Raw genomic sequence first — 57671 nt, forward strand, 5'->3', positions numbered from 1 at the left:
CGGAGGGCATACCTCTTTTGATATAGACATCACGGATGCCTTAGTATCTGGACAAGAGCAAATACTAAGTGTGCGAGCATTTGATCCACATTTTGATGAAAGCATTCCACGGGGGAAACAATTTTGGGAAGAAGAATCAGCAGGAATCTGGTACACAAACTCAACAGGGATCTGGCAGCCAGTCTGGCTTGAAGTAGTTGCCGAAACCCATCTGCAACAGGTGAAATTTACGAGTGATTTTGATGCTGGCGCCGTTAAGATCGATGTAGAACTGAATCAGTTACAGCCACAAGTAGTCTTAGAATATCAAATCTATTTTAAAGGTGCTTTAGTTACTAGCGGAAAGGCAGACTTTATCACTTCTAAGTTGAGTTTTGCGGTTGATATTTTCCAGCAAGAAATTTTTCGGACGAATTTTCACCACGAAGGCTGGTCTTGGACACCTGAAAAACCGCAATTATTTGATGTTGAATTGACTCTTAGGGAAGCGGGGAAGGCCATCGATCAGCTAAAAAGTTATTTTGGTATGCGTAAAATACATACAGAAAACGGTATGATCTACTTAAATAACAAGCCTTACTATCAGAAGCTGGTGCTCGATCAAGGCTATTGGCCGAACGGCTTGTTAACTGCACCAACAGATGAGGACTTTAAACAAGACATCTTATTGGCCAAAGAAATGGGATTTAATGGTTGCCGAAAACACCAAAAAACAGAAGACCCACGCTTTTTATACTGGGCAGATAAATTAGGATTTCTGGTTTGGGGAGAGTGTGCGGCGCCGGCAATCTATACCGATCGTTCTGTGATGCGTTTGATGCAAGAGTGGACAGAAATCATTACTCGGGATTATAGTCATCCTTCGATCGTTACTTGGGTCCCAATCAACGAGAGCTGGGGTGTGCCAAAAATCTCATTTGATCGTCAGCAACAGCATTTTTCTCAAGCGATGTATCACTTTATCCATTCGTTAGACCAGCAACGGTTGGTTATTTCAAATGATGGTTGGGCGATGACGGAGACCGATATTTGTGCGATTCATAATTATGCGCATGGGCAAGAATCTGAGCGGCAAAAATATCTATACTTTAAAGACAGTCTCAGCACGAGAGAAAAATTGGTGAGTCGAGTATCGACCCCCTGGCCGATTTTCGCTGGAGGATTTTCTTATCAGGATCAGCCTATTTTATTGACCGAGTTTGGTGGTATTGGCTTCGATGTTTCGGGGCAACCCGGTTGGGGCTATACCTCAGTGGAAAATCAACAAGATTTCTTGAAGGATTATCAGCGAATCATGGTGGCTGTTTATGACTCTGTCGGACTCTGGGGCTATTGCTACACTCAGTTGACAGATGTCGAACAAGAAATCAATGGGTTACTGACCTATGATCGCCAACCAAAAGTTGATTTGGCAGCAATTAAAGAGATCAATGAGCAGTTTCATCCACCGCAGGTAGAATAAAATGATTGGTAAGGAAAGGGGCGATGTCCGATGGGGAAATCAGCAGCTTGGCTCAGTGGAGTAAGTATCTTGATTGCTGCGCTTATGATAACCGGTTGTAGCGCTGGAACTGATCCAGGGGAAGAAGTGTCCGATTTTACTTCAATTATCGATAATGATGGGGCAGATCCTTGGATCTTGCAAACGGAAGCGTTCTTTTATTATACCAAAACGACTGGGAATAATTTAACGCTTTGGCGTGCTGAAAACCTCTCTCACGTTGCTGCTGGTGAAAAAAAGATCATCTGGGAAATGCCAGCAGAATTTGAAAGTATCTGGGCACCTGAGCTTCATTACTTAGATGATCGCTGGGTGATGTATTTCGCGGCTAATCGTCCTTCAGAAACGCATCGTATGTACGCATTAGTCAATCATCAAAAAGATCCTTACATGGGTGAGTGGCAATTGGAAGAGATCAAAGGGATGGATGATAAATTTGCGATTGATGGAACAGTCTTAGAGATCAATGACAAACGCTATTTCCTTTGGTCGGGCTGGGAAGGGTATGAAAATGTTGCGCAAAATCTTTATTTAGCGGAAATGGCCTCCCCTACGGAAGTGATCGGGGAGAAACGACTTATCTCAGAACCAGAATATGAATGGGAAATGCGGCAAACACCATTGATCAATGAAGCCCCTCAAGTGATGATCAAAGACGAAACAGTCAATTTGGTATACTCTGCCAGTGGAAGCTGGGACAATGATTACGCTCTTGGTCTTATGACCCTAGATGTGGCTGATGATCCGCTAGAAAGAGCGAACTGGCAAAAGGAACCAGCGCCGATTTTCCAACAGACAAACACTGTCTATGGACCTGGTCATAATGGATTTGCCAAATCAAAAGATGGTTCTGAAGACTGGCTGATTTATCATGCTGCTCGGTGGGATCATTCGGGCTGGAACCGTTCGATCCGCTTACAAAAGTTTGGTTGGGATCAAGAGGATAAAATTCTACTGGAAGCTCCTTTTGATGAGTGGCATGTTCAAGCGTTGCCAAAAGCTGAGCCCAATCGACTGCGATTAACTGCTAGCCGTGCTTTGCTGGAGGGCGATTTAGTGCTTGTCGAAGATGAGGCAGCACTCTCTAAGAAAGTCGTCCAAGGCTTTGAATCAACGACTGACAAAATTATCTTTGCTCCGCAGATTGAAGAAGCAGACGAATTTCTGGTGATTGCCTATGTCAAAACCACTGATTATCTCTCCTTGAATGACCCAATTCAGGTCAGGATTGAAACGAAACAAGCAAACCACATGGTGGATGTCTATCCTTCCGAATATTATCAACCGCTACAAGTCCGCATGAAGTTACCGAAAGGGGCGCAGGAAATCACCCTTTCGTCTGAGATTGGGGTGGATACGCTAAGTATTGATCGTTTAGAAATCGTCAAATTCAAATAAAAAATAGTGAGGAAGTTTTCCAATCCAAGCGATGGGTAATGATCGTTTGACTCCTGCTACTTTGTCTCTAGACAATGTGGCAGGAGTTTTTTTATCCTCGCAAATTCCCAACTCCTACCGCCATAGCCTAAAATTCCATGTATAATAAAGAAAACGACCGTTTTATTTGGCGGAGGGAAAAGAAAAAGCAAAAGAGGTGCAAACTATGAGGATGAATCAAGAAAAGCTGACTTCATCAAATGGGAAGGATCAGCTTTTTGTCAAAACGTGGCTGCCAGAAGAACAGCCAAAAGCAGTCGTGCAAATCGTCCACGGAATGATTGAGCACATTGAACGTTACCATGAGTTTGCGGAATGTTTAACTGCACAAGGCTATGCGGTGGTCGGTCATGATCACTTAGGGCATGGGCAATCCGTGAAGGACACACAGGCTTATGGGCATTTTGGTGAAAAAGAGGGCGCCAACTATTTAGTGGCAGATGCGGGAGTGGTCCATAAGTACGCAGCTGCTTGCTACCCAGACCGACCATATTTTATCTTAGGGCACAGTATGGGGTCGCTGGTTTTGCGGAATTATTTGTTTAGTCAGCCACATCCATTGACAGGAGCGATCATCATGGGCACCACGATGGAAAAAGCCGTGCTGATGCAAGGAGGCAAACTCGTTACGAACTTGTTGCGGCCGTTTGCCGCTCAGCAATGGCCTTATCACGTAATGGAACAGCTAGTTTTTGGCCAGCACAACCGGCGTTTTCGTCCCAATCGGACCGCCAAAGATTGGTTGACCAGTGATCCGCAGCAAGTGGATCGCTATTTGAAGGATCCTTACACCCAATTTCATTTTTCTTTAGCAGCTTACAAGGATCTCTTTACATTGACACAAGCTGCCAGTGATCCGGATCAACTGCGCAAGATTGATTCAGAATTGCCGCTGCTGCTGATTTCAGGTGGAGACGATCCTGTTGGGCACTATGGCAAAAGCGTCCGCCAATTGGCTCAGCAACTGAAGCAAAATGCTGACGTGACGATGTATTTGCTCGAACATGGCCGTCATGAGATTTTGAATGAGCGCAACCGCGAGATCGTTTACAATGAAATTTCTCGCTGGCTATTTGAAAAAATGCCGAAATGACGAACGTTAAGAAATTGGTAGTCTTTTCTGAAAATTCAAAATTATTTTCTCTTTTAAGGCTTTTTTCATTTTCGGCTATCTGTTATAATGATTTTCACATCTAACATAAAGGAGAGATTTTTTGTATGACAGTTTATAACTTTTCAGCTGGTCCTGCCGTATTGCCCCGTCCCGTATTGGAGAAAGCACAATCCGAACTTTTGAATTACCGCGGAAGTGGGATGTCCGTTATGGAGCTGAGTCATCGGTCCTCCTTGTTTGAAGCAATCATTAAAGATGCAGAAGCACTTTTACGAAAATTAATGGGAATTCCTGAAAACTATCAGGTACTGTTTTTACAAGGCGGCGCGAGTCTCCAATTCAGTATGATCCCTTTGAATCTTGCACAAAACAAAAAAGCCTTATACGTAAATACCGGTTCTTGGTCGAAGAAAGCTATTGAAGCAGCAAAAGCGCTTGGAAACGTGACGGTGGAAGTCATTGCCTCTAGTGAGGATCAAAACTTTACTTATATTCCAGAAATTTCAGAAGATGCGATCGATCAAGAAGCGGCTTATTTGCATATCACCACGAACAATACCATTGAAGGGACGGCCTTTCAAACGATTCCGCAGGCTGGCAATGTGCCGATCGTAGCAGACATGTCCTCAAATATTTTAGCCAATGACTATCGCGTAGAAGACTTCGGTGTGATTTATGCTGGGGCCCAAAAGAATATTGGTCCTGCAGGGTTGACGGTAGTGATCATCCGAGAAGATTTACTCAATGATGATGCTGTTTTCGCTCCAATGCTGGATTATCGTCTACAGGCTAAAAATGACTCATTGTACAATACACCACCAACGTATGCTATCTATATTGCTAAATTGGTGTTTGAATGGTTGGAAGAATTAGGCGGCATTCCTGCAATTTTAGAACAAGACCGCCAAAAAGCGGCGCTTTTATACGAAACGATCGAAGCCTCTGCTCTTTACAGTAGTCCTGTGGCTGTTGATAGCCGTTCACTAACGAATATTCCTTTTGTAACAGGGGATAAAGCATTAGATCAGCGCTTCAATGAAGAAGCTGTCAAAGCTGGTTTTGAGAACTTGAAAGGGCATCGTTCCGTTGGAGGAATGCGAGCAAGCTTGTACAATGCCTTTCCATTAGCTGGCGTTCAAGCGTTAGTCGACTTTATGAAATCATTTGAAGCGGAGGTCAAATAAATGTTCCAAATCAAAACATTCAATGCGATCGCACCAGAAGGATTACAGCGTTTAGAAAAAGAAAAGTATGCCATCAACGAGAGCGACCAACCGCAAGGGATTTTGCTGCGCAGCCAGAAATTGCACGATTACGCTTTTCCTGAAAGTGTCTTAGGTATTGCTCGTGCAGGGGCTGGGACCAACAACATTCCCGTCAAAGCATGTACTGAAAAAGGGATCGTCGTCTTTAATACACCCGGTGCCAATGCCAATGCGGTCAAAGAATTAGTGATTGCTAGTCTGCTCTTAAGTGTCCGCCCGATTTTACGAGGTGCCCAATGGGTCCAAACCTTGAACGGTGATAATGTGGAAGAACAAGCAGAAGCACAAAAAAGTCAATTTGCTGGAACAGAGTTAGAAGGTAAAAAGTTAGGAATCATCGGTCTTGGTTCTATTGGAGCGATGGTTGCCAACGATGCTTATCGTCTAGGGATGGAAGTAGTCGGTTATGATCCTTACGTGTCAGTGGATACTGCTTGGACGATCTCTCGTCGGGTCAAGCGTGCCAATGATATTGCGGAAGTCTTTTCAACCTGTGATTTTATTACGGTTCATGTGCCGCTAATGGAAAACACGCATCATCTCGTCGGGGAAGCCGAACTTGCGAAAATGAAACCAACAACGAAGCTATTCAACTTTTCCCGTAAAGAAATCGTCGATACAGATGCCGTTTTACGTGCATTAAAAGCCGACCGTTTAGCGGGCTATACGACTGATTTTGCAGATGAACAATTGCTGCACAATGAAAAAGTACTCGTCTTGCCGCATTTAGGTGCATCAACAGAAGAAGCTGAAGTCAACTGTGCCAAGATGGCAGCCCGAACATTGAAAAAATTCTTGGAATTCGGGACCATCAAGCGCTCGGTGAATTTTCCAACCGTTGAGATGGCTTTTCATTCGCCTTATCGTCTGACGATCATCAATCGCAATGTACCGAATATGTTAGGTCAGATTTCGTCGATCATTGCGGAATCTGGGATCAATATCGACAATATGCTGAATCGTGGACGGGAAGACTTTGCTTACACCCTAGCCGATGTCGCTTCTGAAGATGAAGCCTTATTGAATCAATTAGCCGATAAACTGCGGGAGAACGAAAATATCGTTCGTGTACGGGTCATCAAGAATCAGGAGGTTGGGTATTAATGGTTCAAGTATTTCCGTTTAAAGCCATTCGTCCAGAAGCCTCATTGGCAGAACAAGTGGCCGAGCTGCCTTATGACGTGGTCAATTCACAAGAAGCCGCAGCGTTTGCGCAAGGCAATCCTTACAGCTATTTCCACATCGACCGTTCGGAGATCGACTTGCCAGGAATCGATCCTTATGATCCACAGGTGTATCAAAAAGCGGCAGAAAATCTTGCATCTTTTCAAGAAGCAGACTGGTTGATCCAAGAAACGGCGCCCGCATATTATTTGTATGAATTGACGATGGCTGGCAGAAGTCAAACTGGGCTTGTCGCCTGTACCTCGATCGATGATTATGTCGCTGGGAAAATCAAGAAACACGAGTTTACCCGACCAGAAAAAGAAATCGATCGGATCAATCACATTCTGGCATGTGATGCCAATACAAGTCCGATTTTCTTGAGCTATCGCCAACCAGCAGCAGTCAAAGAAGCAATCGATGCGTGGCAAGCAGAGCATGCGCCGATCTATGATTTTGTCAGCTATCATGAGGTGCAGCATCGTGTTTGGCTGATCGATGATCCAGCGCTAGTCGCCTCTTTTGCCCAGCAGTTTCAGGCTGTAGATGCCCTCTATATTGCGGATGGACATCACCGTACAGAGTCAGCAGTTAAAGTTGGCTTGCAAAAGCGAGCCGATGGCCAAAGCAGCCAAGAAAGCGACCGCTTTTTAGCAATCTTATTCCCAGAAAATGAATTAGCGATTTGGGAATACAATCGGGTTTTGCGGGTACCAGTGCCAGAAACCTTTTTTGAGCAGGCAGCCCAGCATTTTACGATTCAAGAAACTACAACGAAGAAACCAGCGCAACGTGGTTCGATTCATCTGTACCTAAACCATGCGTGGTGGGAGTTGACCATCAAACCGGAAGCTGTGCCGCAAGATGCGGTAGGACAGCTGGATGTGTCGCTTTTACAACAATACGTGCTGGCTGATATTTTCGCGATCCAAGATGTGCGGACAGACAAACGCATTGATTTTGTCGGCGGGATTCGTGGTCCAGAAGAATTGGAGCGTTTGGTGGATAGCGGAGAATGGACATTGGCTTTTTCCATGTATCCAACGCAAATGGCCGATCTTTTGGCAGTCGCCGATGCGGGAGAAATCATGCCGCCAAAATCAACTTGGTTTGAACCAAAACTGTTGAGCGGTCTGTTTTTACATGATTTAGAAACGAATTAACCAAAAAAGCTTACGAGGCTACCTCGTAAGCTTTTTTCGATATTAGAAGTTGCCGAGTGTTTCGATGATCAAGCGGACATTCAAGACCGTCAGTGCAATGGCACAAATCCAGCCTAAGGTAGAGACCCATAGCGGATTCTTGAAGCGTTCCCCCATAATTTTTTTTGAGCTGGTAAAAAGAACCAGCGGAATCATCGAAACGGGTAAGGCGATGCTTAAAAAGACTTGCGAATAGATCAGCAGATCGTCCAGAGCTTGTTCGTTGCCGCCAAAGTAAATTGTACAAAGCAAGACGGGGATCACCGATAAGCCACGGGTGATCAGACGTCGCGCCCAAGTAGGGATCTTCATATGGATAAATCCTTCCATCACGACTTGGCCTGTCAGTGTCCCAGTGATCGTTGAATTTTGACCGGATGCCAAGAGCGCTACGGCAAACAGAACGCTCAAGACTGGACTGGCGACAGCGCCAGCAATGGAGGAATCTTGCAATGCATTGAACAGCGCGGAGAAGGTGCCGACTTCTTCGCTATGACCAAAGAACAAGGCGCTTCCTAAGATCAAAAGCAGGCAATTGACCAAAAACGCAGCGGATAATTGGATATTGGAATCCCAAGTAGCGAACCGCACGGCCGTTGCCACTTCTTGGGTATCGCTGCGATCGATTTTTCGTGACTGGGAGATCGAAGAATGCAGATAGAGATTATGGGGCATCACAGTCGCACCAACGATCCCCAATGCCATTGTCAGCTGCCCATGGTTCAAGACTTGTTTTTGCGGAATAAAACCTTGCAAGACAGCCGGTAGATCCGGTTGAGCAATAATGACTTCGTAACAAAAGACCAGCATAATGACCAAAATCAGTGTCATGACGATCGCTTCGATTTTACGGAAACCTAGTTTCATTAAAAAGAGCAGAAGCAATACATCGAAAATCGTTAAGATGACCCCAACTAATAACGGTAAGCCGAATAGTAGATTGAGAGCGATCGCTCCTCCGATCACTTCCGCGATATCCGTTGCCATGATAGCCAATTCGGTGACGATCCACAAGACAAAGCCTAAACCTTTGCTGGTGTGTTTACGAGTTGCTTGCGCAAGGTCCATCTGGGTCACGATCCCTAGCTTGGCTGCCATGTATTGCAGTAGCATAGCGATCAAACTGGAAATCAAGATCACAGAAAGTAAGAGATAGCCATATTCAGCACCGCCTCCGATCGAGGTGATCCAGTTTCCTGGGTCCATATAGCCCACGGCTACCAATGCCCCAGGACCAGAGAACGCTAAGAGATTGCGCCAAAAGCTGCCGTTTTTTGGGATGGCAACTGTATTATTTATTTCTTCCAAGCTAGGACCGTTGGCCGCTTGGATCAATTTTTTTTCTTCATTCATCGTTTCACACCCTATCTTTTTAGGTATACCTAAAAACAAATCTATTGTATTCCTCATTTATGGATTTTTCAAGAGAAACCTTTTGGAAGTCAGAAGGAAGGACAAAAAAACAGCAGCCAAGGGGATGGCTGCTGCCTGTTAGGTTTTCTTATAAAATTAGTCGGCGCGTAAAGCGATCGCTGCATCTTTTTTCGCTGCCATTCGAGCTGGAATGTGGCCGCCAATCATGGTTAGAACGGTGCTGACGGCAATCAAGATCAGGCCGTGGACCGGATTTAATTGAGCAACATTTTCGAGATCAGTCATACTATATAAGATCGCGTTGATCGGGAATGTAGCTAACCAAGCAATTAGGACACCTAAAGCCCCTGAAGCGATCCCTAAAATACAGGTTTCGGCATCGAAGACGCGGGTGATGTCTTTTTTACGAGCACCTAATGCTTTTAAGACCCCAATTTCTTTCGTGCGTTCTAGTACAGAGGTATAAGTGATGATACCGATCATGATCATGCTGGTTACCAAAGAGATTCCTGCAAAAGCGATCAAGACATAGGTGATCGCATCCATCAAGCCACCAGTCAATTGAGTCATCGTACCGGCTAAATCGGAATAAACGATTTGGTCTTCTTTGTCTTTGCCTTTGTTGAAGTCATCCAAGTAATCAAGGATTTTTTCTTTGGCACTGAAATCATTTGGATAGATCATAATGCTGTTTGGTAAATCACTGCCGCCGAGATAAGCGATCAATGAATCTTTGGCACTTTCGTCAACGGGTTCATTCGTCATCACGTTGGTGTCGCTATCTTTTTGTGCTTGGACGATCGCTGAGTCTTGGTTTTCTTTGATCACTTCTTGCGCGAGGGCATCACTGTAGGCAATGCCGGTTGACAGCAAGTTCATCGTAGAGTTTTGCTTGATACGTAAGATTCCGCTGATCGTTAATTCTTTGTTGTTGCTGTTATCGAAAACTTCATTTAAATCTTGGTTTGGAATGAAGTTTCCAGTCGGCAATTCGGTGTAAAAGGCATCATTAGACGCCAATGTGATTTTTGTTCCCACGATATCGTCGAAGGAAACCGTGTCACCATCTTCAATATCAAAACCGAGATTGATCAATGCATTGACATTCGTTACGTTATTTTCATCGACGATCAAAACGACATCTGTGCTGGCACTTGGGTAGCTGCCTTCTAAAAGGTCATAGTTGTCTTTTAAGAAATTGCCGTTATCTTCTGATAACTGCTCAGGGAAAGTCGAAACCCCAATACCGGTTGAGGCACTCATGGCAGACATCATGGCATTGGTCTGTTCATTGTCAGGCGACGCGTTGGAGAAGCTGACTTGTTCCACATTGTCATCGATCTTGCGGAAAAGATTCAATGAAGTTGAACGAGTGTAGCCGATATTGTTACTTAACTCAGGATCAATGTCGTTGATGTAATCGAGAAACTCTTGATCGATTTTGTTAATATGAGTTGCACGATCCGTATCACTTAATTTGGCAGTGACCTCTTTATCTGAAGGGAAATCTTCAGATTTATCCCGCGTACCCATCGCTGATGGATCTTGTTCAGTGGCCACTTGTGAGATCGTAATCGGAAAACGAGCTAATGTTTCTGACTGGGTATTGTCGATTTGTTTTTGGAATCCCGTTGATAGTGACAAAACAATGGCGATTCCGATGATTCCGATACTAGAAGCAAAGGCTGTCAAGAAGGTGCGCCCTTTTTTGGTTCGGATATTGTTAAACGACAAACGTAAGGCCGTCATAAAACTCATTTTTGTGTGCTTTAATTCGAATTGGTCTTTCTTTTGTCCTTCAACATGGGGGTTCGAATCTTTAATAATTCGTCCGTCTTTGAATTCAATGATCCGTCCAGCGTATTTGTGGGCCAATTCAGGATTATGAGTAACCATGATGACCAATTTTTCTTTTGATAGTTCTTGGATCAGTTCCATGATTTGGACACTTGTCTCTGAATCTAAGGCACCTGTAGGTTCATCACAAAGGAGGATATCAGGATCATTTGCTAAGGCACGGGCGATCGCTACCCGCTGCATTTGACCACCAGAAAGCTGATTTGGTTTTTTGTGCATATGTTCAGCCAAGCCCACACGCGTCAAAGCATCGGTTGCTTTGGCTCGTTTTTCTTCTTTTGACACACCGCTCAAGGTCATCCCAAGCTCGACGTTGTCGATGATGCCTAAATGACTGATCAAATTGTAGCTTTGGAAGACAAAGCCAATCGAATTGTTCCGATAGGCATCCCAGTCGCGGTCTTTAAAGGATTTGGTTGATTTTCCATTGATGATCATATCACCAGAGTCGTAATTATCTAAGCCGCCGATCACGTTCAACATGGTTGTTTTCCCAGAGCCGCTTGGCCCTAAAATGGCAACAAACTCTTGTTTACGAAAGGCGACGGTGACGCCGTCGAGGGCTTTCGTAGTACTGGAGCCAACTGTATAATACTTCTTGATATCTTTTAATTCTAACATGGGGTCACTCTTTTCTTGCCGTTTTCACGATTATTTTCATTATGTAACCACGCTATCATAATGGTTAACAAAAATCAACGATTATCATTGTTTAAACAAATAATTTATACTAAACTAAAGACAGAAAAGAGGGAGAGTATGGAAAAAGCGTTAGGAACATTCAATATGGCAGTGTTTGCGGAGATATTTTCGCTGATGGGAAACATATTGTTTGAAGAAATCGGTCTGGAAGATTTAAAATTGACCAAAATGGAAATCTTGGAACTCGTGGTGATCTCTAGTAATGAAGGAATTACGATGTCCGAGTTGGCCCAGCAAATCGGTACATCAAAAGTCCAAATCAGTCGTTCGATCTCGGGGTTGGAAAAGGCTGGCTTTGTGGTACGCAAAACCAACGGCGTCAATCGTCGCAACGTCAATGTTTATTTGGAAGAAGCTGGGAAGCAGTTGTTTGTCCAAAAGAAAAAACAAGTGGAAGACCGCTTGAATGCCAAAACCGCTCAAATGGCTGTGGAAGATATCCAGCAGTTGAGTCAGTCGTTGACGGAGGCAGTGGGGATCTTGCGGAAATATGACATTTTACGGACTGGCAATCAATGTGAGAAGAAGACACCGTTTGATTAAAAAAGGGTGAAGCAATCGTTTGCTTTTTAATTGCTGAATTAATTTCATATTGACCTGTATTATCGATTTATCAGATAAAGCAACCGATTGCGTTTTTCTCTTGTTTTGACTTCTGATTTGTGCGACAATGGGTATATCAAACAAGTCAAAGGAGTCTGCTATGAATACTACTGCCATCTATCATCGTCCCGAAAGTGAATTTGCGTATTTGTACGAGAAGGATAAAATGCATATCCGTTTGCGTACCGCCCGTCAAGACGTCCGCCATGTCCAGCTGCTTTGCGGTGATCCTTACACACTGTATAAAGAAGCGTGGTACCAACAAAGAATTGAAATGCAAAAAATTCTTTCCACGGACTTGCATGATTATTGGCAAGTATCGGTCGGAGCAGAATTCCGCCGTTTGTCTTACGGCTTTTCCATCGAAAGTTACGATGGGTTGCATGTCTTCTATGGGGATCACGGGGTCTACCCCTTTGAACAGCAATATTTAGAAATGAACAACAATTATTTTCGGATGCCTTACTTCCAAGAAGCCGATCGTTTCAAAATTCCCGAGTGGGCGAAAGAAACGGTTTGGTATCAAATTTTCCCTGAGCGCTTTGCAAATGGGGACCCATCAAATGATCCTGAAGGTGTGTTGCCATGGGGCTCAAAAAATCCCGATCGCCAAGACTTTTTCGGTGGGGATCTACAAGGAGTCATCGATCATTTGGATTACCTTGTCGATCTAGGAATCAATGGGATCTATTTCTGTCCGATTTTTGAGGCATATTCGAATCACAAGTATGATACCATCGATTATTTGGCCATCGATCCTGCTTTTGGTGATAACGATACCTTTAAACGATTAGTGGAGGAATGCCACAAACGCGGCATCAAAGTCATGCTAGATGCTGTTTTCAACCATATGGGGGATACTTCGCATCAATGGCTAGATGTCATCAAAAACGGCAAAGATTCGCCGTTTGCTGATTGGTTCCATATCAATGAGTTTCCTGTCAACTACAAAGAAGGGGAAAACTTTGAAGATGCTTATGACATTACCTATGATGTTTTTGCCTTTACGCCGCATATGCCGAAACTCAATACGGAAAATCCCGATGTGCAAGATTATTTGTTGAAGATCGCTCGTTATTGGATCGAAGAATTTGATATCGATGCTTGGCGCTTGGACGTGGCTAATGAAGTTAGTCACTTCTTCTGGAAAAAATTCCGCCAAGTGTGTGATGAGGCCAAAGATGATTTTTATATCCTTGGGGAAATTTGGCATTCTTCTCAACGCTGGTTACAAGGCGACGAGTTTCATGCAGTGATGAACTACGCCTTTACAGATGCAATTATTGAATATTTTGTCAAAGACGAGATCTCCATGACGAAAATGGTCTCGGAATTAAATAACCAGCTGATGTTGTATCGGGAGCAAACCAACCAAGTGCAGTTCAATATTTTGGATTCTCATGATACCCCGCGTTTGTTAACTTTGGCTCGGGGAGACAAAGACTTGATGCGCCAAGTGATGGCCTTTACGTATCTGCAACAAGGCGTTCCTTGCCTGTATTACGGCGATGAGATTGGTTTGACCGGTGATATGGATCCGGATTGTCGTAAATGTATGATTTGGGATGAGGAAAAGCAAGATCGTGATTTGCTGCATTTCACCCAGTCATTGATCAAACTACGCAAAGACAACCAAAAAGTCTTATCTGAAGGTTCCTTGAGTTGGAACTGGGTTTCGGAAGAAGATGGCCTGATCATTTTCGAACGAGAGTTGGGGGCACAGCGGATCATCGGTATTTTCAACACTGGCGAGGACCAACTTACACTCTCTCGTCCTGATTCAATTTTGATGGAACAGTTTGTCCAACTGGAAGATGAGACGATGATCATCGATAACAAAGGCTTTGCTATCGTGAAAGTAAATAACGAAGAATCGAATGAAGCATAAAAATGAGGCAAGAATTGCATATGCAATTCTTGCCTCATTCAATGTTTTGGGTATTTTTAATTTCCCCATGCACGTTGGAAAGAATCTTCCCCAAAATTCCTTCTGTCGGTATTATATCCTATAACACCTAAATGTGACAAATGATAACCCTTAAATATAGGTAGTTTTTTCCTGAAACGGGGAAAACGATTGAAAATTTAGATAGTTCTGCCTTCTTTTTGCGCTTCTTTCCACGAAAGGCCTTTTCTTTTTTACAAGATATGATAAACTAGTAAAAATGTATTTTTATTCGAGGAGTGATTTGATGAGTACAGGGTATCACATAGCAGTTGTCGGAGCTACCGGCGCAGTAGGAACAAAAATGATTGAGATGTTGGAGAAGACCACGTTGCCGATCAAAAAAATAACGTTGTTGGCATCCAAACGTTCTGCTGGGAAGACCCTTGTGTTCAAAAATGAGCCGCTCGTTATTCAAGAGCTGACCGCAGATTCCTTTGCGGGAGTCGATATTGCATTGTTCAGTGCCGGTGGTGGCATTTCAAAACAATTTGCTCCAGAAGCAGTCAAACACGGTGCAGTCGTAATCGACAATACCAGTCATTTTCGGATGGATCCGAATGTTCCTCTAGTCGTTCCTGAGGTGAATCCTCATGCATTAGCGCAACATAAAGGAATCATTGCCAATCCGAATTGTTCAACGATTCAAATGATGGTGGCATTAGAACCGATTCGTCAAAAAGTCGGTTTATCGAGGGTCTTGGTTTCAACGTATCAAGCAGTTTCAGGTGCTGGCGCACAAGCCTTGGCTGAATTGACTCGTGAATCTCAAGAACTATTAGCCGGAAAAGCCGCTGATGAACTAAACCCTGAGATTTTACCAGCAGGCAGCGATAAAAAGCACTACCCAATCGCGTTTAACGCCTTGCCACAAATCGATGTCTTTGCTGAAGACGATTATACTTACGAAGAGTGGAAAATGATCAATGAAACGAAGAAGATCATGGAAGATGCGCAGATCAAAGTAGCAGCTACGTGTGTGCGAATCCCTGTGTTTAGCGGTCATTCGGAGTCGATTTATATCGAGACCAAAGACCATGCCAGTGTTGAGGAAGTTAGGCAGTGGATCAGCGAAGCCCCAGGAGCTGTCTTGCAAGATGATCCGAGTCAACAAGTGTACCCGCAAGCTTTGACCAGTGTGGACAAAACGGAAACCTTTGTTGGTCGGATTCGCAAAGATTTGGATGTCGAAAACGGCTTGCATTTATGGGTCGTTTCTGATAATTTGCTGAAAGGTGCGGCATGGAACTCTGTTCAAATCGCCGAAAGCCTGCATCAGCAAGGATTAGTTCATGTGTAAACCATAAGTTTTTCAGAAAAGTGTGGTGAATGCCACGCTTTTCTTTTTTTTGTTGTATAATAATAGGGACGGCTTATGCTTGGGAAATAATACAGTAGAAAAAAATTAAGAGGTGAATAAAAGTGGAAACGATAAAAATCATTCCTCTTGGCGGTGTACGCGAAAACGGAAAGAACATGTACATTGCTGAAGTTGGCGAGGATATATTTGTGCTGGATTGCGGTGTCCGTTATCCAGAAAATGAATTATTAGGGATCGATACAGTGATTCCAGACTTCACATATTTAGAAGAAAATGCCGACCGTGTGGCGGGTGTCTTCTTGACCCACGGGCATGCAGATGCGATTGGTGCATTGCCTTATTTCTTGGAGAATATCCAAGTACCGGTCTTTGGGACCGAGTTAACGATCGAACTAGCAAAATTGACCGTGAATAAAAATGAAGCTACCAAGCGCTTCAAAGATTTTCATGTGATCGATGAACATTCGGAGATCGACTTTGGCCATGCGACCATCAGCTTTTTCCGTACGACCCACTCTATCCCTGATTCTGTTGGAATCAGCGTAAAAACAGAAGCTGGCAATATCGTTTATACAGGAGATTTCAAGTTTGACCAAACAGCGATCCCTATGTATCAAACCGATTTTGGCCGCTTAGCGGAAATTGGAAAAGAAGGAGTCTTAGCATTGCTAAGTACGTCCTCAAATGCCGAAAATCCAACGCCGATTGCTTCTGAATTGACGATCCAAGATGAAGTTTATGACAATATCCGTTACTGGGAAGGTCGGATCATCGTCGCTAGCGTTGCTAGCAATTTGCAACGGGTGCAACAAGTATTAGATGCGGCGTTTCGTTCTGACCGCAAAGTCGTTTTGACTGGTCAAGATTTTGGTCGGATCATCAAAACGGCCATGAAGTTAGGGAAATTAAAATTACCTGCCGAAGACTTGCTGATCACCCAAAAAGAAATGAAAAAATACTCAGACGAACAGTTGTTGATTTTAGAAACAGGTCGTATGGGGGAACCAATCAAAGCGTTGCAAAAAATGGCCAACGGCTCTCACCGGACGCTGCGCATCAAAGAAGGAGATCTTGTTTACATCACAACGACGCCGACAACGGCAATGGAAACGGTGGTTGCGAAAACGGAAGATATCATCTATCGCGCTGGCGGTACCGTGAAACAGATCTCGGATAATTTCCGTGTTTCTGGTCATGCCAACCCGAATGATCTGCAGCTGATGTTGAATATGATGAAACCGAAGTACTTTATCCCTATTCAAGGCGAGTACCGCCAATTAGCCGCCCATGTGGACTTGGCGCAAGAAGTCGGGATTCCGATGAAAAATATCTTCATTACTGCGCGTGGGGATGTTTTAGAATACAAAAAAGGCGAAATGATCGCCGCAGGTGCGGTCCCAGCTGAAAACGTCATGATCGACGGGATCGGTGTCGGAGATATTGGGAATATCGTCCTGCGAGACCGCAAAGTCTTATCTGAAGATGGAATTTTCGTTGCAGTAGTGACGATCAATCGTCGCGAAAAGAAAATTATTTCTGCCCCTCAAATCACTTCTCGCGGGTTTGTCTACGTGAAAGCCAGCCGTGACCTGATACGTGAAAGTGGCGAGATCGTAGAAGAAATCGTAGAAAAACACCTTCATGATGAAGAGTTTGAATGGAGCAAATTGAAACAAGATATCCGTGATCGTTTGAGTCGTTTCTTGTTTGAACAAACCAAACGCCGTCCAGTCATCTTGCCGGTCATCATGGAATCAAGCCAAAGAAATCGCAACCGTAAATAATTCGTTTTGACCTACTGACAAAAGCTGGTGAAAGAATAGCCGTTTGACGGCCGATTTCTTTTCGCCGAAGCTTTTGTTTTTTTTTGTGCAAGAAACAGGCGGCGTTTTTTCAATAAATGCCCCTTATTTTGATCGTGAATGGGCAGATAAGGATTGACGGCGAATGGATTTCGATCAATAATACAAAGTTGTCCCCCTAAGACTAGAGGAACAAAATAAGCAAAGAGAGGATGGTCGATTTGTGAATAGTTATCAAGAAAACCCAGTAGTACAACAGAGAAAGTGGTGGATTCTCATTGCTGTTTCGATGTTTACCTTTATGTCAACACTGGATGGGAGTATCGTAAATATCGCATTGCCGACGATCTCGGCAGATATGGGTGTACCTATGAATCAAGCGGAATGGGTCGTGTCCGTTTACTTGATGATCGTTTGTGCCTGCCTTTTATTATTCGGTAAGGTAGGGGACAGTTGGGGCAAAATCAAAGTTTTCCGCTTGGGAATGCTAATTTTTATTATCGGTTCGCTGTTATGCGGGTTTAATCACTCCTTAGCATTTCTTTTATTTGCCCGAGTGGTGCAAGCGATCGGTGCTAGCATGACGATGGCGACGAATACCGGAATCATTACTGAAGTTTTTCCTATGAGTGAACGAGGACGCGCCTTAGGGATGATTGGTGCCTTTGTTTCGTTAGGCTCCATCGCCGGTCCTGGATTAGGCGGAGTGATTTTGGCGCATTTTTCTTGGCCGTTTATTTTTTGGATCAATGTTCCTGTCGGTATTCTGACGATGATTGCTGGAGAAAAGGTGTTACCAAAAGATATTACCATGAGTCATGATTCCATCGATAAAACCGGATTTGTGCTGTTTTCAATTGCAATTATCAGCTTCTTCGGCGGCATTTTTCTTGGACAAGAGCGTGGCTTTCTAACGTGGCTGCCGCTGCTGTTGGGTGGGATCGCTTTAGTGGCATTCATCGTCTTTTTGCGAGTAGAAGCGCGTGTGAGCAAACCGCTGATTACCTTTGGGATCTTTCGTAATAAAATTTTCACCATGAGCCTGATCACGGCGTTGCTGATCTTTTCTGCAAACTTTTTTGTCAATGTCGTGATTCCCTTTTACTTGCAAAGTGCCCGAGGCTTAACGCCGAGCGTGGCAGGAATGCTGATGATGGTCTTTCCTTTGATGATGGTCATTGGTTCACCACTTAGCGGCTATTTGACGGACCGTGTAGGACCGGAGATTTTGGTCTTAGCTGGCTTAGCGTTGCTGTCCATCACTCAGCTGATGTATATGTTTATGAATCAGGATACGCCGATTTGGTATTATATCGTTGCCACTGCCATCATGGGACTTGGCAATTCGTTGTTCCAATCCCCAAACAATACGATGGTAATGAGCAGTGTCACCAAAGAAAATCTTGGGGTGGCAGGTAGTCTAAATTCCTTTGCCCGCAATTTGGGCATGGTGTTAGGGATATCCTTAGCAACGACGATTCTCTATGCAGCAATGAGTCAAGCGTATGGAAAGCATGTGACGACCTATATCGCAGGTCGGGCAGATATTTTTGCCTATGGCATGAAAATCACCTTCTTTGGTGCGTTCCTTCTTTGCATCACAGCGTTATTCTTAACCGTCTGGCGCATCTATAAACAAGGCGGGCGTAAGAAAACGCTATGATCGCTTGAAGTCATCAGGTCGAACTGTTCTATTCCTTATTCAGAAAGGGTAGAACAGTTTTTTTATTTTTCTTGACAAGAACCAGAAAAAGGACGGATGTATTAAAGTTGCCAGAATTTGTGCTTTTGGATTTCTGGCGTTATCTGTTATAATGAAAAATATTAGACTGTATTACTTAGATGGAAAGGGGAATGTTGTATGAAACTCACGTATCACGGACACTCAGTGCTTGCTATCCAATTAGCGGATGGCCAAAAATTGTTGTTTGACCCTTTTATTACTGGAAATGCTCTGACTGATTTAGATGCAGAGACAGTGGAAACCGATTGGCTTTTGATCACGCATGGTCATAGTGATCATATTGGGGATATGGTGCCGATCGCCAAAAGAAATGAAGCGCCAGTGATCAGTGTCGTTGAAATTTGCCGCTATGCAGCCCACAAAGGCGTTGCTGAGACGCATGGCATGAATATGGGAGGTTCTTTTGAGTTTCCGTTTGGCAAAATCTCAATGGTGGAAGCAAAACACAGCTCTGGCCTTGAAGAAGACGGAACGATGATCTATATGGGCAATCCTGTTGGAATCATTTTAGAAGCAGAAGGCAAAACCATCTACCACGCTGGAGATACTGCACTCTTTAGCGATATGGCGATGATCGGTGAACGTTTCGACATCGATGTGGCATTTTTACCGATCGGGGATAATTTTACGATGGGCGTTCAAGATGCCGCAACAGCAGCGGCCCTTTTAAACGCGAGCAAAGTAGTACCGATCCATTACAATACGTTTCCAATGATCAAGCAAGATCCGCAAACCTTCGTGAATTTATTGCCGGCAGGTGTGGGCCAGATCCTTGCAGTCGGTGAGACATTAGAAGTTTAAGCAACAGGAAGATTCGTAGTAGGAATAGGGGATAATTATGGCGACAAAACACGACTTGATTTTAGCGCATATCGAGAATCTGCCTGTAGGCGATCGCATCTCGGTGCGGGGAATCGCAAAAGACTTGAATGTCAGTGAAGGAACAGCCTATCGGGCGATCAAAGATGCGGAAAATATCGGCTTGGTTTCAACGATCCAGCGTGTCGGAACCATCCGTATCGAACGAAAACTAAAAAAACACATTGAAAAACTAACTTTCGGCGAAGTCGTCCAAATCATTGAAGGTGATGTTTTGGGCGGCGCTGCCGGTTTGGACAAAGACTTGAACAAATTTGTTATCGGCGCCATGAAAGAATCAGCAATGGAACGCTACATCACGCCTGGCTCCTTAGTGATCGTCGGAAACCGCAACGAAGTCCACAAGTTGGCACTGGAGGATGGCGCAGCCGTCTTGATCACGGGAGGCTTTGAAACAACAGAGGAAATCTGTCGTTTAGCAGACGAATTGGAGTTGCCGATTTTACAAACGACCTATGACACCTTTACCGTGGCAACGATGATCAACCGTGCCTTAAGCGACCAGCTGATCAAAAAGGACATTATGCTGGTGAGTGACATTTATATGCCATTGGAAAAAACCAAGTATCTGCACACCTTTGATACGGTCAAGGATTACAAACTGCTTTCGGAGTCTACCAATCACTCCCGCTATCCAGTCGTCAACAAGAATATGCGGGTCGTTGGGATCATCACAGCCAAAGATGTCTTAGAAAAGCCTGATACGCAGATCATCGAACGAATCATGACCCGGGAACCACGGGTCGTAAAAAAAGAGATGAGTGTGGCCTCTGCCAGCCATCAGATGATTTGGGATGGCTTAGAAGTGATGCCCGTCGTAGCTGATGACCTTTCTTTGATTGGGATTGTCACACGCCAAGACATTATGAAAGCGATGCAGATGGTCCAACGACAAACGCAAATTTCAGATACGATTTCTGACCAAATCTCGGGACAGATGCAAGTTATCGAACAAGATTTTGAAGGGAACAAATTGCCGCAGCCGTATTTCAGCTTTGCGGTGACGCCCCAAATGGTTAATGAAGTCGGAACGATCTCTTTTGGTGTCTTGAGTGAAGTAATCGCTAATACGGCGAAACGTACGATGCAGTTGAATCAACGACGCAATAGCTGGATCGAGCAAGTCAATCTGCATTACTTCCGTTTGATCCAATTAGAAAGCGAGATCATCATTCAACCGAAGATTCTAGAACTGGGGCGACGTTCGGCGAAAATCGATATCGAAGTATCGATCGAAAATTCCTTAGTGGCAAAAGCGATCGTGGTATGCCAAGTAATGGAACGCCCATAAATCATCGAAAACGGCACTTATGGAAAAATTTTAGAGAGAAAGTTGAGACCATTCATGAAGGTACAAGAAGAAATACTTGCAACAATCAAAGCATTCGACCGGATCATTATCCATCGGCACCAGCGCCCTGATCCAGATGCATTAGGATCACAAGTGGGGTTGGCAGAAATTTTACGAGCTAGTTTTCCCAAAAAAGAAATCTATCAAGTTGGCGGACCCGTTGAAGGATTGGATTACTTGGCGCTGATGCAGACGATCCCTGATGATTTGTATAAAGGGGCGCTGGTGATCGTTACAGATACGGCCAATGCACCACGGATCAGTGACCAACGCTATGATCAAGGGGCGAAATTGATCAAAATCGATCATCACCCTAATGATGAACCTTACGGAGAGCTGGTTTGGGTCAATACGAAAGCCAGCAGCTGTAGTGAGATGATCGTTTCGTTTTGGCAAATGTTTCAAAACGAGCTGACCATGACGCAAGAAGCGGCTCGTCTGTTATATGCGGGCATTGTTGGTGATACTGGACGGTTTTTATATCCGGCAACGACAGCGACAACCCTGCGCTTAGCGGCTGAACTATTGGATTACGGCTTCGATGCTCCGAAGATCAATCGTCAATTGGATCAAGTCTCTCGCAGTGTTGCTCGCCTTTCAGGGTATGTCTACGAAAACATCGAGATTGATGAGATTGGTGCTGGCAAAGTGATCCTATCACAAGAATTGCAGCAGCGTTTTGGCGTAGTAGATTCGGAAACCTCAGCAGTCGTTTCCTTACCAGGGAAAATCGACGAAGTGATGGCTTGGGCGATCTTTGTCGAACAACCAGAAGGCTATTACCGGGTGCGGATGCGTTCGAAAGGTCCAGTGATCAATGAGATCGCCAAACGCCATCATGGTGGTGGACATCCGCTTGCCAGTGGAGCAAATGCAAAAGACCTTGAAGAAGTTGCAGTGATCTATCAAGAGATCCAAGCAGCGATCAAAGAATTTCAAGCAGAATAAACACTTTTACAAGCACATTTGCCAATAGAAAAAGGGCGTGCCAAAAGCTTTCGGCACGCCCTTTTTTAGACAAAACGCAGCGCAGGCTCATCACTGAACCGGCACTGCGTTTTTTTGTTGCGTATTTACGAGAAAATAAGAAGTTTACCCCCGTAGATCGTCTAAAAATTCGGTTTTGCTTTTCGTTTTCTCGTCTTTCATTTTGATGACTTTAGCTGGTGAGCCAGCAACGACTGCTCCAGCAGGGACATCTTCCGTCACCACAGAACCGGCAGCAACGACTGCACCTTCGCCGACACGGACGCCTTCAAGGACGACGGCATTTGCGCCGATCAAAACATTGTCTTCAATGATGACTGGGCTTGCTGAAGGTGGCTCAAGAACGCCAGCCAAGACAGCACCAGCGCCAATATGGGCTTTTTTCCCAACGGTTGCCCGGGCACCTAAAATCGCCCCCATATCGATCATGGTTTCTTCACCAACCACAGCACCAATGTTGATCACTGCCCCCATCATGATAACGGCATTTTTTTCAATGATGGCTTGGTCCCGGATAAAGGCACCTGGTTCGATACGGGCATCGACTTTCGTCAAGTCCAACAAAGGAATCGCTGAGTTGCGGCGATCATTTTCCAGATAGTGATCGGTGATTTTGTCTTGGTGCGCGGTTAAAAACTCAGCTACTTTTTCACTGTCACCAACCACGAAATAGAAGGTGCCGTTACCAAACAATTGGATGCCATCTGCTTGGACATCGCCAAGATCTCCATTGATATAGACTTTTACAGGTGTTTGTTTATTTGCTTCTTTGATATATTTTGCTAATTGATAAGGATCGGAAAATTGTAATTCTGTCATGAGAGACCACCTTTACTTGTCGATTAGATTTTGCATGGAATAAAAACCGGCTGGTTGATCGGCTAAAAATTCCGCTGCTTTTAGTGCACCATTGGCGAAGATTTCGCGGGAGAGCGCAGTGTGTTTTAATTCAATGATTTCATCCTGCCCAGCATAGATGACAATGTGTTCCCCAGGGATCGTTCCGCCGCGAACGGCATGGATGCCCATCTGCTTGCGGTCATTTACTAGATCACTGCCTTCACGCCCGTAGAGATACTCTTTTTTTGTTTCGCAGCTGTCATTGATACTATCTGCCAATAGCAAAGCTGTACCGCTTGGTGCATCAAGTTTTTGATTATGATGCTTTTCGATGATCTCAATGTCAAAGTCAGCTTCTAATGCGGGGGTGATACTTTGTAGTGCTTTGATCAGTACATTGATCCCCAACGACATATTGGCAGAATAGAAAACCGGAATCACTTTAGCAGCCAACGGCAGCATCATCTGCGTGTCTTCCGTCAAACCAGTTGTAGCAACCACGATTGGCAGCTGCTGTTCGACACAATAGTTCAACAAGGCAGGGACATTGCTATAATGAGAAAAATCAATCACCAAATCGATCGGCTGCGTGATTTTTTCTGGACGATCATAGATCGGAAACGGACCATCTAACTGCTCGGTACGATCCAAGCCGGCGGCCACTTCTAACTGAGGGTGCTTTGCGATCAGGATTTGCAACACTTTGCCCATGCGACCGTTTGCACCGCTTAATAAAATTTGTTTCACCAAAAACTCCTCCTTACAGCAATCCGTAATTGGTCATTTCTTCTTCTAAATGAACGAGAGTCGCATCTTCTGGGACACCCAAAGGCAAACGATAATGCAATTCACATTTGCCTAGCAAGGAGACCGCTGCTTTGATCGGCACAGGATTTACTTCACTGAAAATCGCATCGATCAACGGTTTTTGTCGCAACTGCTCTTTGATAGCTGCTTTTACATCACCATTTAAGAAATCAGCAACGAGTTGTGCCGTTTGTTTCGGAGCGATATTGCCGATCGTTGAAATCACGCCAGAGCCACCTAAAGCTAAAATTGGGGTTACTTGATCGTCATTTCCTGAATAGATCGCAAAGTCATCATCCGCAAGACGAGCGATTTCTGCGATTTGCGAAATGTCACCGCTGGCTTCTTTGATGCCTTTGATATTAGGGATTTTTTTCAGTTCTGCCACGGCTTCAGGTGTTAAATTTAAGCCGGTTCTTGAGCTGACGGAGTATAAGATCACTGGCAGCTCAACGCTTTGACAGATTGCTTCATAGTGAGCGACTAAACTTTTCTTGGTCGCTTTGTTGTAGTAGGGTGTTACAACCAATAATGCGTCAGCACCAACGCGCTGTGCTTCTTTTGAAAGATGGATCCCATGTTGGGTGTTGTTGGAGCCTGTTCCGCCGATGACGGGGATTCGACCAGCAACTTGTTTTACCACCGCTTCGATCACCGCGATATGTTCTTCATCGTCTAACGTGGATGCTTCACCGGTCGTACCGCATGCAATGATTGCATTCGTTCCTTGCTGCACATGCCACTCCGCTAACTCCTTCAGCTTATCGAAATCCACCGAACCATCTTGAAGCATAGGGGTGATCAACGCAACGCCAGAACCTTTGAATATTGTCAAACTACGACACATCCTTTCAACCAATTTATTTTTCGTAACTCTACGTATAAGTGTACCAAAACGAGGGGTAAATTTTTCAATAAAAATCGAAACATTTCGACAATTTATACTATAGATTATTCGAATTATATACTATAATATTAAACAATATCAATGAAAAACTGAATATTCGCTGGTTTTTATGGATATTTTTAAAAGGAATGTATAGAAAGGTGTTTTAACATGCAAGTATCGCAAGCAGTCAAAGAATTAACCGAAGACGTGGTTCGTTTTCGTCGTGAATTACATACAATCCCTGAATTAGGGTTAACTGAGTTCAAAACAAAGGAATACTTGCTGCGTCAGTTGCAATCCTTTGGGATCAAAGAAATCTATCCAGTGATTGAAACCGGCTTGATTGCTGTCTTTCGCAGCAATCGCCCAGGAAAGACGCTGGCCTTTCGAACGGATATCGATGCACTGCCGATCAAAGAAGAGACCGGTGTTTCCTTTGTTTCCAAACATGAAGGAAAAATGCACGCCTGCGGTCATGATGGCCATATGGCAACGATGCTAGGGTTTGCCAAATACTTAGCGACGCATCCTGAAGTGATTCGTGGAACGATCGTTTTGATTTTCCAACCAGCCGAGGAAAGCCCCGGTGGTGCTCAATTGATGATCGATGAAGGCATCTTACGAGATTTTGGCGTGGAAAAAATCGTGGGGCTGCACGTCTTCCCAGATTTTCCCGAAGGAGTCATTGCGAGTCGGAAAGGTCCGATGATGGCCCGTAACGGCGAGATCAATCTAACGATCAACGGCACGAGTGCCCATGGTGCCCAGCCTCATCAAGGACATGATGCCATTTTAGCTGCGGCTGCGATCATTCAAGGATTGCATTCGATCATTTCACGCAATATCAGCCCGCTTTCTGCTGGGGTCATCACTTTTGGGAAGATCCATGGGGGAGATGCGGAAAATATCATTCCCGGCAAGGTCGTTTTAAAAGGAACGATGCGGGCGTTTGAAGATGAAGTCTATGAAACGATGACGCGCAGAATCACCACTGTCGCACAAGAAATCGCCAAAGGATATGATTGCACGGCGGATGTTGAATTCGAACATCTTTATCGTGTCGTGGACAATGATCCTGAGATGGTGGAAGTGTTAGAAAAAGTGGTCGGGGAGAGCTACCGAGAAACACCGCCATATATGTTGGCAGAGGATTTTTCGATGTACCAAAAGGAGATCCCAGGCGTCTTTTTCTTTGTGGGTACCCGAAATGAAGAAAAAGGCTATGTCCACCCTTTACACAGCAGCAAAATGAATTTTGACGAAAAAAATCTATTGCAAGGCATCGAATGCTACGTTCGTTTGATCGAGGCGTTGAACGAGCCGACAGACAAGGAGTAAAGCGATGGCAAAAGAAATCAAGAACAATCACTTATACATTGACGGTTGCGATACCGTTGAGCTGGCAAAAACCTTTGGAACCCCCCTTTACGTGTATTCCGTTTCGGAGATTCGCGAAGAATGCCAAAAGATTCAGGCGCAGTTTTTGACGCGCTACAGCAAGACACGAGCAGCATATGCCGCCAAAGCTTTCTGTACTACAGCGATGCTGCAAGTGATCAAGTCAGAAGGACTTTCATTAGACGTGGTTAGCGGTGGGGAGCTGTATACAGCGATCCAAGCTGATTTTCCAGCAGAACACATCGAGTTTAACGGCAATAACAAATCCATTGAAGAATTAGCAGCCGCCCTTGATTATGGCGTGGGACGGATCATCGTTGATGGCATTCAAGAAGTCGGCTTGATCCGCGCGTTATGTCAAGAAAAGCAAGTCGTTGCTAAAATCTTGTTGCGCATCACACCCGAGGTTTCGGTCAGCACCCATCAATTTATCTCGACCGGACAAAAAGATTCAAAATTCGGGATTCCTTTAGATGAAGAAATCTTATTTCCGTTAGTGGAAGAAGTGATTCAAGCACCTGAATTGGATTTCTATGGCCTGCATTTTCATGTCGGCAGTCAATTGTCGGACAATCGCTCACATCTAGCGGCAGTTGATGCGGCTTTGGCCCTTGTCCAAACCATTCATGAACGTTTTGATTATTGGATCAAAGAACTAAATGTTGGCGGCGGCTTTGGCGTTCGATACACAGATGCAGATATTCGCCAACCCTACAGCTACTTTTTAGATCCTGTGATGGAAAAAATCGACGCCTTTTATGCGCAGCACCAGAGCGAACGTCCGACCATCGTTATTGAACCCGGTCGCAGTATCGTCGCAGAAGCAGGCATTAGTTTGCACACCATCGGCAGTATCAAGACATTGCCGGGAATCAGAACATACGCCAGCATTGACGGTGGCATGACAGACAATATTCGTCCTGGTCTTTATCAAGCAACTTATACTGGGATCTTAGCCAACCGCGCTTCCGAAGCAGCGACACAGAAGATCACCATTTCTGGTAAAGCTTGTGAGAGCACAGACATCTTAGTAAAAGATCTTGCATTACCGCCCGTTGAAACTGGGGATCTGTTTGCTACGTTCGCAACAGGAGCTTACGGCTATTCGATGGCCAGCAGCTACAATAATTTACAGATACCCGCAGTCGTCTTTGTGGAAAATGGCCAAGCGGAATTAGCCGTTAAACGCCAGTCCTACGAGCAAATGCTGCAAAATGAAGTGGTTCCTTCGTTTCTAAAAGAAGAAGCTTCCAGCAAGTAAAATTTTGAAAAGCAGGTGACAACATGACGATTCCTTATACAAAAATGCAAGGTGCGGGGAATGATTTTATCGTAATCGATAACCGCACATTGAAATTCTCCCATGAACAACTGTCGCAATTTGCTGCTCAAGTTTGCCATCGGAAATTTTCTGTCGGCGCGGATGCAGTCATGGCAGTGGATTTTCCCACAGGAACCGCTGATTTTCGGATGCGGTTTTACAATGCTGATGGGACCGAAGCAGAAATGTGCGGCAACGGCGCTCGCTGTATTGCCCGTTATGCCTTTGAGAAGGGAATTGCTGGCGAGCAGATGACCATCGAAACAGTTGCTGGCGATGTCCCCGCATGGCGCTTGTCGGCAAAACACTACAAAGTAACCTTGAATCCACCGACCGTGACTACATTTGATCAAGCGTACCCGAATCCAATGGTTTCTTTCGTGGACTATGTGGAATTGGGTGATCCAGGAATCCCTCATGCGGTGGTTCACTATCCTGGTCTGGCAGAAACTGAGTTGGAACAGCTAGCTGAACTTGCCAAAGAAATTCGCTATTGGGAAGTTTTCCCAAAAGGGGCCAATGTCAATTTCTATGAAGAAGACGAGAAAGGTGAGCTGATCGTTCGCACGTATGAACGAGGGGTGGAAGGTTTTACCTATGCGTGCGGCACAGGTTCTGGTGCCACTGCGTATGTCGTGACCAAACGTCACCAGCAAGCGGCAGCGAATGTCTTGCTGCACGTGTTAGGTGGCGAGTTAACGGTAGAAGTTGATGTTGATCAGGGCGCATTAGAATTGATCGGTGATGCGGTTATGGTCTCTGAAGGCTTGATTCTAGATGAGAATTTGACTCTGTAAACACTGTGAAAGTTATTGCAAAAAGATGATATTTTCGTGAAAAAAAGAATTGACATTCATTTGAGGCTATCGTATAGTTAAACACAAATTAAAAAACACGCGATGATAAGAAGAGTAAGTCAGTTTCGATTGGATCAGAGAGCTCGGATTGGTGAGAAAGAGCACAGCCGTTTGACTGAAGATGGCCTTGGAGCGTTTGGACGTGAGCAAAAGCAAGCGTGCAGCGGGATTGCCCGTTATAGCAAAGCAGTTGATAAACTGATAAGGTTGGCTGATTGTGCCAATGAATCAAAGGTGGTACCACGAACAAGGTTGTTTCGTCCTTTCTCTATGATGGAGAAAGGACGTTTTTTTATTATAAAAAGGGGGAACTAAAAAATGAAACAGTTGAAAAAGGGAGTCGTTGGATTAGTTGCTGCTGCTGTCTTACTTACATTGGCAGCTTGTGGCAATACTAGCAGCACAGGGGATACACAGTCCGGTGAAAACAGTGTAAATGCAGTGGAAGAAAAAGTCGTTGGAGTGGCGCCGGGACCATACGGGGACATGGTGACAGAGGTGATTTCTCCATTACTGGAAGAAAAAGGGTATCAACTTACGACCAAAGTGTTTAATGATTATATTCAGCCGAACAATGCCTTGGCGAATGGCCAAATCGATGCCAATTTGTTTCAGCATACGGCCTATCTAGAAAAATTTTCGGCAGATAACCAGTTATCTCTTACGGCATTACAAAAAGTGCCCACACTGGGAATGGGCATCTATTCGAAGCAACTGTCCAGCTTGGATGAGTTAGCAGACGGGGCGACTGTTTCGATTGCCAATGATGCCTCAAATTTAGCTCGGACCTTGCAACTGTTAGCTGCCAATGAGTTGATCACCATCGCAGACAATATCGACGAAACGAAGGCAACGGTGAATGATATCGAAGAAAATCCGAAGAATCTGACATTTAAAGAATTAGACGCAGCCCAATTGGCTCGTTCGTTAGATACAGTTGATTTAGCTTTAGTACCAGGAAACTTCGCTTGGGCGGCTTCTCTTGATCCTGCAGATGCTTTGGCGTTGGAGTCATTGAAAGAAGAATATAAAAATGTCTTTGTGGTGTCCTCCGAAGAAGAAGACAGTGATTTTGCTAAGGCAGTTACGGAAGTATTAGAAAGTGACGCATTTAAAGAAGCGATTGCCGAATCACCGTTCAGCAACTTTGATCAACCGAAATTTTGGACTGAGTAAGAAGAAGGGCATATCCTATGGCAAAAATAGAAGTAAAACAAGTATCAGTGACATTCACTCATAAAAAACAAATCAAAAAAGCAGTGGATTCCGTTGATTTTTCCGTTCAAGCTGGAGAAGTATATGGGATCGTCGGATTGAGCGGGGCGGGGAAAAGTACCTTGGTTCGTACGTTGAATCTACTGCAGGTGCCATCTAGCGGTCAAATTCTGATTGATGGTCAAGACATCACGCAAGCCAAAGGGAAACACTTGCGTGAAGTACGACAAAAAATCGGGATGATCTTTCAGCATTTCAATCTGATCCATAATCGAACCATCAAGGAAAATTTAGCCTTTGCTTTGCGCGCTGGGCATTATCCGCAAGATCAGCAAGAAGCGAGGATCAAGGAACTGTTGGAAATGGTGGATCTGCCTCACAAAATTCACGAGTATCCGAATAATTTGTCTGGGGGAGAAAAGCAACGGATCGGCATTGCACGAGCGATTGCCAACGAACCTGAGATTTTGTTGTGTGACGAAGCTACCAGTGCGTTAGATGTTGAAACGACCGAAGAAATTTTGAAATTGTTGATCCGAATCAAGGAACAGACAGGCATCACCATCGTCTTTATCACCCATGAATTGGATGTTGCCCGTAAGTTTTTTGATCGGGTGGCAGTGATGGAAAAGGGGCGCATCGTTGAAGAACAAACGACCTATGGCTTGTTCAGTCAGCCTAAACAGCCTATTACGAAAAAACTGGTAGGCCGCTACTTGGATCTGACGCTTCCCGAGGAAATTCTAGCATCCTTCACGGAAGGCGACTTGCTGGAATTGCGCTACCAAGGTGAGTATACGTTAGAACCGCTGATTTCGACTGTAGCCAAAGCCTATGATGTATCGATCAATATTATCCACGGAAAAATTGAGTATATCAAAAAAGATGTGATCGGTATTTTGTATATCTATTTGACCGGACCCGCCGAAGAAGCAGCAAAAGCCCGAGAACACCTAGCTGCGAACGTCTTTTCTCTAAGAAAGATAGGTGAGAAAAATGGCTGATACGCTTGAGATTTTAAAAACAAACCTGCCCCAAGCACTATGGGAAACATTCTTCATGGTGGGAACTTCAGCAATTATAGGAGTAGTTTTCGGCTTATTGATTGGATTAGTCCTGTTTTTAGTCGGCAGTAACCTTTTTCATAAAAATGTTTTCTTGCATCATCTGGCCGATTTTGTCGTCAATGCAATCCGTTCGCTACCATTTTTGATCTTATTGATTACGTTGATTCCGTTATCAGCGATGCTGATCGGTGATCCTTATACCCCCGCGGGCGGAGCGATTGCTTTATCGATTGCCGCGATTCCTTTTTACGCCCGAATCGCTGAATCCGCATTTGCCGAAATCGACTATGGCGTCCTTGAAGCTAGTGTCGCTTCCGGAGCATTGACGGGGCAAATTATTCGCGAAGTGATTTTACCAGAAAGTCTGCCAGCCTTGATTCGCGGATTTGTGTTAACTTTGATCAGTCTTTTAGGCTACTCGGCGATGGTGGGAACGATTGGCGCAGGCGGCATTGGCGATTTAGCGATTCAGTATGGTTATTATCGCTATGAAACGGCGATTTTGATTGTGGTGATTCTCTTGTTGATCCTTTTGGTACAACTCATCCAATGGATCGGCGATGCTTGTGCAAATTATTTCTCGAAATAAAAATGAATTCTGTGTAGTTCCTTTTCGGATACACGTGAATTATCGCTTCTGTTATTACTCTACAGAAGCGATTTTTTTGCTTATCGGTCACTGATTTTTGGTTGCGCCACTAGTGGTTTTTCGGTATGCTGATGGTGAGTTGTTTTTTTACAGCGAAAATTATATTTTAAAGGAGCAACACTATGACTCAAATTCCTAATTGTCCAAATTGCCAATCTGAATACGCTTATGAAGATCGCGGGCTGTTTGTTTGTCCTGAATGCGGAAACGAATGGCAAGAGCAACAAGCGGCGGAAGAAGCACCCGTATACAAAGATGCCAATGGCAATATTTTAGTAGATGGTGATACAGTAACGGTCATCAAAGACTTGAAAGTCAAAGGCGCATCTGGCGCCATCAAACAAGGAACGAAAGTGAAAAACATCAAATTAGTCGAAGGCGACCATAACATTGATTGCAAGATCGATGGCTTCGGCCCAATGAAACTAAAATCAGAATTTGTAAAAAAAGGTTAAAAACAAAATCTTCCAGTCATCTTCATAATTTTTTCACCACTTTAATGGTAAAATAAGGTCAAAGATTAAAAGGGGGAATTTTATCGTGTATGGTATGGGCGGATACGGGTTCGGCTTTTTTTATGACCCGACTTTCATTCTCGTAATTATCGGTATGGTGATTTCGCTAGCAGCGTCAGCGTATGTCAAAAGTACCTTTAACAAATATGCCAAAGTCAGAAGTAAAAATAATATTACCGGCACAAAAGCGGCACAGTACATCTTGCAGAGCCAAGGAATCAATAATGTTGGTGTGCAAGCGATCGCTGGTGATTTAACGGATAATTACAATTCTGGCAACAAAATGCTGAGTTTATCACAATCCACCGCACAATCAACTTCGGTAGCAGCAATCGGTGTTGCGGCCCATGAGTGTGGTCACGCAGTCCAAGATGCCAAAGGCTATTTTCCTTTGCGTTTGCGTCATGCGATCGTACCGATCGCCAATATCGGAACCAGCATCTCGATCCCGTTGATTTTGATCGGGGTACTGTTACGAGGCTCGTTTCTGATCAACTTAGGTTTGTTGGCTTTCTCATTAGCGTTTATTTTCCAATTAGTGACCTTGCCAGTCGAGTTCGATGCCTCAAAACGGGCGATCCGTATTTTGGCAGATGGTGGCTTGTTAACAGAAGAGGAAGTACCACAAGCGAGAAGAGTGCTCTTTGCCGCAGCGTTGACCTATGTCGCAGCTGCCGTAGCAACCTTATTGCAACTCTTACGTTTGATTATTTTATTTGGTAATAACAACCGTCGGAATTAATCGACAGTGTGACAGAAAAAAGACCAGCTCAGCATCCTGAACTGGTCTTTTTTCGTTATTCTACTATTAAGTAAATGTAATAGACGTTTTCAACGCTTTTTAAATTTTCTTCAGATAGATTGTTTTTCATTTCAGCATATAGTTTGACGTCACCGCCCTTGGCAATATAAAGCAACGGAATTTCTTGTTTTTTCTCAATGTTAAGCTCGTTATTGGGAATACTAGTACTAGCTCCAGTAGGAGATAAACTATCTTCTCCAAGGGACGTATAGTGGAATTTAGATAAGTCGGTCATTGTATTTGATGAGGAGCCATTTGAAAATAAATCAACGAAGAGTAGAGAATCGCTCTTAGTAATTCCTATGTTCAAATAGCCATTATAATCACTTCTTGGCTCTGTTGTCAGGGAAGCGACTATTTTGTGTTCTTTTATCTCCCCTTTTTGATAATAATCAAAGTAAACCGTCATGGACTCAGCCACTGTGTTAAATTTCAGTTGTGAGCCAAAATCCAACAATAAACTGGAAAGGTCCATAGGGTTCTTTAGCTGAACAAGGTGATTATTGGGAACGCCAGCTACTTTTTTACTAGGGAAAGGACTGTAATTATAGTAATAACAATAAAGCATGGTAGGTAGCCCTATCACGAGCAAGAATGCGAAAAAAATCTGTAAAGGATTTCGAGGCCGGATTAGTGTCTTGACAGTATCTGGTGCTTTTTGGTTTTTAGCAGTCATTGTCTTCTTCCTCCAAAATTGTGGCTTCTATAGAATCTCTTTTGGGAGACAACAGAATTTGATTGTTTCCTTATCGGTAAATGATTACCGGAAGATGCCATAAAAAAATAATTTAAATATATATCTATAATCTCAAAGATAATCAAAAAGCGCAATCAAATTTTGGTATTTATTGAGGGCACTCCTTATTGGGGAATAATCATTCAGAGCACATTACTTGGCAGACAAAAATAGCAGAATAGTTAGCTCTATCCTGCAAAAGAAAAATTATATTAGCGTAGAAGGCAGGAATCGAACCTGCACCTCGTCTTTGCCAAAAATAACCAGAAATACGTTCCGATCATTTTTACCAAAACGAGTAAAGCGCCAGACTTCATCTACACTTTGTATTATGCCAAAGAGAGTTCAACGATTTCGTAAGAAGCAATGAAAAAATTGCAAAAAGTTGTGCAGAAAACATGAAGGTTGTTTAAGAAAGAATAACCATAGAACTTAGTCGTGAAAAAGAAGAAACCAGCTGCAACGAAGCGTAAAGCGCTTCGTTTGGAAACCTCCGTTTTTTCTGAAAAAATCAGATAAAGTTTTCTTGACATTTGTGAGGTGAGAATGTATCATTCTGTTTGGGCACTCTTTACAAGAGTCAGAAAGTGATTTAGAATTTTCGCTCCCTATTCATTTATGGATAGGGAGCTTTTATTATTTTCTAAATGCTTTTCCTGTAAAATAGATTAAAGGAGTTTTTCAGTTTATGACAAAATATATTTTTGTAACCGGCGGTGTGGTTTCTTCTATTGGTAAAGGGATCGTAGCAGCATCATTAGGACGTTTGTTGAAAAATCGTGGCTTGAAAGTAACCATTCAAAAATTCGATCCGTACATCAACGTCGATCCAGGAACGATGAGCCCATATCAACATGGTGAAGTATTCGTAACCGATGATGGAGCAGAGACCGACTTAGACTTAGGTCACTATGAACGCTTTATCGATATCAATTTGAACAAATACTCAAATGTAACAACTGGAAAAATCTATTCAGAAGTTTTGCGGAAAGAGCGTAAAGGAGAATACTTAGGCGCGACTGTTCAAGTGATCCCGCACATCACCAACGAGATCAAAGAAAAAATCATGCGGGCAGCCAAAATGACTGATTCAGATGTGATCATCACAGAAGTCGGCGGAACAGTAGGGGATATTGAATCATTGCCGTTTCTAGAAGCTTTGCGTCAAATGAAGGCAGACGTAGGTGCGGACAACGTGATGTACATCCATACGACGCTGATTCCTTATTTGAAAGCAGCAGGCGAAATGAAAACAAAGCCGACCCAACATAGTGTGAAGGAACTGCGCGGCTTAGGGATTCAACCAAATATCTTGGTCGTTCGGACAGAACAACCTGTAGGACAATCAACAAAAAACAAATTGGCACAATTCTGTGACGTGGCACCAGAAGCCGTGATCGAATCTCGTGACGTTGAGACCCTGTATTCGATCCCATTGGCACTGCAAGCGCAAGGCATGGATCAAATCGTGTGTGATCATTTGAAACTGACTGCACCAGTTGCTGACATGACTGAATGGCAAGCATTGGAAGAAAAGGTGCTGAATTTGAAGAAAAAAGTACGCATCGCGTTAGTTGGAAAATATGTGGAATTGCCAGATGCTTATCTATCAGTTGTCGAAGCCTTGAAACATTCTGGTTTTGCCTTTGATGCAGACATCGAGATCGATTGGATCAAAGCCCAAGAAATCACACGAGAAAACGTGGATTCTTACTTAGGTGAAGTAGACGGTATTCTTGTTCCTGGTGGATTCGGTGATCGCGGGATTGAAGGAAAAATCGAAGCGATCCGATATGCTCGGGAAAACGATGTGCCATTCTTAGGGATTTGTCTAGGGATGCAAATGGCTTGTGTGGAATATGCCCGCAATGTCGTTGGCTTGGAAAATGCCAATTCCGCAGAAACAGATCCTGAAACAGCCAACAACATCATTGACTTGATGGCTGACCAAGAAAACATCGAAAACTTAGGTGGAACATTGCGTTTAGGCTTGTATCCATGTAAAGTGAAAAAAGGCACCAAAACAGCTGCAGCTTATGATGGGGAGGAAGTTGTTCAAGAACGTCACCGTCATCGTTATGAATTCAACAACAAATACCGTGAAATCTTTGAAGCAAACGGGATGGTTTTCTCAGGTGTGTCACCAGACAATCGTTTGGTTGAGATCGTTGAGATCCCAGAAAACAAATTCTTCGTGGGTTGCCAATTCCACCCAGAATTGATTTCTCGTCCAACTCGCCCACAACGCTTGATCAAAGCCTTTGTTGGAGCTTCATTAGACAACCGCCAAGCATAATAATCGCTAGCGGCAAAATCAAGCAATGAATGTGCGAAACTCCTCATCTCAAGATGGGGAGTTTTTTTGAGTTGTGCGATCCCAGTAATCCGTAAAAGGTTGAAACTTGCTTGAGCGTTGGTAGAAGCTATCCCTTTTTGCACACAAAAAAACTTCCGTCAAAGCGACCGGAAGTTTCTGACTGATGCATTATTTTTTTCGCTAACAGTTCGAATGAAATCCGCCAGCGGGAAACCCATGTTGATTTGCTGGTGCCTAGAGAGGATTATTCTTTTAGCTTATACCCTTGGTCTAAGAGCATTTCCTCTGTACGTTCCATGCTGATCCCATTTTCAGTGTTTCCTTCGAAACTAACCCCAGGCAATTGTTTCGCTGAATCATAATCCAACTCATCATAATTGATGGTCAAGGATTCAGTCGCTTCACTATCTGTATAGTCGAGGGAATAGTCCAACCCTTTGACTTGCTGATACTTCTTAGCGATCGGATCAAGCACGGTTTGTGCTTCTTCTTTAGTCGTTACCCCGATCGCTGAATACGGCATGACATTGTTCGCAGTCTGAGTTTTTACTTTATCGCCTTCATAAGTGAAGACCAGTTCCATCGAAACCCCATTTTGATCCATTGTGAATGTTTTGGTTTCTTCCTTGGCCCCCGAGCTACAGCTTGCCAAGAAAAGAACTCCGATGACTGCCAAAAATCCAATAAGCGCTTTTTTCATTTTATCCCTCCTTTTTTACATAATAATATAGCCGCTTTCACAAGGCTATTCTTATGCTCAAAAGAGAAGAGGAAAGGATTTGCTGGAAGATTATGATAAAATAACGAAAAAATATGTGAAATTTTTCTCGAATTTTCACATGCCGATTTGTTATCTAACGACCGTAGACAGAAGAGAAAAACCTTACAGAATCGTAGACTTTCAGAAAAGATGATGAAAATGCTGGATTTTTATATTTGTGCAATCTTTTTTTGAAAAGAGAAATTCCTCTTTTTAGTAGCAAATACCGCAAATCTTTGCTAAAATAGCATTGTCGGTTAAGCATTGCTTAACAAATAAAGTTTTTCAAAACTTAGGAGGAATTTTTTATGCCAGTAGTATCAGGAGCTGAATTCTTAAAAGCTGCTCGTCAAGGCGGATATGCAGTCGGCGGATTCAACACAAACAACTTAGAATGGACACAAGCGATTTTAAAAGCTGCTGAAGCGAAAAAAGCGCCAGTTCTAATCCAAACTTCAATGGGTGCTGCCAAATATATGGGCGGATACAAAGTTGCTAAAGACATCGTTACAAACTTGGTTGATTCAATGAACATCACTGTTCCAGTTGCAATCCACTTAGACCATGGTGATTACGATGCAGCAATGGAATGTATCGAAGTTGGTTACACTTCTGTTATGTTTGATGGCTCTCACTTACCATTTGAAGAAAACTTGAAATTGGCTAAAGAAGTTGTCGAAAAAGCACACGCAAAAGGCGTTTCTGTTGAGTGTGAAGTTGGTTCAATCGGCGGAGAAGAAGATGGAATCATCGGTTCTGGCGAATTAGCTGACATCGAAGAATGTAAACAAATGGTTGCAACTGGTATTGATTACCTAGCTTGCGGAATTGGTAACATTCACGGTCAATACCCTGAAAACTGGAAAGGCCTTGCTTTTGACCACTTACAAGCAATCGCTGATGCAGTAGGTTCTGATGTACCATTAGTATTACACGGTGGTTCTGGTATTCCTCAAGACCAAATCGAAAAAGCAATCTCAATGGGTGTTTCTAAAGTAAACGTAAATACTGAATTCCAATTATCATTTGCTAAAGCAACTCGTGAATACATCGAAGCTGGCAAAGATAAAGAAGGCAAAGGATTCGACCCTCGTAAATTATTAGCACCAGGTGTTGCTGCAATCGTTAAAGATGCAGAAGAACACATCGACTGGTTCGGTTCAGCTGGTAAAGCTTAATCTTAATCAAAGATCAAAACTCTTAGAATCACTGATTCTAAGAGTTTTTTTGTTTTCTAAGAAAATATTCTTGATGCGGGGATCAAAAATATACTGCATCTTTTTTCTTTGTGTAATCTGTGCTAAAATTGGAATGATACACATAAATTAAAAAAGAGTATAGGTGGAATTCAATGAAAAAAATTGTCATCAACGGCAATCGTCCCTTAAAAGGTGAAGTCACCATTAGCGGCGCAAAAAACAGTGCAGTCGCATTGATCCCGGCAGCGATCTTAGCTGATTCACCGGTCATTTTAGAAGGAGTGCCCGACATCCAAGATGTGCACTCATTAATTGAGATTATCGAAATCATGGGCGTGAAGACCCATTTTGAAAACAATACGCTAGAGATCGATCCAACCAATATCGTTTCGATCCCGATGCCTAACGGAAAAATCAATAGTCTACGGGCTTCGTATTATTTCATGGGGGCATTATTGGCGAAGTTTGGTGAAGGCGTCGTTGGGTTGCCTGGCGGCTGTTTCTTAGGCCCGCGACCAATCGATTTGCATATCAAAGGCTTCGAAGCACTTGGCGCAAAAGTCACCAACGAGCATGGCGCCATGTATTTGCGTACCGAAGAAGAAGGCTTGACTGGCGAACGGATTTTCTTAGATATGGTCTCCATCGGAGCAACAATCAATGTAATGCTGGCAGCAGTAAGAGCCAAAGGCAAAACGATCATTGAAAATGCTGCACGGGAACCTGAGATCATTGATGTCGCGACCCTTTTAAATAATATGGGAGCGAAAATCAGAGGTGCAGGTACCAATGAAATTCGTATCGAAGGTGTGGAAGAACTGCACGGTTGTCGTCATTCTATTATTCCAGACCGAATCGAAGCAGGAACCTATCTTTCTTTAGCCGCAGCAGCGGGTGAAGGCATTACAGTCAAAAATGTGATTTATGAGCATCTAGAAAGCTACATTGCGAAATTGGAAGAAATCGGTGTGCGAATGGATATCAGCGAAGATGAAATCTATGTGCATCCCTCAAAAGAGTTGAAACCAGCGACTGTGAAAACTTATCCTTATCCGGGATTTGCCACAGACCTGCAACAGCCGATCACACCATTATTGCTAAAAGCAAAGGGAACATCGGAGATTATGGACACGATTTACGCCAAACGGGTCAACCATATTCCTGAATTAGCACGGATGGGCGCACAAGCAACGACAGAAGGCAACATGATTTTTGTCAGCGGACCGAGCCAATTGCACGGAGCAGAAGTTGTCGCTTCTGATTTGCGGGCAGGGGCTTGTCTAGTTATTGCCGGATTGATGGCGACTGGCACGACTAGCGTCTTTAATGTCGAGTACATTTTGCGCGGCTATGATCATATCATCGAAAAACTAACGGCTCTTGGAGCTGATATTCAAATGATAGAGGAGTAATTATGAGCGATTATCTTACGATGGCAGAGTTGGAAAACAAAACCTTAAAAGAGATCTACACCTTTGCCAAAGAGTTTCGAATTCCTTATTACAGCCAAATGAATAAAAAAGAATTGTCATTGGCTGTGATACGGGCGCAGGCGGAAAAACAAGGCTTCTTTTATATGGAAGGAATCTTGGATATCGTAGGCCAAGAAGGCTATGGTTTTTTACGTCCAATCAACTATGGACCGAGTGCAGAAGATATCTACATTTCTTCTTCACAGATTCGTCGGTTTAGTTTGCGTAATGGCGATAAAGTCGCAGGTAAGGCGCGCCCGCCTAAGGAATCTGAACGCTATTATGGATTGATGCACGTTGAGTCTGTTAACGGCAAAGATCCAGAAGATGCCAAAGAGCGTCCGCATTTTCCAGCGCTGACGCCCCTTTATCCGAACCGTCATTTAAAATTAGAAACAACGTCAGGACGTCTTTCGACTCGGATGATCGATATGCTGGCGCCAGTGGGTTTTGGTCAACGGGGACTGATCGTTGCCCCGCCTAAAGCTGGGAAAACCAGTATATTGAAAGAAATTGCCAATGGGATTACGGACAACTATCCTGAGGTGGAATTGATCGTACTTTTGATCGACGAGCGTCCAGAAGAAGTAACTGATCTAGAACGTAGTGTCAAGGGTGACGTGGTTTCTTCAACCTTTGACCTACAGCCTAGCAATCATACCCGTGTTTCAGAATTGGTACTAGAACGGGCGATGCGCTTGGTGGAAGACAAGCGTGATGTCGTGATTTTGATGGATAGTATCACTCGTTTGGCGAGAGCTTATAACTTAGTCGTTCCTCCAAGCGGACGTACACTAAGCGGCGGGATCGATCCAGCTGCTTTGTACAAACCGAAGAAATTCTTTGGCGCTGCCCGCAATATTGAAGAAGGCGGTAGTTTGACGATCCTTGCCACAGCTTTGGTAGATACCGGCAGCCGCATGGATGATGTCATCTATGAAGAGTTTAAAGGAACCGGCAATATGGAGCTGCAGCTTTCTCGCAGCCTCGCAGAACGCCGGGTCTTCCCAGCGATCGACATCAAGAAATCTGGTACCCGTAAAGAAGAATTGCTGATGAGCAGTGAACAATTGGAAGAAACTTGGCGCTTACGCAACAACATGTTGGGGGATTCCTTGGAGTTCACAGAACAATTCATTCAATTCTTGCGCAAAACGAAAAAGAATGAAGAGTTTTTAGCGGCTTTTCATGATGTCCATTTCGGAGACAAGCGGCCAAAAAGAAATATAAAAAGATAATTGCATCTAAAATCCAAACATGGTAAGATAGTCATGTTGTAAAATCGACAAATCAACTCTGGTGAAGCAAATGAGCCAGGGCAAAGGAGAGAAGAAGAAATGAAACAAGATATCCATCCAGATTATCATCCAGTTGTATTCATGGACTCAACTACTGGTTTCAAATTCTTATCAGGTTCTACAAAGAATTCTCAAGAAACTGTTGAGTGGGAAGACGGCAACACGTATCCATTGATCCGTGTCGAAGTAACTTCTGATTCACATCCATTCTACACTGGACGTCAAAAATTCACACAAGCAGACGGACGTGTGGACCGTTTCAACAAAAAATACGGTCTCAAAGACGAAAACGCTGCGGAATAAGAAAAACATTGATAATTCAACGTTTAGCAGATTCTACTTTAGGTGGAATCTGCTTTTTTTGCGTTTTGACCATACTTTTGACCATACCAGAGTCAGAGTTAATTTGATTTTGTCTGAAGCTGTTCGGTGTCACTCATAAAGTTCGCGAAACGATTCGCAGTTTCTTCTGTTTGTCGCTTGCTTAGATGATTATAGATGTCCATAGTTGTCTTGATATCGGTATGCCCAAGACGAGCTTGAACTTCTTTGATAGACGCACCTGATTCAAATAGTAAGCTACAATGAGTATGCCTAAATCCATGTGGCGTGATGCGTTTCAAATTATGCTCCTTGATGATACGTTCAAGATTATGATTTACAAAATCAAGGTAATAGGGTTTGTTTTCAAAAGTAGCAAACAAGAGTTGTTCACCATTTTCCTTTGTTTTTAGTCCATGTTCCAGAAAGAACGCTTTTTGTTTAATCATATGCTTTTTAATCACTTTTAACGTTTCATCATCAAGAGAAATTGTTCGCAAGCTTTTTTCGGTTTTTGGCACTTGGAATTCCAATTTCCAACCGTCAACTGTTGCAAGAGTTTGTTTAACAGACAATGTTTTGTTTTGAAAATCAATATCTTTATAACGTAAACCGAGTAATTCACCTTTTCGTAAGCCTGTAAAAGCAAGAATGCGAAACATAGGATAGATGGGTTCAGGAAAAGCTTTGACAATATCGAGAAATTCAAGCAATTCATCTTTGGCGTAGTAAGGTGCAACAAAGGCTTCTTCGTCAATTTTCTTCTTTCGTTTTGGTCGAATGATTCCGTTCATTGGATTACTTCGAACTAAACGCAGGCTAATAGCATATTTGAAAACGGATGAAGTCAATCCAATCAGATTTGAATACTTAGTGTAATAGGAATACCAATTATTTACCTGTTTCTGACAGAATGGAATCGTGATTTTGGAAATTTTCAATTCACCAAAAATTGGCAAAATGTGTTTTTCCATCGCAAGACGTTGCACAACATAGGTGCTTTCTTTAACTGTATTTTTGTATTGCTTCATCCATTCTTCCGCAAGTTCTGAAAATAATTTGTTGGAATCTGTGACAACATCATTTTCTTGCACTTTCACCATCAAACGTGAGTATGCCTGTTTTGCTTCTCGTTGCGTTTTGAAGCCACGTTTTGTTGTGTAGCGTTTCTTTCCTGTGACTGGGTCTATGCCTAAGTATGCTTTGAACATATAAGCGATAGTGCCATTTTTCTTTTTATATTTTTTAATCATCGTATTTCTCCTTACATACTCGCCAGCATATTCAGAGGATTTTTCCTTTCATACTAGCAATGATAATGACTGTGAAAGAATCAGTCAAGGCACTAGACCTTGAGCTGATTCACAAATCGTTTTAAATCCTCACGATCGAAACGGGTTTCTTTACCCAAGGGGATTGTTTTTAAACCTTGAGAAATCCACTGATTTAAGCGCTCATCTCCGATATGGAGGATTTCTTTTACTTGTTTACGTGTCGGATAGAGTGGCAATTCGTTTAATACAGGGTTGTTATCATTTTCTGCCTTTAATAGTGGTAAAACTAACGTCGCAACAGATTGAATGAATTCATCTGTTAGTTCGATAGGAATTTTGACATCCATAAAATTTTGCCTCCTTCATTTTCAAGTTCCTTATTGAGTATCTGAACATGGTATAATGAAGTAGCAAGTTTTTGGCTTGCTACTTATTGTGGTCTGTCACCTTTTTGCTTTTGCGGGCTTTGGTGACAGACTTCTTTTTATTCCATTGCATATTACGAATAGTTACTTTTGTCACTTTATCGAGTGCTTGGTTTTTGTAATATGTTCCATCAAAGCGAAAATAGTGAGATGGTGGCTTCATGATATAAGGAAACTGTGTTGATGCTGGTGGGGCTTTTTCAAATTTTGACAAATGAAATTTATCGTCTTCAATACTAATAAGTAAATCAATTCGACGAAAAAATTGTCCTAAGTCTTCGTGAAAGTTACTTTTGGCAATTGAGAAAAATTCTGATGGTGTTTTCGTGCTAGTGATAATAATCACTTTTGCTGAACCCATCTTATTGTGATAACGAGCAGAGATTGGACTAATCGTATAAGGGTCTAGGAGTTTCAACCAGTCAGACACACTTAAGCTGTCGCCACGAATATCATCAAGAAATAACACGTCTTGACCGTTGTATTCATCAAACGCATTGTTAGAAGCCGTTAGGCAATAATCCCAACGTTGTTCTGTTTGTTTTAATGCGACACTTTGTAAAATACTGATGATTTTCTTACTTAGAACAGTTTTTCCAGCGCCACTTTCAGCCATAATAAATAAAATCGTTTTCTTAAAATTTCCAGCATCTAAATCGGCAATTGTTTGGTAGCTTTTATTTTCGCCAGCGGTATCAAAGGCATCGTTGATTTTTCGCTTGTGTAACGCATAAACTTTATAAAATTCGTTTGTTAATAATACTTGACTTTTTGTAAGTTTTCCATCAAGAATTTCGGACACTAAATAATCTACGCTTAGATCAGTTGCCTTGGCTTCCTTTGTTGCTCTACCTCGTACCCACGTTTCCATACGTCTGTTATAAACACTTGTATATTCCTCGCCTGACACAGTGACAACTTCATCTGGGGAATACTGGTACTTGTCTTGGTCTTTTGCATGAACGAGATAAGATAGCAAGTTGTCATAGCCGTATCGCCCGCTTTTCGCTTTTTCTATATACTGTGGGTCAACACCAGCGGTAACAGATAAGTTATTTAAGGTATCTCCTTTAGCAAATTTAACCAAGATATGAGCGTGTTTTTCTTTTGGTTCAATAACGTTTTTCATTTGTTCCTGGTTCCATACTAAACGCTCATCTTTATCATGAATAATTCCGTAAAGCTCATTTACTTCATAACCTCTATTATGAAATCGTTTATTTAGTTCTTCCATTAAGGGCTGAATATTACCATTTTCAGCTTCCGTAATAATTGTGTCTTCCCATTGGAACCAGAATTCCTCTTTTAATTGCTGTACAATCATCACGCAAGTTAAACTCGCTTGTTTTTTCATGGAATAGTTTCACATCCTTAATTATTCAGTTAATTATTCTTTTGTTAAGCACATGTGTTTTTCACGTTTTTCGTGGTTTTACGGCACATCGACAAGCCCTGTGCCGTAGGCGTTGAATAGTTTATAGTAATTTTTTTGTTAAGTAATAAATAATCTCGTATCCTGACAGGCGGTTATAACCAGCTTCGCGATTATAACCACCTGTCAGACCAGACTGAGCTTTGAAACTTACAATTTTATTTTACTATCCGCTCCTGCTGGAATAACATCTGTACAAGAAAACCATAGAGTCCCATTAAATTGTCCAACATTCAAACCCTTGAGTTTAATAGGGATGGTTGTATTTGTTTTTAATGAATCTACTGATACGGTAGGCGACAGATTTTTAACCTTTACAGTTATCATTTCCATGAAAAAGGGGCTCTGAGTGTCTTGAATAGAAACATTTAATCTGTATGCGTTTAAGTAGCCAGTCTCTAAATCTTTGACTTCCGAGTAAGATTTGACTGCAAGAAATTGAGTTCCCAAAAGTGTCGCTGATAAAAAATCGTTAAGTTTTATTGTCATGTGTTTTTCCTCTTCTCATTATTTTTTATGTGATGTTTATAATTAAGGCTTCCTTCTTTTTTATTGATTATCCTCCTCTTTCCAAAACTTTACCGCATCTTTCCAAATTGGGAGAATAGACTCAAATACATTACTCTCGAATAAAGGTGCTTTAAATGGTTTTGGAGAATTACGTTCTTGTGCATATAAGCCTCTGCCAGTTCCAGATATTTTAGGTACATCAGTCGTGTCAAATAACATGAGAGAAGCTTGTTGAGTTGGATTACCAAAGAAAATAGCATTCGCATTGGTTAATTGCTCCCTAATATTACTAGCGATTGAATCTGCGCGTGGTTGCTGCATGATGAGGATAACACCAATTGATAATTGCCTGCCTTTTTGAGCAATTTGTGAAATTTTTTGTTCGAATTCCGACTTCTGTTTATTTACAGTCATCATGGCGATAAGGCTGGAATATTCCTCAATTACTAAAATGAAAGGTGGCATGCCTAATTCACTAGCATCAACTCCGAATTTCTTAGACATCAGATATTTTTTTTCTCGAAGATCCAGTTCATTAAGAACTTTGTCGATCAACCTAAAAGCATCAGATACAGAGCTACCATAAAACTCCTTGGGCATTCCTGATCTAATTGCTAGCTTCAGCAAATCAGATTGCTTATTATCGTGAATAAGCAAGCGTGCATGTTTTGTTTTTTCATATCCATGTTCTGTATAACGAATGGTTTGCGAAAGGTAACGAGTTAGATAAAAATACGTGAAATATGATTTTCCCGCTCCAGAGCTACCACTTACAATCGCACTCACTTGCTTAGCCAAATTAATAGAAAAACCTTTGTAGACTTTAATTTTTAGACTATAGTCAATGCTCGGAAAATCAAATGTATTTCGAATTACTATTTGCTTGGGTGGAGTTTTGTCAAAAGTATAACGAACTCTTTTTAGGTTGCTGTTAATTTCTTCAAGAGGATATTGTAGTATGCTTTCTAAACGTTCTCCTAGCTTGTCGGTGTCTTTTTGAAACTTATCTCCTTTTTTTAGAGCGTCGACATAGATGAATTTTCCATGATCTACATAATATAACGACAGCTGGTTGTTAACATGTCCATGTTCATCACATGTGTATAAATTGTTTGTAGTTAATAGATGAGCCAGTTCTTTTTCTATTGGCTTAGGCTTTAGATTTATCTTTGATAACCTATGATAAGTGGGTACAATATTGATAGTGACACCTAACATGATTAGCAGAAAGTTGATAAGAGAGAAATGTCGCGTTGTAACTATATTCATTGTAAATAAAAGAACGCAAATACTAAAAAAAATTAGGAAGATGATATTTATGATGCCCATTGTTTTAAAAAAAGAACACCATGAATAATTTTGTTTAGTGATGATGTTTATTGGATAGTATTTTCCAATTTGGTTTTGATTTTTGATATATCTGATTATTTTTTTCTTAATTTCGTACATTGTGAAACCTCCTAGTTTATTTTTTTGGTGCTATTATTTTTTTCATAGTGAGGAAGGGTCTCTACAGTTTGTTTTCATAATTACTCCTTTCATAAAGTGTTTTAGTAGGTATACTAAGATACATAATTTGTAAAAAAATTTAAGCCTTCTAGCTTAAATTTTTTCATCTGATTGATAGGCTCTCCAGCCAGCATACAGTATTAATTTGATGATATATGAAAGTCTTAAAATGCGTTTATTTTCTTCCCCCATAAGTTTGCGTTGATAATCTTCAATCCCACGCCAAATACTATCTTCTAGGTATAATTTTGGGGTATTACTAGCTTCGCTGGAAACAGTCTTATCTTTTTCCATCTGCTGTGCTAATTCTTCCCAATCGCTCGTGTCATAATTTTCCGTTAACCTATAACACATTTCGACAATACTAGAGAAACTCACTTTAAACACAATGTTTCTTGACACACCGTTTAGAGAAGGAAACTTTTTTAGCAAATACGTCTCAGATTGTTCTATTAAACCGTTCCGTATTTCTATGTCTAGTTCTTTTTGCTTTGCTTGTATCAACTCATTTGCCCAAATTGAAGTGACCCCAGCAAGTCGAACACTTTTATATATTCGCATTGATCTATTTCCTTTCGTCTGGTTGTATCTTGCAATAACCACTAATATATGAATAATGATAGCATTTTATTTTTTTTTTGCAATAGGTTAACGACAACTAGTATTTGGTATTTTCGAATTCACAAGTTTTATGTTTCGAAGGTGTTGAAACTGTGATATAATATCAAAGTTAACTTTATAATAAGGAGATAAGCAAACATGACAAATTCTGTAAGTTCCACAACTGCTAAAAAGCACACAGTAGCTGCTTTTTTTAGTGGTGTCGGTGGAATTGAGCTAGGTTTTGAACAAACTGGCAAGTTCAGAGTGGTGTATGCAAATGAGTTTGATAAAAACGCACAGATTACTTATGCGGAAAACTATCCTCAAACACCGCTAGACAAGAGAGACATTCACGAAGTAGATTCAAAAGAAGTTCCTGTTTCTGATTTAATAGTTGGAGGTTTTCCATGCCAAGCATTTAGTATTGCTGGTTATAGAAAAGGTTTTGAAGATGATCGTGGCGATTTGTTTTTTGAGTTATTACGAATTATTAAAGAAAATAAACCAAAAGTAATATTTATCGAGAATGTAAAAAACATGGTAACTCATGACCATGGAAATACATTTAAGATTATTCGAGAAGCATTAACGATGAATGGTTATTCTATCAAGTGGAAAGTTCTGAATGGCAAAGATTATGGCAATGTTCCACAAAATAGAGAGAGAATTTATGTAGTAGGATTTAGAAATCAGCAAGCATTTGATAATTTTCATTTCCCCTCTAAAGTTGAACTTACTACAAAATTAAGTGATGTGATAGATTTTGAAAATCCTAAAGATGACAAATATTACTATAAAAAGAACCGTCAACCATTTTATGAACAATTAGAAAAAAGCATTGTGGATGACAATACGGTCTATCAATGGAGAAGACAGTATGTTAGAGAAAATAAATCAGGTGTAGTACCTACACTCACAGCAAACATGGGAACAGGTGGTCATAACGTTCCGTTGATTAAAGGAAAAGATGGAATAAGAAAATTGACACCTCGAGAAACATTTAATGTTCAGGGGTATCCATCCACATTTAAATTGCCTGAAATAGCACATTCACAGTTATATAAACAAGCTGGGAATAGCGTTGTTGTTCCTGTAATCAAAAGAATTGCAGATAATATTTCAAAAGCTTTGAAATTTGAGGGCAATGATTATGACTCAAATGAAACAAGTGGAAAATTTTATATTATGCATACGCAGATGGATGGGAGATTTGAAGGAGAAAGTACGTTAGTTAAGGTTGTAAACACAGCTGAAGACCTTGAAAAGTTTAAAGAAGACAATCAAATTGATTTTATGACTGCAGATGAATATACAAAGAATGTTCAAAAAAACAAAAAGCTAGATTTCTATTCGTATGAATAGAGTCTAGCTTTTCTTATACCCTAGTATTTATTACTATTGGTTTGGTATAATCAAGGTATTAAAATAAAGGTGGGAACGATTGTGGCGAACATAATTTGGAAAAGTTTTAAAGCAGAAGAACAAAATGAATATATTCATTTTCTGAAAATATTCGGTGCTTTATCTGGCCTTTTTAAAGATAATCAAGAAGGAACAAATGCACAAAAGCCATACCTTTATTATCGGAATCATGAACAATTATATGCAAAAGTATTTGATGTGGAGGATTTAACAAGAAAAGATTCTGCTTTTGATGCGGTCGCAAAACTTAATGGAAAAAATGTAGGGGTCGGACTTAAAACATGGATTCATAGTAAAGATAAAACCTATCAGAAAGTGGCAGAGTTCAATAAGTTAGCTCCAGAAGAAATTAGACCACTTATTGACCATGGTTCACCAGAAGAAGTGATTAGAAAAGTTGCACAATTAAGAAATGATCGTATCTGGGTGGATAAACGATTGTATAATACAAACGAGGGTGATGATATATATCACTATATTACTCGTGATAATGAAGTGATGAATATCGTAGAAAACCCATATGACTTAGTTCAACTGGATTCATTAAAATTACTGTCTTCTAATGGAAAAACCTTTTCATTCACGGATGGATTGAATAACTATAAATTTTATGCTTCAAAATCAGTGTTGTTAGAAGAATTTGATGCATCTCCTAGTACAATCATTACATCAATTGGTATAAAACAGTTTGATAATCCTTTTGAGCTAATAAAAATGATTGAGTTACCACAAGAAGACGAAGCAAAGAGTACGCTTCCTGACCTCTATTTGCCACTGTATAGTGTACTAGGAAGTATAGCTCGAGGGGATAAACGAATTGATGTTCCTAATGGTGCTGGAATAAACAAATGGCATCGTGCTAGAGAAAATAATCGTCCTTGGGATGTTGAAATTCGAATTCCTAAATGGATACATGAACAATTCAATGGCTGGTTTTTTGGACATAATTTTATTGATACTGAAAAGAAAGTTGGAAGTCAACAAGCAGATTTTATTCGAGAAAATCCAGAAGCATATAGGGTTTCGAATAAAAATTCATTAAATTACGTTGATTTTACGCTAAGGATGCCTGATGGTAGTCGGATTGAAGCAAGTGTAAATGGTGCTAACGGAAAGAATTTACAGTCAAAACGTTCTAAAGACTTAGGTTATTGGATTTTACACACAGTGATTGGAATTCCTAGTTATGAGATGGAAAATAAGGACAATGATAAAGTTGTTACCATCCGAAAATTGAAGGAATTAGATATAGACAGTATTCGTTTGTCAATGATTGATGAGAAAAATCGAATTATTGGAATTGATGTGGCTGAATTTGGAGCGTTTGAAGCTTTTTCTGAACGATATGGACAGGCAGAATTGGTTTCTGAATTAGTACAGGATATTGAGTGAAGAATTGTCATTATAGCAAATAAAATATGTGATATTGCTGAGTTCAAATTGAGTTTGGATAGGTGAGGATATGAAAGTTAATCTATATAAGATAAAAGATGAAAAAATTTCTCTAACTGAGAAAGAATGTCAAAAATTTCAATTGTCACAAGAAAAAATAGAGACACTCAGAGATAAACGGTCTAAAAAAGTAAAGATGCATGCAATAGAAATTTTCTTATTAGAGTTGAAATTCAAAGGTTTTTCAGAAAGTGAGGAAATAAAAAAAGTCTTCAAAAGAAAAAAATTTACACTTCAATTTTTTTTGTGTGATGAGCAGAATAAAAATGAACCAGAGTGGAAATGGATTGCGAATAATTTTTCAAAATATGAAATTAAATATATTAGTAATCCAAAGGCAATATTACTTATTACGAATAATAACAATCATTATGTATACGCTTTTGGAACGTCATATATCTTAGCTGACAGATATTGTGATCGTGAAATGGCTTTTAATTTTGCTAGAAAAATTGAATACAAAGATATTAAAATGATTTCAAAAGTTGCTCCTTACAGTAAAAATAACAAAACTATAAATGCATTTACAAACAGTGAAGTGCTGATTTTTGATAGTGGTGAAGCACTTACAAAAATCAAAGGTAAGGCGAAGTTAGATAAAGATTTTAATGTGTATAAAGAGGATATTGAAATAGGAACATCAATTAAGTTTAGCTTATTCGAAAATAGTATCGATAATTTACTCAACATCATAGTTTTTATTCAAAAAGTTTTGATTAGTAATAAGGATAAAACATCAATTCCGTTATTAAAAAAAGTAACAACGAAAGAAAATGTATTACTTTCTAGACTTAATAAAAAGCTTATAGAAGCGATTAAGAAAGGTAATATAAATATTTCTATTTCAGAATTTGAAATTAAAGGAACTACTGAATTTTTTTATTCTAGCCCAGAAAGCTTTAAAATAAAAAGTGGAAATAGTCAGCTAATTTTAGACAATTTAAACGTGCTTGAAATAAAAAAATTCATTTCTAATAATAAAATTAAAGATGATAAGATATTAAATATAACTGTGCTGGTAAAGAAAGATGGGAATGAAGAATCGCTTGAACTAATAGAGCTTATTGATTATTCTGATGATGTTGAAAAATGCGTTTTGATTTCAGGGACGTGGTATAAATTTAATCAAGACTATCAGACTTATCTTGAAAATTCATTAAATGAAATAGAAGTTATTTACGATTCGCAGTTTAATTACAGCAAATCACAACATGACAAATATTTGAATGACATCTTAATTCAAGAAAAAAATTTACCTAAAAATCAGGATATTACAGAAGAAGAATTGAAAAAAATTGTGAAGCGTAAGTATTATCGGGAAAACTACTATAACGGCAATATTTCAGAAAAAGACAATCGCTACAAAAATCATGATAGAGACATTGATGATACTGGCATAGGGAAGATTGAAATTGCAGATTTGTATTTTGATGATAAAGATAATGAGACAATATACGCTGTTAAGATGGGAAGTGGCTCATCTGACCTAAGTTATGTTGTTAGTCAATCGGAAGCTGCGTTAGAAATATACAAAAGTGATATACTACAAGAAAAAACTCAATCATTACCAATCAAAAATGTTGGCATTTGGATAGTGTTGAAAAGAACTAAGAAATTATCAACATCAAATGGGAAGATAAATTTGAATGATTTGGATATGTTTATTTTAAAAAATCGTTTAGATGAATGGAAAAAGAAAGTAAGATTATTAGGATTAAATCCAATAGTTCGTTTGAATTATATTGTAGATTAACTCTAAAATAAACACACTGGCGAGTAAGATTTTTTGACCATACTTTTGACCATACTTTTGACCATACTTTGCAAAAAATACAGTACATTTTCTGGCGTGTTGAAAGGCTAAAAATCCTTGATACAAGTACCATTAAGCTACACTAAGAATCACTGAACCATCAATACGGTCTCAAAGACAACAACGCTGCAGAATAAGACAAATAAATGTAAATGTTGTTTCGATAACATTTCTGAGGTTTCCCTTTTACGAGGGAAACCTTTTTTGTTTTTATAGGTAATAGACACTCAACTGCTAAACCGAAAGAAACCATTCAGAATCTGTTACAAACAAAGTAAAAGGACTCAATAAATCTGTAGGCAAGAATGTGGAAATTAGCACTGTAACGAATCCTATCTAGTAATTTTCGAAATGGAGCAATGATCAAGAGTGGTTTGATTTAATCATCGATTATTATTGAATATTCAAACTTCAATTGACATTTATCTTGAATAAAATTATCATTAAATTAATAATATTCCGTTATAAGTTTCTTATTTTTGACTTATTTTATCGAGTTCACACGATTTTTATTGAGAAAAGTAGATAGTTCTCTCTTTAAGAACCAGTTTCTATTCTACATAATTAAAGACCACTCACTAGCTATGCTTTAACGAATCACATCCAAAACAATCAAGAAAGGAAGAGGCATGTTTTCATTTAAGAAAAAGAAGGAAGTCATTAATTTCCCAGAACTAAGCAACCATAATGAACGTACATACCCGAAAAAATTGAAAAAGATTGTGGCTCAATTAGAAACCTGTAAATCAGAGGATTTGAATTATATTGCTGAATGTATTTTACAAAAGATGGGATATACCGTCCAAAACATCGATGGTTACAAAGATGGTGGTATTGATGTGTATGCTTTTTCTAATAATAAAAAGGCAATAGCGGTCCAATGTAAAGCCTGGAATCCGCAAAAAACAACGGAGCGGATCAGTAAGCCACTCGTTGCCGCATTTAAAGGGATTTTTCCAGACAAAGGGTTTCCCAATGGGCTTTTCATCACTACACATTTTTTTACAGATCAAGCATTAGAAATAGCCGGTGATAATCTACTGTTGGTTGATAGAAAAAAACTGATTGAGCTTCTTGCACATTTTTATCCAGAGATGATCAGTGAGTTGTTTTATTATAAAACCTTGACGGAATTAGAAGAATGCAAGAGTTGTAAAAATGGGAAGAAGTTGAAACTCTACAATAAGAAGAAGCGCAATTATTACTATATCTGCGAAACGTGCGGTGAGTATAGCTCTTTTAATTATTCGTCATGAGAAAAAGAACAAGAGAATAAGCAATAAAAAACAGACATTCCATTAATGAATGTCTGTTTTTTATTAAGTGAAAACGCCAAAAAAAGGCGGGAACATAGTTTTATTCCTATTTTCTAAAGCTTTGTTTTTCACCCACCCAGTCACTCAATAAACGATCTGTTTCGGATTTGCATGGGCCAAAATAAATTCTTTGAAATTGCTGACTACAGGTGGTAAGTAAGTCTCTTTATTGTAGGCTAAATAAAAGTATCGCTCCCAACTGATGCCATTAAGTTTGATTCGCTTAAGGGGCAAAGAGTCAAGCATCGTCATATTGGGAATGATAGCAATCCCCAATCCTTGACTGACTAGTCCAGCGATCACTTGATCGATCTTGACTTCGTAGGCTACTTGATAGCTGACGTTGTTACGCTGATAAAGGTCATCGATGATTTCACGTAAGGCACTTTTTTTGCTGAAAATAATCTGGGGATATTCTGCTAAGTCGTCCAAAGAGACTTCATCAAATTGTGCGAGAGGATGATCCAACGCGGTGATCACGACAAGTTCTTGACTTGCAATCGGGACGAATTCAATGGTTGGTTCATTGGTGATGTAGGAACAAATACCGAGATCATAGCGCAAGGTTTTTAGTCCTTGGACTGTTTCGGTACTGACGCTATCTGAGTGAAATTCAAATTGAATCTTTTTTTCAGGATTTGCTTCAAGAAATTGTTTAGTGATTTTTGGTACGTAAGATGTACCGAGGACTTGCAAAAAAGCAAAGCTGATATGCCCAAAGCCTTTGCTGATTTTTGTTACTGTATCGATACCCGAATCTAAGTTTTCTAACGTTCGTATAACATGTTCATGGAAAATTTTTCCAGGCTTGGTTAGGATCACATTTCGTCCGTTTTTTTCAAAGAGTTGTACACCTAGCTCATCTTCTAAAAGTGAAATGGCATTACTGAGACTTGGTTGTGTGATGTTGAGCAATTTACTCGAACGTGTATAGTGTTCTTCTCTAGCAAGGATATCAAAATATTTTAAATGCTGAAGATTCATAGAAACCTCCTCTAAAATCCTTCTTTTTTTATCAGTATATCACAAGACTTATATCTTTTATCTATAGATCCATAAAGAAAAAACAATTAGAAGTACGGAGAGGGAAAAGCTATAATAACGGTAATAAACATTGTGAATAAAAACACAATTACTGCGGCCGCTTTTTAGTTCGTGTTTTTATTTCCAGCTGTAAACCAAGTAGTAGTTGTTTACAGACTTTTAAAGGGGGAAATAACATGAGAAACATTCCATTGACGATTAGCTCTTACACATTAGGGACAGAGATTAATTTTGAAGACAGAGTGAAGATCGCGAAAGAGGCAGGATACGACGGGATCGGTTTACGTGCGGAGACCTATATGCTTGCTGTGAAGCAAGGCTATTCTGATGAGCGGATGCTTGAAATTCTTGCAGAACATGACATGAAAGTAACCGAGGTCGAATATATCACCTTGTGGGCTGATCCAAATAAAACGATGGAAACACCGGAAACACTGCTGCAACAATTTAAAGAGCAAACGATCTATCATATGGCACGTTTGTTTGGTGTTGGGCACATCAATTGTGGCTTAATGGAAAAATACCCAGCAGAGGTTCATATCCAAGCCTTTAAAGAACTATGTACACGAGCAAAAGAATTAGTCATTGGGTTAGAATTCATGCCTTATAGCGGTGTTCCTGATCTAGCTAGTGCATGGAATATTGTCAAAGAGGCAGATTGTGAAAATGGGATGCTGATCCTAGATACATGGCACTGGGCGAGAGCCAACATGACAGCAGCTGACTTGGAAGGGGTCCCAGCGGAGAAAGTTGTTTCGATCCAAATTTGTGATGTTTTAGAAAGACGATATCCTGATACGATCTTACGGGATGAGTCGATGCACGATCGCTTATGTCCAGGAACAGGATGGGGTGATACCGAAGGCTTCTTACGGGCACTAAAAGCACACGGCATCAAGCCTCGTGTTGTAGGCACGGAAGTGATTTCTGATCCGATTTTAAGTCAAGGCTATCAAAAAGCAGCAGAGCAAAATTACAAAACGAGTATTGAAGTGATCCAAAACGCATGGCCAGAATTGCTTGCGTAAAAAAAAATCAAATAGAAAAGAGGAAATACGATGAGCGAAAAAATTTCGGGAAAAACGAAGCTCTTAGGATTGATCGGTACACCTGTTGGGCATTCTGGTTCGCCAGCCATGTATAATTATGGCTTTGACCAGCTTGATATCGATGCAGTTTATTTAGCTTTTGACATTAAAGAAGACCAAGTCGCCCAGGCGATCGAGGCATTTCGAACCTTCAAAATGAGTGGAAATGTCACGATGCCTTGCAAGACGACAGCGGCAGAATACATGGATGAATTGACCCCCGCTGCAAAAATGGTTGGTGCCATCAATACTATCGTCAATGATGAAGGCAAGCTCGTCGGCCATATTACCGATGGTGTCGGCTTTGTTGATAATCTGCAAGCACACGATGTAAAAATGAAAGATCAAAAATTTGTTGTGATCGGAGCTGGTGGAGCTGCCACCGCGATCCAAGTCCAATTGGCGATCGAAGGCGCAGCCTCCATTGCAATTTTCAACATCAAAGATGCATTTTATGAAAAAGGCAAAGAGACCGTTGCTCGCATTAAAGAATATTACCCTGATCTAGTAATTGATATTTATGATCTGACGGATCAAGCGTTACTTGCTGAAAAAATAAAAGGAGCCGATTGTTTAGTGAATGCAACGACTGTTGGAATGGGTGAAGGAAATACAGCGACACCGATTGCAGACGCAGAGGTACTGCATGCAGATTTGACGGTGGCTGATGCGATCTATAACCCACCAATGACCCAGTTATTGAAAGATGCCAGCGCAAAAGGGTGTAAGACCGTGGGTGGAAAAGGAATGCTGGTGGGACAAGGAAAAGCCGCCTTTAAACTGTTTACTGGCAAGGAACTGCCTGTCAGAGCAAACTAACTAGGGACCGAGTATCCCTTTCCTACGAAAATTTCCCTGTGGGTATTTCGTAGGAAAGCTGGATGTTCTTTTATAAGGAGCGTACAAATGAGAGCAAAAAAGTATATTTTGTCACTGGCAACTATCTATATGTGTTATTTCACTCATGGGATCCAAGCCATTATTTTAAGCCAAAATGCGACTTATTTTTCGGATAAATGGGGCTATACCGATGCTTCTGCAGGAGCCGCTGCGGTATCGTTGGCCATCACTGCGACCGGATTAGGAAAATTTTTGACCGTCTGGATCGGTGGAGAAATTTCGGATAAAGTGGGACGCAAAAAAATGGCGGTCATGGGGGCTGTTTTGTATACGCTATGCTTTTTAGGTCTGTTACTGACGACGAATATGGTGATCGCGTCTGTCTGTGCCTTTATCGCAGGGGTGGCGACTTCTGGTTTCTGGGATGCTGCATTGTATCCCGCTTCTCAAGAAGCAGCACCGAAATATGCGGCTTCAGCAATGATTGGGATCAAGTTTTTTGTTTCTTTGTCAGGGGTTATCTATCCCTTACTTGTGGTAAATTTCATCGGGTCTGGGAATCAGTCGATGGGGATTATTATTCCATTAGTCCTATCGATCGTCTGCACGATTTTAGCAGCTATCGCGCCATTCGCCTATGATGACATGATGAAAGAAAAAGCGGCAACCGTCGATGGAAAAGAAACAAATGCGGTTCAAGAAGAAATTGCGGCAATGAAGGCCAGAATGCTTGTTAAGCCGAATATGGTCGTTAACTTCTTCACAATGTTCTTTGGTTTCATCTGTATGTTCATCATGTACGGCGCCCAACAGTATACCAAAGCGTTTGGTTTGACGAATGCTGGTTTGACTGAGATGCAGTCAGCAGGGCTAACATCGATCTATACTTTTGGCTCAATGGTGGCTGTTTTGTTTTGGGCAGTAATGATGGGGAAATTGCGTTGGAATCCCTTAAAAGTCTTGTTTATTGATACGGTATTCATCGCTCTTGCGTTAGGGATGGTATTAGTGATCCAACATGTCGTAGTGATTTATATCAGTATCGCCTTCTTGGGTTTCTTTGCTGCCGGAGGGGCGTTGCAGACTGGGCTAGGGGTACGACAAATGTTTTGCCCTGGACCAAAAGGTCGAAATACCGGGATCTACTATACTTGGATGGGCTTAGCAAGTACCTTTTTACCTTACATCGTTGCTTCCATGACTCGGTCAGTAGGAGAAACGCAAGCGATTTTTATTATGATGGGCTTATTACTCGCAGCTGCGGTTTTAGCGATCGTCATGATGGTTTATTTGTTACTGCAACACAAAAGAGTATTTGGCTACAGCGCATTTGATAAATTAAAGGACTAAACGTCCTGGAGGATAGTGGCCAACCACTTCCTCCTTTTTCGCTTTTGTTAAACGGCGGCTTTCGCGTATTTGGCTGCAGGTTCAAACGGCGTAATTTGTATGGAGGAGAAGAAGAATGGATAGCTTGATTGGCTTATTACTAGTAGTGTCATTTGGTGGCATGGTTTTTTATTGTATCAAAGGATATAACCTGATGATTGGTTTTATCGTTATGGCAACATTATGGGTGTTGTTGCCGCTTATAGGGAATGTCATTTCACCCAATCCGGCATTTGAAAACCTCCCTTTTACCGAGATGCTGGCACAGGTCTATCAACAGGCGCCAGAACGCTGGGGGGCTTCACAAATGAATATTTTTGTAGGAGCATTCTTTGGTAGGATCTTGTTGGAAACGGGCATTGCGGCAACTATCATTCGTAAGAGTGTGGAACTAGGTGGGGATAGCCCAGCGATTATTCTAGTAATTGTCAATTTGATTACCGGCTTTATCTTTTCATCCATGTCAGGTGCCGGATCTGTCATCGCGATCGCCGTGATCGTATTGCCAATTTTATTTTCGATTGGTATTCCTAAAGTCGTGGCATTCTTTAGTTTTTCGGCTTCCGTTGCAGCAGGTGTTTTCTTAAATCCAATCAATTTCACACAGTATCAAGCCTTTTTTGGCAATGTGAATGGTGGGGTTGATTACACCTATAATGATTATTTTTCGTTTGGATTATTGGCTTTCTTTGTGATGATTCTGGTTTCTTCGATTTTTGCTATTGGGTATTTGAGAGTAGAAAGTTTGACCTATGCTTGGGCGGTTGGAGAAGAACCGAAAGTTCAAGACGTTCCTAGTTTGGCGTTACTTACCCCTTTTATACCGGTCGTAGGAGTCATCAT

49 protein-coding genes and 1 other annotated feature (2 of these 50 running past the window's edge) are annotated in these 57671 nt (G+C 41.4%); of the genes, 35 read left to right on the top strand and 14 right to left on the bottom strand.

Annotated features, from left to right (window positions below; all coding sequences use genetic code 11):
- From IGI89_RS07865 to IGI89_RS07890, 6 genes are all read left to right on the top strand, one after another.
- On the top strand, nt 1-1462 hold the 3' portion of the coding sequence (locus IGI89_RS07865) for a glycoside hydrolase family 2 protein (RefSeq protein ID WP_438735509.1). Its footprint begins 332 nt before the window's first position; 1462 of the gene's 1794 nt are visible here — the last part of the coding sequence; its start codon lies beyond the left edge, outside the window; it ends in the stop codon at nt 1460-1462.
- Nucleotides 1463-1492: 30 nt separating this feature from the next.
- Entirely contained in the window at nt 1493-2899 is a 1407-nt protein-coding gene (locus IGI89_RS07870) for a glycoside hydrolase family 43 protein (RefSeq protein WP_086332684.1), read from the top strand.
- A 205-nt stretch (nt 2900-3104) separates the two neighbouring features.
- Entirely contained in the window at nt 3105-4031 is a 927-nt protein-coding gene (locus IGI89_RS07875) for an alpha/beta fold hydrolase (RefSeq protein WP_086332683.1), read from the top strand.
- Nucleotides 4032-4156: 125 nt separating this feature from the next.
- Nucleotides 4157-5236: a 3-phosphoserine/phosphohydroxythreonine transaminase gene (serC, locus tag IGI89_RS07880; protein ID WP_005233933.1), complete on the top strand. Its 1080-nt coding sequence runs from the start codon at nt 4157-4159 to the stop codon at nt 5234-5236.
- Entirely contained in the window at nt 5237-6421 is a 1185-nt protein-coding gene (locus IGI89_RS07885) for a phosphoglycerate dehydrogenase (RefSeq protein ID WP_005233935.1), read from the top strand.
- Complete coding sequence (locus tag IGI89_RS07890) at nt 6421-7644, top strand: DUF1015 domain-containing protein (protein WP_429961541.1); 1224 nt, start codon at nt 6421-6423, stop codon at nt 7642-7644. Before IGI89_RS07885 ends, IGI89_RS07890 begins: the two co-directional genes overlap by 1 nt.
- A gap of 42 nt (nt 7645-7686) precedes the next feature.
- Here the strand turns inward: IGI89_RS07890 and IGI89_RS07895 are convergent, their stop codons facing one another.
- Both IGI89_RS07895 and IGI89_RS07900 read right to left on the bottom strand, forming a co-directional pair.
- On the bottom strand, nt 7687-9036 hold the full coding sequence (locus tag IGI89_RS07895; protein ID WP_008380385.1) for an Nramp family divalent metal transporter: 1350 nt from the start codon (nt 9034-9036) through the stop codon (nt 7687-7689).
- A gap of 156 nt (nt 9037-9192) precedes the next feature.
- Complete coding sequence (locus tag IGI89_RS07900) at nt 9193-11535, bottom strand: ABC transporter ATP-binding protein/permease (protein ID WP_016612861.1); 2343 nt, start codon at nt 11533-11535, stop codon at nt 9193-9195.
- 138 nt (nt 11536-11673) lie between these two features.
- Here IGI89_RS07900 and IGI89_RS07905 point away from each other — a divergent pair, with 138 nt between their 5' ends.
- The 8 genes from IGI89_RS07905 to IGI89_RS07940 all read left to right on the top strand — a co-directional run bounded on the left by IGI89_RS07905 (nt 11674) and on the right by IGI89_RS07940 (nt 22209).
- Nucleotides 11674-12159 (top strand): MarR family winged helix-turn-helix transcriptional regulator, encoded by a 486-nt coding sequence (locus IGI89_RS07905; RefSeq protein WP_008380390.1) that lies wholly within the window; start codon nt 11674-11676, stop codon nt 12157-12159.
- 160 nt (nt 12160-12319) lie between these two features.
- A complete protein-coding gene (locus IGI89_RS07910) occupies nt 12320-14107 on the top strand; it encodes a glycoside hydrolase family 13 protein (RefSeq protein WP_034872136.1) in 1788 nt (595 codons plus the stop codon).
- 304 nt (nt 14108-14411) lie between these two features.
- On the top strand, nt 14412-15464 hold the full coding sequence (locus IGI89_RS07915; RefSeq protein ID WP_005233942.1) for an aspartate-semialdehyde dehydrogenase: 1053 nt from the start codon (nt 14412-14414) through the stop codon (nt 15462-15464).
- 122 nt (nt 15465-15586) lie between these two features.
- Nucleotides 15587-17269 carry a ribonuclease J gene (locus IGI89_RS07920; RefSeq protein WP_005228243.1) on the top strand — a complete coding sequence of 561 codons (1683 nt, stop codon included), beginning with the start codon at nt 15587-15589 and terminating at the stop codon, nt 17267-17269.
- 241 nt (nt 17270-17510) lie between these two features.
- Entirely contained in the window at nt 17511-18950 is a 1440-nt protein-coding gene (locus tag IGI89_RS07925) for an MFS transporter (protein ID WP_016612801.1), read from the top strand.
- A gap of 198 nt (nt 18951-19148) precedes the next feature.
- A complete protein-coding gene (locus IGI89_RS07930; protein ID WP_086316563.1) occupies nt 19149-19832 on the top strand; it encodes a metal-dependent hydrolase in 684 nt (227 codons plus the stop codon).
- 37 nt (nt 19833-19869) lie between these two features.
- Entirely contained in the window at nt 19870-21201 is a 1332-nt protein-coding gene (locus IGI89_RS07935) for a DRTGG domain-containing protein (RefSeq protein ID WP_005233948.1), read from the top strand.
- A 54-nt stretch (nt 21202-21255) separates the two neighbouring features.
- Nucleotides 21256-22209, top strand: a complete 954-nt coding sequence (locus IGI89_RS07940; protein ID WP_008380500.1) for a DHH family phosphoesterase — start codon at nt 21256-21258, stop codon at nt 22207-22209.
- A 144-nt stretch (nt 22210-22353) separates the two neighbouring features.
- Here the strand turns inward: IGI89_RS07940 and dapD are convergent, their stop codons facing one another.
- From dapD to dapA, 3 genes are read right to left on the bottom strand one after another with little or no spacing between them, the layout of a single operon-like run.
- Nucleotides 22354-23067: a 2,3,4,5-tetrahydropyridine-2,6-dicarboxylate N-acetyltransferase gene (gene dapD / locus IGI89_RS07945; RefSeq protein WP_142437704.1), complete on the bottom strand. Its 714-nt coding sequence runs from the start codon at nt 23065-23067 to the stop codon at nt 22354-22356.
- 12 nt (nt 23068-23079) lie between these two features.
- Entirely contained in the window at nt 23080-23835 is a 756-nt protein-coding gene (dapB, locus tag IGI89_RS07950) for a 4-hydroxy-tetrahydrodipicolinate reductase (RefSeq protein WP_086316561.1), read from the bottom strand.
- Nucleotides 23836-23848: 13 nt separating this feature from the next.
- Nucleotides 23849-24730: a 4-hydroxy-tetrahydrodipicolinate synthase gene (gene dapA, locus IGI89_RS07955; protein ID WP_008380503.1), complete on the bottom strand. Its 882-nt coding sequence runs from the start codon at nt 24728-24730 to the stop codon at nt 23849-23851.
- 222 nt (nt 24731-24952) lie between these two features.
- Here dapA and IGI89_RS07960 point away from each other — a divergent pair, with 222 nt between their 5' ends.
- The 8 genes from IGI89_RS07960 (at nt 24953) to IGI89_RS07995 (ending at nt 32548) form a co-directional block, all read left to right on the top strand.
- Nucleotides 24953-26122 (top strand): M20 metallopeptidase family protein, encoded by a 1170-nt coding sequence (locus IGI89_RS07960; RefSeq protein ID WP_016621702.1) that lies wholly within the window; start codon nt 24953-24955, stop codon nt 26120-26122.
- 4 nt (nt 26123-26126) lie between these two features.
- Entirely contained in the window at nt 26127-27443 is a 1317-nt protein-coding gene (lysA, locus tag IGI89_RS07965) for a diaminopimelate decarboxylase (RefSeq protein WP_005233959.1), read from the top strand.
- Between the two features lie 23 nt (nt 27444-27466).
- Nucleotides 27467-28300 (top strand): diaminopimelate epimerase, encoded by an 834-nt coding sequence (gene dapF, locus IGI89_RS07970; protein WP_086298072.1) that lies wholly within the window; start codon nt 27467-27469, stop codon nt 28298-28300.
- 93 nt (nt 28301-28393) lie between these two features.
- Nucleotides 28394-28628, top strand: a binding site (T-box leader).
- A gap of 50 nt (nt 28629-28678) precedes the next feature.
- The gene (locus tag IGI89_RS07975) at nt 28679-29536 is read left to right on the top strand and encodes a MetQ/NlpA family ABC transporter substrate-binding protein (protein WP_144330897.1); all 858 of its coding nucleotides are present in this window, start codon (nt 28679-28681) and stop codon (nt 29534-29536) included.
- Between the two features lie 17 nt (nt 29537-29553).
- Complete coding sequence (locus tag IGI89_RS07980; RefSeq protein WP_438735510.1) at nt 29554-30579, top strand: methionine ABC transporter ATP-binding protein; 1026 nt, start codon at nt 29554-29556, stop codon at nt 30577-30579.
- Nucleotides 30572-31231 carry a methionine ABC transporter permease gene (locus IGI89_RS07985; protein WP_438735511.1) on the top strand — a complete coding sequence of 220 codons (660 nt, stop codon included), beginning with the start codon at nt 30572-30574 and terminating at the stop codon, nt 31229-31231. Before IGI89_RS07980 ends, IGI89_RS07985 begins: the two co-directional genes overlap by 8 nt.
- 182 nt (nt 31232-31413) lie before the next feature.
- Nucleotides 31414-31746 carry a zinc ribbon domain-containing protein YjdM gene (locus IGI89_RS07990; protein ID WP_005233964.1) on the top strand — a complete coding sequence of 111 codons (333 nt, stop codon included), beginning with the start codon at nt 31414-31416 and terminating at the stop codon, nt 31744-31746.
- A 94-nt stretch (nt 31747-31840) separates the two neighbouring features.
- Nucleotides 31841-32548, top strand: a complete 708-nt coding sequence (locus tag IGI89_RS07995; protein ID WP_438735849.1) for a zinc metallopeptidase — start codon at nt 31841-31843, stop codon at nt 32546-32548.
- Between the two features lie 55 nt (nt 32549-32603).
- Here IGI89_RS07995 and IGI89_RS08000 read toward each other — a convergent pair whose 3' ends face one another.
- Complete coding sequence (locus tag IGI89_RS08000; protein ID WP_086298064.1) at nt 32604-33284, bottom strand: hypothetical protein; 681 nt, start codon at nt 33282-33284, stop codon at nt 32604-32606.
- A gap of 748 nt (nt 33285-34032) precedes the next feature.
- Between IGI89_RS08000 and IGI89_RS08005 the strand changes: the two genes are divergently transcribed.
- Nucleotides 34033-35640 (top strand): CTP synthase, encoded by a 1608-nt coding sequence (locus IGI89_RS08005; protein ID WP_008380521.1) that lies wholly within the window; start codon nt 34033-34035, stop codon nt 35638-35640.
- Nucleotides 35641-35905: 265 nt separating this feature from the next.
- On the opposite strand, the gene IGI89_RS08010 is transcribed toward IGI89_RS08005, so the two are convergent.
- Nucleotides 35906-36361, bottom strand: a complete 456-nt coding sequence (locus IGI89_RS08010; RefSeq protein WP_005228292.1) for a YehR family lipoprotein — start codon at nt 36359-36361, stop codon at nt 35906-35908.
- Between the two features lie 368 nt (nt 36362-36729).
- On the opposite strand from IGI89_RS08010, the gene IGI89_RS08015 reads away from it, so the two are divergent.
- The 4 genes from IGI89_RS08015 (at nt 36730) to IGI89_RS08030 (ending at nt 40693) form a co-directional block, all read left to right on the top strand.
- Nucleotides 36730-37599, top strand: a complete 870-nt coding sequence (locus IGI89_RS08015; RefSeq protein WP_005228297.1) for a class II fructose-bisphosphate aldolase — start codon at nt 36730-36732, stop codon at nt 37597-37599.
- 173 nt (nt 37600-37772) lie between these two features.
- Nucleotides 37773-39032: a UDP-N-acetylglucosamine 1-carboxyvinyltransferase gene (locus tag IGI89_RS08020; RefSeq protein ID WP_005233977.1), complete on the top strand. Its 1260-nt coding sequence runs from the start codon at nt 37773-37775 to the stop codon at nt 39030-39032.
- Between the two features lie 2 nt (nt 39033-39034).
- Nucleotides 39035-40330, top strand: a complete 1296-nt coding sequence (gene rho / locus IGI89_RS08025) for a transcription termination factor Rho (protein ID WP_005233978.1) — start codon at nt 39035-39037, stop codon at nt 40328-40330.
- 99 nt (nt 40331-40429) lie between these two features.
- Complete coding sequence (locus IGI89_RS08030) at nt 40430-40693, top strand: type B 50S ribosomal protein L31 (protein WP_003127378.1); 264 nt, start codon at nt 40430-40432, stop codon at nt 40691-40693.
- A gap of 98 nt (nt 40694-40791) precedes the next feature.
- Here IGI89_RS08030 and IGI89_RS08035 read toward each other — a convergent pair whose 3' ends face one another.
- The 6 genes from IGI89_RS08035 to IGI89_RS08060 form a co-directional block, all read right to left on the bottom strand.
- Nucleotides 40792-41964, bottom strand: coding sequence for a site-specific integrase (locus IGI89_RS08035; protein ID WP_003127380.1), 1173 nt, complete (start codon nt 41962-41964; stop codon nt 40792-40794).
- A gap of 92 nt (nt 41965-42056) precedes the next feature.
- Nucleotides 42057-42332, bottom strand: coding sequence for a helix-turn-helix domain-containing protein (locus IGI89_RS08040; RefSeq protein WP_003127381.1), 276 nt, complete (start codon nt 42330-42332; stop codon nt 42057-42059).
- Nucleotides 42333-42411: 79 nt separating this feature from the next.
- The gene (locus IGI89_RS08045) at nt 42412-43764 is read right to left on the bottom strand and encodes a Rep family protein (protein ID WP_034704841.1); all 1353 of its coding nucleotides are present in this window, start codon (nt 43762-43764) and stop codon (nt 42412-42414) included.
- A gap of 228 nt (nt 43765-43992) precedes the next feature.
- A complete protein-coding gene (locus IGI89_RS08050) occupies nt 43993-44325 on the bottom strand; it encodes a hypothetical protein (RefSeq protein WP_034704969.1) in 333 nt (110 codons plus the stop codon).
- 66 nt (nt 44326-44391) lie between these two features.
- Nucleotides 44392-45801, bottom strand: coding sequence for an FtsK/SpoIIIE domain-containing protein (locus IGI89_RS08055; protein WP_438735512.1), 1410 nt, complete (start codon nt 45799-45801; stop codon nt 44392-44394).
- A 153-nt stretch (nt 45802-45954) separates the two neighbouring features.
- Nucleotides 45955-46422: a hypothetical protein gene (locus IGI89_RS08060; RefSeq protein ID WP_003127386.1), complete on the bottom strand. Its 468-nt coding sequence runs from the start codon at nt 46420-46422 to the stop codon at nt 45955-45957.
- Between the two features lie 198 nt (nt 46423-46620).
- Here IGI89_RS08060 and IGI89_RS08065 point away from each other — a divergent pair, with 198 nt between their 5' ends.
- From IGI89_RS08065 to IGI89_RS08080, 4 genes are all read left to right on the top strand, one after another.
- The gene (locus tag IGI89_RS08065) at nt 46621-47826 is read left to right on the top strand and encodes a DNA cytosine methyltransferase (protein WP_003127388.1); all 1206 of its coding nucleotides are present in this window, start codon (nt 46621-46623) and stop codon (nt 47824-47826) included.
- Between the two features lie 81 nt (nt 47827-47907).
- Entirely contained in the window at nt 47908-49278 is a 1371-nt protein-coding gene (locus IGI89_RS08070) for a hypothetical protein (RefSeq protein ID WP_438735513.1), read from the top strand.
- Nucleotides 49279-49348: 70 nt separating this feature from the next.
- Nucleotides 49349-51091 (top strand): DUF6119 family protein, encoded by a 1743-nt coding sequence (locus IGI89_RS08075; protein WP_003127390.1) that lies wholly within the window; start codon nt 49349-49351, stop codon nt 51089-51091.
- 689 nt (nt 51092-51780) lie between these two features.
- Nucleotides 51781-52407, top strand: a complete 627-nt coding sequence (locus tag IGI89_RS08080; protein ID WP_016621684.1) for a restriction endonuclease — start codon at nt 51781-51783, stop codon at nt 52405-52407.
- Between the two features lie 144 nt (nt 52408-52551).
- Here the strand turns inward: IGI89_RS08080 and IGI89_RS08085 are convergent, their stop codons facing one another.
- Nucleotides 52552-53451: a LysR family transcriptional regulator gene (locus IGI89_RS08085; protein ID WP_005234023.1), complete on the bottom strand. Its 900-nt coding sequence runs from the start codon at nt 53449-53451 to the stop codon at nt 52552-52554.
- Nucleotides 53452-53687: 236 nt separating this feature from the next.
- On the opposite strand from IGI89_RS08085, the gene IGI89_RS08090 reads away from it, so the two are divergent.
- The 4 genes from IGI89_RS08090 to IGI89_RS08105 form a co-directional block, all read left to right on the top strand.
- A complete protein-coding gene (locus tag IGI89_RS08090) occupies nt 53688-54539 on the top strand; it encodes a sugar phosphate isomerase/epimerase family protein (protein ID WP_005234024.1) in 852 nt (283 codons plus the stop codon).
- 30 nt (nt 54540-54569) lie between these two features.
- On the top strand, nt 54570-55418 hold the full coding sequence (gene aroE / locus IGI89_RS08095) for a shikimate dehydrogenase (RefSeq protein ID WP_438735514.1): 849 nt from the start codon (nt 54570-54572) through the stop codon (nt 55416-55418).
- Nucleotides 55419-55505: 87 nt separating this feature from the next.
- Nucleotides 55506-56789 (top strand): MFS transporter, encoded by a 1284-nt coding sequence (locus tag IGI89_RS08100; RefSeq protein WP_101699334.1) that lies wholly within the window; start codon nt 55506-55508, stop codon nt 56787-56789.
- Between the two features lie 115 nt (nt 56790-56904).
- Nucleotides 56905-57671 carry the 5' portion of a hypothetical protein gene (locus tag IGI89_RS08105; protein ID WP_005234027.1) on the top strand. 562 nt of this gene lie beyond the right edge of the window, so 767 of the gene's 1329 nt are visible here — the first part of the coding sequence; it begins with the start codon at nt 56905-56907; its stop codon lies off the right edge, out of view.

The sequence above is a fragment of the Enterococcus sp. AZ141 genome (assembly GCF_051714385.1).
In the GTDB taxonomy this organism is placed as follows: Bacteria; Bacillota; Bacilli; order Lactobacillales; family Enterococcaceae; genus Enterococcus_D; species Enterococcus_D entomosocium.

Excerpts from the sequence above, each read along its gene's own strand:
- IGI89_RS07930 (WP_086316563.1), top strand. The coding sequence starts at position 19,149 with ATGAAACTCACGTATCACGGACACTCAGTGCTTGCTATCCAATTAGCG.
- IGI89_RS08075 (WP_003127390.1), top strand. The coding sequence starts at position 49,349 with ATGAAAGTTAATCTATATAAGATAAAAGATGAAAAAATTTCTCTAACT.
- IGI89_RS07990 (WP_005233964.1), top strand. The coding sequence starts at position 31,414 with ATGACTCAAATTCCTAATTGTCCAAATTGCCAATCTGAATACGCTTAT.
- IGI89_RS07910 (WP_034872136.1), top strand. The coding sequence starts at position 12,320 with ATGAATACTACTGCCATCTATCATCGTCCCGAAAGTGAATTTGCGTAT.
- IGI89_RS08015 (WP_005228297.1), top strand. The coding sequence starts at position 36,730 with ATGCCAGTAGTATCAGGAGCTGAATTCTTAAAAGCTGCTCGTCAAGGC.
- IGI89_RS08040 (WP_003127381.1), bottom strand. The coding sequence starts at position 42,332 with ATGGATGTCAAAATTCCTATCGAACTAACAGATGAATTCATTCAATCT.
- IGI89_RS08035 (WP_003127380.1), bottom strand. The coding sequence starts at position 41,964 with ATGATTAAAAAATATAAAAAGAAAAATGGCACTATCGCTTATATGTTC.
- IGI89_RS08100 (WP_101699334.1), top strand. The coding sequence starts at position 55,506 with ATGAGAGCAAAAAAGTATATTTTGTCACTGGCAACTATCTATATGTGT.
- IGI89_RS08000 (WP_086298064.1), bottom strand. The coding sequence starts at position 33,284 with ATGACTGCTAAAAACCAAAAAGCACCAGATACTGTCAAGACACTAATC.
- IGI89_RS08085 (WP_005234023.1), bottom strand. The coding sequence starts at position 53,451 with ATGAATCTTCAGCATTTAAAATATTTTGATATCCTTGCTAGAGAAGAA.
- IGI89_RS08010 (WP_005228292.1), bottom strand. The coding sequence starts at position 36,361 with ATGAAAAAAGCGCTTATTGGATTTTTGGCAGTCATCGGAGTTCTTTTC.
- IGI89_RS07960 (WP_016621702.1), top strand. The coding sequence starts at position 24,953 with ATGCAAGTATCGCAAGCAGTCAAAGAATTAACCGAAGACGTGGTTCGT.
- IGI89_RS07915 (WP_005233942.1), top strand. The coding sequence starts at position 14,412 with ATGAGTACAGGGTATCACATAGCAGTTGTCGGAGCTACCGGCGCAGTA.
- IGI89_RS08065 (WP_003127388.1), top strand. The coding sequence starts at position 46,621 with ATGACAAATTCTGTAAGTTCCACAACTGCTAAAAAGCACACAGTAGCT.
- IGI89_RS07995 (WP_438735849.1), top strand. The coding sequence starts at position 31,841 with ATGGGCGGATACGGGTTCGGCTTTTTTTATGACCCGACTTTCATTCTC.
- IGI89_RS08090 (WP_005234024.1), top strand. The coding sequence starts at position 53,688 with ATGAGAAACATTCCATTGACGATTAGCTCTTACACATTAGGGACAGAG.
- IGI89_RS08030 (WP_003127378.1), top strand. The coding sequence starts at position 40,430 with ATGAAACAAGATATCCATCCAGATTATCATCCAGTTGTATTCATGGAC.
- IGI89_RS07905 (WP_008380390.1), top strand. The coding sequence starts at position 11,674 with ATGGAAAAAGCGTTAGGAACATTCAATATGGCAGTGTTTGCGGAGATA.
- dapF (WP_086298072.1), top strand. The coding sequence starts at position 27,467 with ATGACGATTCCTTATACAAAAATGCAAGGTGCGGGGAATGATTTTATC.
- IGI89_RS07890 (WP_429961541.1), top strand. The coding sequence starts at position 6,421 with ATGGTTCAAGTATTTCCGTTTAAAGCCATTCGTCCAGAAGCCTCATTG.
- IGI89_RS07985 (WP_438735511.1), top strand. The coding sequence starts at position 30,572 with ATGGCTGATACGCTTGAGATTTTAAAAACAAACCTGCCCCAAGCACTA.
- IGI89_RS08055 (WP_438735512.1), bottom strand. The coding sequence starts at position 45,801 with ATGTACGAAATTAAGAAAAAAATAATCAGATATATCAAAAATCAAAAC.
- IGI89_RS08045 (WP_034704841.1), bottom strand. The coding sequence starts at position 43,764 with ATGAAAAAACAAGCGAGTTTAACTTGCGTGATGATTGTACAGCAATTA.
- lysA (WP_005233959.1), top strand. The coding sequence starts at position 26,127 with ATGGCAAAAGAAATCAAGAACAATCACTTATACATTGACGGTTGCGAT.
- IGI89_RS07870 (WP_086332684.1), top strand. The coding sequence starts at position 1,493 with ATGGGGAAATCAGCAGCTTGGCTCAGTGGAGTAAGTATCTTGATTGCT.
- IGI89_RS07935 (WP_005233948.1), top strand. The coding sequence starts at position 19,870 with ATGGCGACAAAACACGACTTGATTTTAGCGCATATCGAGAATCTGCCT.
- IGI89_RS08080 (WP_016621684.1), top strand. The coding sequence starts at position 51,781 with ATGTTTTCATTTAAGAAAAAGAAGGAAGTCATTAATTTCCCAGAACTA.
- IGI89_RS07900 (WP_016612861.1), bottom strand. The coding sequence starts at position 11,535 with ATGTTAGAATTAAAAGATATCAAGAAGTATTATACAGTTGGCTCCAGT.
- IGI89_RS08005 (WP_008380521.1), top strand. The coding sequence starts at position 34,033 with ATGACAAAATATATTTTTGTAACCGGCGGTGTGGTTTCTTCTATTGGT.
- serC (WP_005233933.1), top strand. The coding sequence starts at position 4,157 with ATGACAGTTTATAACTTTTCAGCTGGTCCTGCCGTATTGCCCCGTCCC.
- IGI89_RS07895 (WP_008380385.1), bottom strand. The coding sequence starts at position 9,036 with ATGAATGAAGAAAAAAAATTGATCCAAGCGGCCAACGGTCCTAGCTTG.
- IGI89_RS07885 (WP_005233935.1), top strand. The coding sequence starts at position 5,237 with ATGTTCCAAATCAAAACATTCAATGCGATCGCACCAGAAGGATTACAG.
- dapD (WP_142437704.1), bottom strand. The coding sequence starts at position 23,067 with ATGACAGAATTACAATTTTCCGATCCTTATCAATTAGCAAAATATATC.
- IGI89_RS07940 (WP_008380500.1), top strand. The coding sequence starts at position 21,256 with ATGAAGGTACAAGAAGAAATACTTGCAACAATCAAAGCATTCGACCGG.
- rho (WP_005233978.1), top strand. The coding sequence starts at position 39,035 with ATGAGCGATTATCTTACGATGGCAGAGTTGGAAAACAAAACCTTAAAA.
- IGI89_RS08020 (WP_005233977.1), top strand. The coding sequence starts at position 37,773 with ATGAAAAAAATTGTCATCAACGGCAATCGTCCCTTAAAAGGTGAAGTC.
- IGI89_RS07875 (WP_086332683.1), top strand. The coding sequence starts at position 3,105 with ATGAGGATGAATCAAGAAAAGCTGACTTCATCAAATGGGAAGGATCAG.
- IGI89_RS07975 (WP_144330897.1), top strand. The coding sequence starts at position 28,679 with ATGAAACAGTTGAAAAAGGGAGTCGTTGGATTAGTTGCTGCTGCTGTC.
- aroE (WP_438735514.1), top strand. The coding sequence starts at position 54,570 with ATGAGCGAAAAAATTTCGGGAAAAACGAAGCTCTTAGGATTGATCGGT.
- IGI89_RS07980 (WP_438735510.1), top strand. The coding sequence starts at position 29,554 with ATGGCAAAAATAGAAGTAAAACAAGTATCAGTGACATTCACTCATAAA.
- IGI89_RS08060 (WP_003127386.1), bottom strand. The coding sequence starts at position 46,422 with ATGCGAATATATAAAAGTGTTCGACTTGCTGGGGTCACTTCAATTTGG.